The sequence below is a fragment of the Pseudomonas sp. RC10 genome (assembly GCF_038397775.1).
Lineage (GTDB): Bacteria > Pseudomonadota > Gammaproteobacteria > Pseudomonadales > Pseudomonadaceae > Aquipseudomonas > Aquipseudomonas bambusae.
The window spans coordinates 630698-688368 of sequence record NZ_CP151650.1; the positions used below are offsets into that span (position 1 = coordinate 630698).

Here is a 57671-nt window from a genome sequence, read left to right on the forward strand (position 1 = left end):
CTGTTTGGTGCCTTCAATCACCAGTTCGACTGCTGCCTGGAAGGCGATGTTGCTGTCGAAGTCCGGTGCCAGTGGGCGGTACAGCGCATCGCTGGCGTTCTGACGGTCCACCACCGGCGCCATGCGCTTGAGGCTTTCCAGCACCTGCGCCTCGCTCACAACGCCATGACGCAGCCAGTTGGCAATGTGCTGACTGGAGATTCGCAGTGTCGCGCGGTCTTCCATCAGGCCAACGTCATTGATGTCAGGCACCTTCGAGCAGCCCACGCCCTGATCGATCCAGCGCACCACGTAACCGAGGATGCCCTGGGAGTTGTTGTCCAGCTCGTTCTGGATCTCCTCAGGCGTCCAGTTCGTGTTCGGCGCCAGCGGGATGGTCAGAATGTCATCGACCGACGCCGGTGCACGCTGAGCCAGTTCGGCCTGACGGGCGAACACATCGACCTTGTGATAGTGCAGCGCATGCAGGGCGGCCGCAGTTGGCGACGGGACCCATGCCGTGTTGGCACCGGCCAGCGGGTGAGCGATTTTCTGCTCCAGCATCGCGGCCATCAAATCCGGCATGGCCCACATGCCTTTACCGATTTGCGCGCGCCCTTGCAGACCGCATTTCAAGCCAATATCGACGTTGGAATTCTCGTAGGCACCGATCCATTTCTCGGCCTTCATTTGCGCCTTGCGCACGACGGGGCCTGCTTCCATGGAGGTATGAATCTCGTCACCTGTACGGTCCAGGAAGCCGGTGTTGATGAACACCACGCGCTCGCTGGCCGCCTTGATGCACGCCTTGAGGTTGACCGTCGTGCGGCGTTCCTCGTCCATGATCCCGACTTTCAGCGTGTTGCGCGGGAGGCCCAGTACATCTTCGATGCGACCGAACAGCTCGTTGGTGAACGCCGCTTCTTCCGGGCCGTGCATCTTCGGTTTGACGATGTACAGCGAGCCTGCGCGGCTATTGGCGCGCGAGGTGTTGCCCTTGAGGTTGTGGATCGCCGCGAGACTGGTCAGCAGGCCGTCGAGAATGCCTTCCGGCACCTCATTGCCCTGATTGTCGAGGATTGCGTCGATGGTCATCAGGTGACCGACGTTGCGCACGAACAGCAGCGAACGGCCGTGGAGCGTCACCGGCTCGCCTGTTGGCGAGGTGTAGACGCGGTCCGGGTTCATGGTGCGAGTGAAGCTGGCGCCGCCCTTGGAGACTTCTTCGGACAGATCGCCTTTCATCAGGCCCAGCCAATTGCGGTAGACCACGACTTTGTCGTCTGCATCGACGGCGGCGATGGAATCTTCGCAGTCCATGATGGTGGTCAGCGCCGCTTCCATCAGCACGTCTTTGATGCCCGCTGCGTCGGTCTGGCCGACGGGGGTGGTCGCGTCGATCTGAATTTCGAAGTGCAGGCCATTGTGCTTGAGCAGGAGGGCGGTCGGCGCCGAAGCATCGCCCTGAAACCCGATCAGTTGCGCGTCGTCACGCAGACCGGTGTTGCTGCCGCCTTTCAGGCCAACGATCAGCACGCCGTCGACAATCTTGTAGCTGGTGGAGTCGACATGAGAGCCAGCTGCCAACGGCGCGGCTTCGTCCAGGAAGGCGCGGGCGAAGGCGATGACCTTATCGCCGCGGACCTTGTTGTAGCCTTTGCCTTTTTCAGCGCCGCCAGCTTCGGAGATGGCGTCGGTGCCGTACAGCGCGTCGTACAGCGAACCCCAGCGGGCGTTCGAGGCATTCAGCGCGAAGCGGGCGTTCATCACCGGCACCACCAGTTGCGGGCCGGCCATGGAGGCTATTTCTTCATCGACGTTTTGCGTCGTGATCTGGAAGTCTGCCGCTTCTGGCAGCAGATAACCGATTTCCTGCAGGAACGCTTTATAGGCAACGGCGTCGTGGGCCTTGCCGGCGTTGGACTGGTGCCAGGCATCGATGCGCGCCTGGAAGTCGTCACGTTTGGCGAGTAGGGCTTTGTTCTTCGGTGCCAGCTCGTGGATGAGCGCGTCGGCACCGGCCCAGAACGCCGAGGCTTCAATACCGGTTCCGGGAATGGCTTCGTTGTTCACGAAATCCAGAAGGATCTTGGCGACCTTAAGGCCACCGACTTGAACGTGTTCAGTCATTGCTTGCCTCACTCTGCTCAGCTATCCGCGCCTCTTGGCGCTTTCTTGTTAAAGCCACCGACATCGCTGCTCACCCTCGCCAGAACATGCCTTCGCAGGCGGCTGGGCGTAAGGATTGACGAGCAGGAATGCCGAGTCAGGCATCATCCCAACGTTTATGTAGTGGACGCGGCGGAATACTACATGATGAGTCGCGGCGTGAAAATCAGACTAAATATGTCACCGAACGACTGGTCTCTCACAAATGGTCACGCTGGGGTTACATATGTTCTCAAAAAATAGGAGAATTGTTCCAGATAATTATAAAAACGGTACACAAATTGTTTCCCGAGGAAGCATTCAGGCGCACCTTTAGCCTTTGCCTATACTTGCCGGGCAGCCGCGCAGGCGCCGAGGTTCGGCCAGCGGACACATAAAGCAGAAGGAGTTCACAGTGCATCAGCTCATCTTTACCGTCACTGCCCCGGACAAACCGGGGCTGGTCGAACAGATCGCCTCGTGCATTGCAAATCACGGTGGCAATTGGCTGGAAAGCCGTATGGCTCATTTGGCCGGTCAGTTCGCGGGCATTGTTCGCGTTGATGTGCCCGCTGAATCGCAAAATGATTTGAGGAGTGCACTGCAGGGGCTCTCCCACGGTATTCGCGTGCAGTTCGCTGACGTCGGCGGCGAGCCTGTGTCGTACTCGAAACCCATCACGATGGAGTTGGTGGGCAATGATCGGCCGGGGATTGTTCGAGACGTGACTCGCCTGTTGAGCGAGCAGGGCGTTAACGTTGAACGTCTAGTGACCAGCGTCGAACCCGCGCCTATGAGCAATGAAACGCTTTTCCGCGCCCAGGCACTCTTGGGGCTGCCGGTGAACCTCTCGCTCGATGCGCTGCAGGAACGGCTAGAAACATTGGCGGACGAGCTGATGGTGGAATTGAAGATCAAGTCCGACGACTGAGCCGTCGCACAGTTATCCAGTTTTTCCATGAGCCTGCCTGTGGATAAGCTGCGGATACAGGCGGGCAGCCCTTACTGGTCAACGCTTTGAGACGGTTGATCAAAAAACCAGCAAATTCAGAGGCTTGTGCACAAATAACTTGAATCAGGCTGTGGATAACCTGCGCAAACATCTCTGTAAGCCACGGGCGGCGTGGCTTACAGAGGTTTGTTTATTATTTGATCAGTTTGCACAGGTGCTATCGACCGGTAGGGGGCGCGGTTCAAAACAGCTTCAACGGCTCTTCGTTCAATGCCGCCAGCTGCTCGCGCAGCGCCAGCACTTGATCGCCCCAATAGCGTTCAGTGCCAAACCAGGAAAAGCTGTGGGGGAACGCCGGGTCATCCCAGCGGCGAGACAGCCAGGCGCTGTAATGCAGCAGGCGCAAGGCGCGCAGCGGTTCGATCAGCGCGAGTTCGCGAGGATCGAAATCGTGGAATTCGTTGTAGCCATCCATCAATTCCGACAGCTGACTCAGACAATCCTGACGGTCTCCGGCGAGCATCATCCAGACGTCCTGCACAGCAGGCCCCATCCGGCAGTCGTCGAGGTCGACGATGTGGAAGATCTCATCGCGGGTCATCATGTTGCCGGGGTGGCAGTCGCCGTGCATGCGGATGTTCTGGTGCGGGGTTGCGGCGTAGGCATCTTCGACACGCTTGAGCAGATCTTTGGCAACCGACGAGTAGGCAGGCAGAAGGCTGCGCGGTATCACGTCATTTTCCAGCAGATAGTTCAGTGAATCGTGGCCGAAGTTCTTCACGCCCAGCGCCTCGCGATGTTCGAAAGGGCGAGTGGCGCCGACCGCGTGAATCCTGCCCAGCAGTTGGCCGAGGCGATAGAGCTGGTCGAGATTGCCCGGCTCCGGTGCGCGACCGCCACGACGGGGGAAGAGGGTGAAGCGAAAACCGGCGTGTTCGAACAGCGTTTGCCCGTTGTGGATAAGGGGTGCGACCACCGGGATTTCCACTTCGGCCAGTTCGGCAGTGAAGCTGTGTTCTTCGAGAATCGCTTCGTTTGTCCAGCGATTAGGGCGGTAAAACTTGGCGATGAGGGGCTGGCTTTCATCAATGCCAACCTGATAGACGCGGTTCTCGTAGCTGTTGAGCGCGAGAATGCGAGCGTCGCTGACAAAACCGATGCTTTCAACGGCGTCCAGGACAAGGTCGGGTGTGAGTGTCGCAAACGGGTGGGCCATGCTGACTCCTGCGCGCAGCAGGCTGCCGCGTCGGGCCCGTCATGGTAACTCAGGCATGGGATGGCCGACACAACGCGTTATGGTGAGTGCCGCCGATCGCCTGTAGGAGCGAATTCATTCGCGATGGCCGGTACATCCGATACAGATCTATTGGGTGCACCGCCGCCGCGCGAATGAATTCGCTCTTAAAGGTGAGCCTTATACCGCCTGGGGATGGCGCTGAATCAAGCCCCAATCACCCCGCCATCCTCCCGCGTGATCACCATCACCGACGACCGTGGCTTGCCATTGGGCAGATGTTCCGGGAAAGTCGAGCCGCCTTTTTCGCCGGGGTGCTGAATCCCCACGAACAGCGCTTTCTGGTCTGGCGCAAAACAGATGCCAGTCACTTCGCAACCTACCGGCCCGACCATGAACCGGCGAATCTCGCCAGTGGCAGGGTCGGCGCACAGCATCTGGTTATTGCCCATGCCCGCAAAATCCCCGGTATTCGAGTAATCGCCATCGGTGAGAATCCACAACCGCCCGGCCTTGTCGAAACCTAAACCGTCGGGGCTGTTGAACATATTCTGCGGGGTGATGTTGCTTGAGCCGCCTTGAGGCTTGCCCGCGTGCACCCCGGGATTGCCCGCGACCACGAACAGATCCCACGTAAAATCCATCGATGCCGCATCCGAACCGGTTTCCTGCCAGCGCAGAATCTGGCCGTACTGGTTTTTCTCCCTCGGGTTCGGGCCGCCCACTGGCTGGCCTTCCTCGCCACGCTTGACGTTGTTGGTCAGCGTGCAATAGACCTGACCGTCCTTGGGGCTGACCACGATCCACTCGGGCCGATCCATTCGCGTCGCTTTAACCACACTCGCCGCCAGGCGCGCATGAATCAGCACCTCTGCTTGATTGGCAAAGCCGCTCGACGCATCGACACCGTTTTTGCCGTGAGTCAGTTCCACCCACTTGCCTTGGCCTTTGGGGTGATCGGCATTGCTGTCGCCGTTATCGAACTGCGCAACGTACAGGGTGCCGTGATCGAGGATGTCGCGATTGGCTTTCAGGTTCTTGTGATTAACCTTGTCGCGGCTGACGAATTTGTAGATGAATTCGCCGCGCTCGTCGTCGCCCATGTAAACCACCGCGCGGCCATCCTTCGTTTCTGTGATCGCCGCGTTTTCATGCTTGAAACGGCCCAGGGCCGTGCGTTTGACAGGCGTTGATTTCGGGTCGAACGGGTCGATTTCCACGATCCAGCCGTGACGGTTGAATTCGTTCGGGTTTTTGGCGATGTCGAAGCGCGGGTCGTGGGGATGCCAGTTCACTTCCTTGCTGATGGCGACAACGCCGTAGCGCTTGGCAGCGGCATCGAATTGCTGCGCAGGATCACTGCTGCCGAAGCAGTCGGTGAAGTTCTCTTCGCACGTCAGATAAGTGCCCCAAGGCGTCTTGCCATTGGCGCAGTTCTGGAAGGTGCCGAGAACATTCTTACCGGTTTTATCGGCGGCCGTCTTCAGCCACTGGTGTCCGGCCGCTGGGCCACTAAGGTGAATCGGCGTGTTGCCGTGCACGCGGCGGTTGTATTTCGAGCCTTGCACGAACTTCCACTGGCCGCCTTCGCGCTTCACTTCGATCACCGAAACACCTTCGCTGGCCAATGCCTTGTGCACGTCATCGGCGGATTGTGGGTCTTTGCCGTGATCGAACAGGTAGCGGTAGTTGGTGTATTCGTTGTTGATGGCCATCAGCGCGCGGGTGGCGTTATTAACGTCGTCACCGGGAAAGGTGAACAGGCTCATGCCGTCGTTGTTATCGCCGAATTGAAGTTCCTGCGCCTTCGCCGTGCCCTTGCCGGACGGGTCGAAAGCGGGACCGCCCGCGTGAAGAGGCTGACCCCAGCTGATCAGGACGGAAGATGTGTAGCCGGGCGGCAGCGCAATGCTGTCAGCGGAGGAGGAGGCGATGCTGTCGAAGCCAAGCAACGTGCGGTTTCCCGCGCTGACACTGGCAGCCATCACACTGCGACTGAGCAGGTTGCCACTCAGAAACATCGCCGCACCACACAGAGCGCCCGCGCTGATGAAGCCTCGCCGGGTGAGGCCGACACTGTTTTGCTGCACCAGGGTTTCGAGGTCGGTGGACTGATGTTCTTCTAATAATTTCATCACGGGCTTCCTGCGGTTTTTGCGCAGACCTTATTCCCCCCGGATGACGCTATTGTGTCCGTCCGATGACGACGCTGGCTCCCCTGTGAGCCTTTTTCAAACGATTTACAGCGGCGTTCCGATCAATACATAAGAAGGCGCGAACTGTACTTTCACGTTGCTCCCCACCTTTAATTTCAAGGCGTTGAGACGATCGGGCTCTGCCACCGCGCACAGAATCTGGCTGCTCGACAGGGCGATTCGTACCTCACTGGGGCCGTCTTCTCCGTCGAGGATCTCCTCGATTTTGCCGTTTAGACAATTGTGACCAGGTGTTGCAGATTGGTCCGGCGGCAACAACTCCAGCCAACTGGCCTTGATCAGCGCGAACACGTCGGCACCTTTTTCCAGCCCCAGTCGTAGCGTGCTGTCATGGGTGATTTGCGCATTGATGGACAGGCCCCCGGCGAGGGTCAATCCGATCATATCGTTGCGACCCGATGGCGTAATGCTCGCGACCTGGCCGTGCAACTGATTGCGGGCGCTGGTGCGCAGCATTAAACGACTGAGCAGCGCCAAATCGCTCGACTCTTCAGGGGTTTCCAGCAACTGGGTTTGTAGCGCCTGCAAGCGCTGATAAAGACGCAACACTCGCTCGCCTTCCGCCGACAACTTCGCCCCGCCGCCGCCACGCCCGCCGACACTGCGCTCTACCAGCGGCTTCAGCGCCAGATTGTTCAGCTCATCAATGGCATCCCACGCCGCCTTGTAACTCAGCCCCGCACTTTTCGCCGCACGGGTGATGGACCCCTGCTCGGCAATATGCTGCAACAGCGCGATGCGATGGGGGCGACGGACCATGTGTTGCGAGAGAGAGGGCGGTAGGGACATGTCGGGTCGGATTTTTTGTGGTGATGACGGGCGGGAGTGTAAGCCAGAAAGGCTAGATGCCGCTTCACTCGTCTGCATCAGTGGGTTAGCCCTGGACAGGATTGTTTGATATAGTCTTCGCCGTCGATGCAGACCGGAACCTTCTTCGAAGGGGTATCGATTTCGGAGCGAAAGCTCTCCTAGCCCGTGAGCAGGATAAGGTGGCGACACCGAAAGGACAGGCCGATTTCAGATTCAGCAAAAGCCCCGGGTGCGAAAGCTCCGGGGCTTTTTGCTTCTTGCTATACCGACTTCCCTTCGTTACGAAGCTTAAGGATGTAGCGCACGTTATAGGGCTTGCCCTTGGGCAAGGAATGGCGGCCCCAGTTTTCGCCAGGCTCCGTCTTGAAACATTCAATCCCCAGGCTTCGCCGTGCGCGCCAGGCAGTACACATCCACCTTCTTCGCCCCGGCACTGATCAACAGCCTCGCCAGCGCATCGGCGGTCGCGCCTGTGGTGAGTACGTCATCAATGAGCGCGACGTGTTGGCCGACGATTTTCGCGGCGTCCGCCAAGGCAAATGCTTCACGCAAGTTACGCTTGCGGGCCTTGGCATCGAGGCCTTGTTGCGCTGGCGTTTCCTTTACGCGTTTGATCAGCCGCTCATCCACCGATAACCCCAATTGCGACCCCAGCCAGTGCGCGAGCATGGCAGCCTGGTTGTAACCCCGTTGGCGCAGCCTCTTGTTGGCGAGGGGCACGGAAATCATAACGTCGGGTCGGGCCAGACCTTCGTCGAATCGATGTTGCAAGGTCTGGCCGAGCAATTCTGCGAGCAGCCTGCCCAACGGCCATTTGCCCTGGTGCTTGAAGCGTGTGACCAGCGCGTCGATGGGGAAGTCGTAAAGCCACGGCACGATGACTTCGTTGAAGGCCGGGGAGTGTTGCGTGCACTGCGCGCAGGTCAGGCCCTCCATCGGCATGGGCAGCGCGCAGCGGTCGCATTGATCGATCAACCAGGGCAGGTCGCTTTCGCACGGGGTGCAGATTGAGGTGTCTGAATCGGTCTGTTCATCGCACAATAAACAGGTTTGTACGTTTTTTAACCAGATGTAAACCTGATGCCCGTTGTGTGGTTGACAGCGCATGTCGCTTCCTTAACTATGCCGAACATCCGTGTTGCGCCTGTGGACTTTCAGGTTTGGTCGATTGCCGAACCGCCCGGGTACTTGCCAAATACATGAAGGAGCCGCCCATGAGCGCCAGCATCAATGCCACTTTGCGTCACGACTGGACCTTAGCCGAGGTCAGGGCGCTGTTCACACAGCCGTTCAATGACCTGCTGTTTCAGGCGCAAACCGTGCATCGCGCTCATTTCGACGCCAACCGCGTTCAAGTCTCCACCCTGCTGTCGATCAAAACCGGCGCCTGCCCGGAAGATTGCAAGTACTGCCCGCAATCCGGTCACTACAACACCGGCCTCGAAAAAGAAAAGCTGATGCAGGTCCAGCAAGTGCTGGAAGAAGCTGCGCGCGCCAAGGCGATCGGTTCGACCCGTTTCTGCATGGGCGCTGCGTGGAAACACCCGTCCGCCAAAGACATGCCGTACGTGCTGGAGATGGTCAAAGGCGTGAAAGCCATGGGCCTGGAAACGTGCATGACCCTGGGCAAGCTCGATCAGGATCAGACCAAGGCGCTGGCTGATGCGGGCCTGGACTACTACAACCACAACCTCGATACCTCGCCGGATTTCTACACCAGCATCATCACCACCCGCACCTACAGCGAGCGTCTGCAGACCCTGGCGTACGTGCGGGATGCGGGCATGAAGATCTGCTCCGGCGGCATCCTGGGCATGGGCGAGTCGCTGGACGACCGCGCCAACCTGCTGATCCAACTGGCCAACCTGCCAGAGCACCCGGAGTCGGTGCCAATCAACATGTTGGTGAAAGTTGCGGGTACGCCGCTGGCCAATGCCGAAGACGTCGATCCATTCGACTTCATCCGCATGCTGGCCGTGGCGCGCATCCTGATACCGCAATCTCACGTGCGCCTCTCCGCAGGCCGCGAAGCGATGAACGATCAGATGCAAGCCCTGGCGTTCTTCGCCGGTGCCAACTCGATTTTCTACGGCGACAAACTGCTGACCACCGCCAACCCGCAGGCTGACAAGGACATGCTGCTGTTCTCGCGTCTGGGCATTCAGCCGGAAGCCCGTGAAGAGCATTCGGACGAAGTGCATCAGGCAGCGATCGAACAGGCGCTGATCGAGCAGAAGAGCAGCGAGATGTTTTACGACGCGGCGGTTTAAGACTGACGCTAGTTCACTGCCTATATACAACCTGTGGCATGCACAAAAACTGTAGGAGTGAGCTTGCTCGCGATTGAGATTTGTCTGTAACACATAACGTGACTGACACACTGCAATCGCGAGCAAGCTCACTCCTACAGGGAAATGCGCATTGCATCTGACCCGAGGCCTGCATGTCTTTCGATCTGAGCGCACGTCTCGCTGCCCGTCGTGCCGACCACCTCTACCGCCAACGCCCTCTGTTGCAGAGCCCTCAAGGCCCTGAAGTCGTCGTGGACGGCCAGCCCTTGCTGGCGTTCTGCAACAACGATTACATGGGCCTGGCCAATCACCCCGACGTCGTCGCTGCGTGGAAGGCAGGCGCCGAGCGCTGGGGCGTGGGCGGTGGGGCGTCGCATCTGGTGATCGGCCACAGCACGCCGCACCACGAACTTGAAGAAGCGTTGGCTGACCTCACTGGCCGCCCCCGCGCTCTGCTGTTTTCCAACGGTTACATGGCCAACCTTGGCGCCGTGACCGCGTTGGTGGGGCAGGGCGACACCGTGTTGGAGGATCGCCTCAACCATGCTTCGCTGCTCGATGCCGGTTTGCTGAGTGGCGCACGGTTTTCCCGTTATCTGCACAACGATCCCGACAGTCTGAACACGCGGCTGGAGAAGGCGGTCGGCGATACGCTGGTGGTCACCGACGGCGTGTTCAGCATGGACGGCGACATCGCTGACCTGCCTGCGCTGGCCAAGGTTGCCAAGGCCAAAAACGCGTGGCTGATGGTCGACGATGCTCACGGTTTCGGACCTCTGGGCGCCAATGGCGCAGGGGTCGTCGAACACTTCGGCTTGAGCATGGAAGAGGTGCCCGTGCTGATCGGCACCCTCGGCAAATCCTTCGGCACGGCCGGTGCGTTCGTGACCGGAAGTGAGGAGCTGATCGAGACGCTGATCCAGTTCGCTCGCCCTTATATCTACACCACCAGCCAGCCACCCGCGCTGGCCTGCGCCACCCTGAAAAGCCTTGAGCTGCTGCGTCGCGAGCATTGGCGTCGCGAGCACTTGCAGGCCCTGATCAAGCAGTTCCGAGAAGGCGCTCAGGCTATCGGGCTTGAGCTGATGGACAGCTTCACGCCGATCCAGCCGATCCTCATCGGCAGCAGCGACCGAGCCTTGCGTCTGTCGCAGATGCTGCGCGAGCGCGGCCTGATGGTCATCGCGATTCGTCCGCCGACCGTTCCCGCAGGCAGCGCGCGTTTGCGGGTCACGCTCTCCGCCGCCCACAGCGAAGCCCAGGTGCAGCTATTGTTGGATGCACTGGAGCAGTGTTATCCGCTGCTGGGAACGAGCGAATCGGTGGAGCCACAACATGCGTGATCGGTTGATCCTGTTGCCGGGCTGGGGGCTTGGCGTGACCCCTCTGGAGCCGTTGGCCGCCGCGTTGCGCGGTCTGGACGAACACCTGCACGTCGAGGTCGAGCCGTTGCCGGATCTGGACACTGACGACCTCAATGAATGGCTCGACGAGCTGGACTCGACCCTGCCCGACAACGCCTGGCTGGGCGGCTGGTCCCTCGGTGGCATGTTGGCGGCAGAGTTGGCAGCGCGACGTGGCGAGCGCTGCTGCGGGCTGGCGACCTTCGCCAGCAACGTCTGCTTCGTCGCCCGTAGTCAGTGGCCGAACGCGATGCCGCAAACCGATTTCGACGCGTTCATCGCAGGCTGCAAAGCCGATCCCGATGCCACGCTCAAACGCTTCAGCCTTTTGTGCGTACAAGGTGCTGAAGAGCCGCGCGCACTGTCTCGACAACTCAAGGCGGGTGCGCCTCATGGCACCAGCAATGGCCTGATCGAAGGCCTCAAATTGCTCGAACAGATGGACACTCGCGCTGCGCTGCAATCCTATCGCGGCCCGCAATTACACCTGTTCGGTGGCCTCGATGCGCTGGTGCCTGCCGAAGCGTCGGCTGATCTGCTCAACCTCTTGCCGGACATCGAAGTCGGCGTGATCGAGCAGGCCAGTCACGCATTTATCCTGGAAAACCCCCACGGCGTGGCTGCGGCGGTCCAGGCTTTTTTACATGAGTCCGGTGATGACTGATCTTTCCCACTGTGCGGTGTTGAAGGCCGTGAAACAGCAACAGGCAAAAACCGAAAACCCTCTACCTGACAAGCGTCAGGTGGCGGCGTCGTTCTCCAAGGCGGCGGCGAGTTACGACAGCGTTGCCGAATTGCAGCGTGCGGTCGGCAATGAGCTGATGTCGCGTCTGCCTGAGACGACGCCCGATCGTTGGCTTGATCTCGGCAGCGGCACCGGCTATTTCAGTCGTGCGCTGGCTCAACGTTTCCCTCTCGGCGAAGGCCTTGCGCTGGACATTGCCGAAGGCATGCTCAATCACGCACGGCCCTTGGGCGGCGCGGATCATTACGTGGTGGGTGATGCCGAAAACCTGCCGCTGCGCGACGCCAGCGTTGACCTGATGTTTTCCAGCCTGGCCGTGCAATGGTGCTCGGATTTCTCCTCGGTGTTGTCCGAAGTCCGTCGCGTGCTGAGGCCAGGGGGCGTGTTCGGCTTTGCCAGCCTGTGCGTTGGCACATTGTATGAACTCCGGGACAGCTGGCAGGCAGTGGACGGCATGGTCCACGTGAATCGCTTCCGTGAGTTCGACGAGTATCAACGGCTGTGCGCGGCCAGTGGCTTGCAAGTGCGCAGCCTGAGTGTGTTGCCCCACGTGCTGCATTATCCCGATGTCCGCATCCTGACCCACGAGCTCAAGGCGTTGGGCGCGCACAACATCAATCCGGGCAGGCCGGGAGGTTTGACTGGTCGAGCGCGGATTCAGGCGTTGATCGACGCCTACGAAACGTTTCGACGGGAAAAAGGCCTGCCTGCGACGTATCAAGTGGTTTACGCCGTGTTGGAAAAACCAGCGACTGTTTAAAAAATGACCGGTTTCATGAGCGTCGTTCGTGTGAGCGCTATAGTGAGTGAGCAATAGTTTGAAAAAATCTGAACGGATGGTCGCCAAGATGAGTGCTGCGTATTTCATCGCGGGAACCGACACCGATGTTGGCAAAACCACCGTTGCCACCGGGCTGTTATATGCGGCACGCCAATCCGGGCTGAGCACGGCCGCCGGTAAACCTGTTGCATCGGGCTGCGATGTGAGGCCGAAAGGGTTGCGCAATCCCGATGCCATCGCGTTACGCGCTGAATGTTCGATTCAGTTGACCTACGACGAGGTGAATCCGGTCGCGTTCGAGCCAGCCATTGCTCCACACCTGGCCGCTCGCGAGGCCGGTGTTGCACTGACCGTTGCGTCCCTACTTGGGCCAATGCGGCATATTCTGGAAAAACAGGCTGATTTCACGCTCATCGAAGGTGCGGGTGGCTGGCGCGTGCCGCTGGCAGATCAGGCCAATCTTTCTGATCTCGCTGTCGCTCTGAGGCTGCCGGTCATTCTGGTGGTGGGCGTGCGTCTTGGCTGCATCAGCCATGCCTTACTGACGGCCGAAGCCATTGCCAATGACGGCCTGCAACTGGCAGGTTGGGTAGCGAACATCATCGACCCGAAGACGTCTCGCCTCGAAGAAAACCTCGCCACTCTGGCCGAGCGCCTGCCTGCGCCCTGTTTAGGGCGCGTGCCGCACATGAAGAAAGCGACGCCGGAAATGATTGCCGAGCATTTGCATTTGGAACTGTTGGATTAGCGGAAACGGCCCGTCTTTACCGTGCCGTCTGTGACTTCTATCACAAGGCGCAATGCCATTAGTCTTTTTGCCGAGTGTTTCACGGCCTTTACTGGTTTAATGACGCTGTTCGTTTTATGAACAGAGGATTGTGATCATGCAAATCACGCTGAACAACACCCTGTACCCAGGCCTGAGCGCCATGCAGGTCGGGCAAGATCGTGTCGATCAGGCTGCTACTCAGTTGGCAAGCCCTGGCACCGAAGTGGCGGGTCGCAGCCAGTCCTCGGACTTTCAGCTTGAGCGACTGCGCTCGGTTGACCGCCCTCAGCGTTCCGACATGGCCACGAATGTCGTCGAGCTGACCCAAGGGCGCATTCAGGTTCAGTTGGGCGCGAAAGTTGAAAAAGCTTCCGACGAAGCGCTCGGCACGCTGATCGACACCTTCGCCTGATTATTTGCAAAACCTTTCTTCAGACGCGCACTTCTTGTGCGCGTTTTCGTGTGCGGCCCCCTCTCCGAATAACGCCCTATCACCCGACCGAATCGCGGCGCTCTGACGTCTGCGTCGCGGGTTTGCTCTACTAAACTCTACTCACTGAATCAGGGGCTCGGAGCCGTGCCCGCGTGCGCGCGCCCGTGACGATCGTCTCGGCGTCGATGAAAGGTTGGCGGTGCACCCTTGACATCAATTAGGCGTAAACGTATGTTTCAAACATCTGTTTGACCATCGAATAAAAAGACATCTCGGTGGAGGGGCAAGTCCCTACAGTGACCCTACGGTCATCCAATTCCAGGATTCATCAGCAGAGGTTTATCGCTATGCCTGACTACAAGGCCCCCTTGCGTGATATTCGCTTCGTTCGTGACGAACTGCTCGGCTACGAAGCGCACTATCAGAGTCTGCCAGCTTGCCAGGACGCCACGCCTGACATGGTCGACGCCATTCTTGTGGAAGGCGCCAAGTTTTGTGAGCAGGTATTGGCCCCGCTGAACCGTGTCGGTGACACCGAAGGTTGCACATGGAGCGAGTCCGGCGTTAAGACTCCGACTGGCTTCAAAGAAGCGTACAAACAATTCGTCGAGGGCGGCTGGCCAAGCCTGGCTCACGACGTTGCACATGGTGGCCAGGGCTTGCCTGAGTCGCTGGGTCTGGCCGTCAGTGAAATGGTCGGCGAAGCCAACTGGTCGTGGGGCATGTACCCAGGCCTGTCCCATGGCGCGATGAACACCATCTCCGAGCACGGCACTCCTGAACAGCAAGAGGCCTACCTGACCAAGCTGGTTTCGGGTGAGTGGACCGGCACCATGTGCCTGACCGAGCCTCACTGCGGCACCGACCTGGGCATGCTGCGCACCAAGGCCGAACCTCAGGCTGATGGTTCGTACAAAGTCTCGGGCACTAAAATCTTCATTTCCGCTGGCGAACACGACATGGCCGATAACATCGTCCACATCGTGCTGGCCCGCCTGCCTGATGCGCCTGCGGGCACCAAGGGCATCTCGCTGTTCATCGTTCCTAAATTCCTGCCAGCTGCAGATGGCAGTGTGGGCGAGCGCAACGCGGTGAACTGCGGTTCGCTGGAACACAAGATGGGCATCCACGGCAACGCGACCTGCGTGATGAACTTCGACGGCGCCACCGGCTTCCTGATCGGCCCGCCGAACAAAGGGCTGAACTGCATGTTCACTTTCATGAACACCGCGCGTCTGGGTACCGCACTGCAAGGTCTGGCCCACGCCGAAATCGGCTTCCAGGGCGGTTTGAAATACGCTCGGGAACGTCTGCAAATGCGCTCCCTGACTGGCCCAAAAGCGCCGGACAAAGCCGCTGACCCGATCATCGTTCACCCTGACGTACGTCGCATGCTGCTGACCATGAAAGCCTTCGCCGAAGGCACCCGCGCGATGGTGTATTTCACCGCCAAGCAGGTCGACATCGTCAAATACAGCGAAGACGCCGACGCCAAGAAACAAGCCGATGGCCTGCTGGCCTTCATGACTCCGATCGCCAAAGCGTTCATGACCGAAGTCGGTTTCGAGTCCGCCAACCACGGCGTACAGATCTACGGCGGCCACGGCTTCATCGCCGAGTGGGGCATGGAGCAGAACGTTCGCGACAGCCGCATTTCGATGCTGTACGAAGGCACCACGGGCGTTCAAGCGCTCGACCTGCTGGGTCGTAAAGTGCTGATGACCCAGGGCGAAGCGCTGAAGGGCTTTACCAAGATCGTGCACAAATTCTGCCAGGCGCAAGAAGGCAACGAAGCGGTCAACGAATTCGTCACGCCACTGGCGGCACTGAACAAGGAATGGGGCGACCTGACCATGAAGGTCGGCATGGCCGCCATGAAAGATCGCGAAGAAGTCGGCGCTGCATCGGTGGATTACCTGATGTTCTCCGGTTACGTCTGCCTGGCGTACTTCTGGGCTGACATGGCGCGTCTGGCGGCTGAGAAACTGGCTGCGGGCACCGGCGAAGAAGCCTTCTACACCGCCAAGCTGCAGACCGCGCGCTTCTACTTCCAACGCATCCTGCCGCGCACTCGCACACACGTTGCGGCCATGCTGTCGGGCGCGAATAACCTGATGGACATGAACGAAGAGCATTTCGGCCTGGCTTACTGAGTCAGCCGGGTAGCTTTACGTCAAAGCCGCTTGTCTTTCGGGACAAGCGGCTTTTTTGTGAGCGTCATTTTCAAGATGACAAATTAATGACGACAAAAAACAGTGATTTCTCTCACCATTTTCCTCATCAAATGAGTAAAGTGGCCGATACAGGCACAATGCCATTTGATTTGCACTTGCTCCACACGGGTAGGAGTCCGTCCTCTTGCTGCGCCCTTCAGCTGCACGCCTTAGCCATTTTCTACCGTCACTGGCGTTGTTGATCGCCGGGCTCGCGGCTGCATACGTGAAGGACTTGAACGTGTTCTTCACCTCACTGTTCAACGTACTGCCCACGTTGGTGCTGTTGCTGGGCGGTGCGTACTGCGGGGTTTACAAGCGTCAGCGCGAACTGTTCCTGATGATCACCGTGTACATCGCCTATTTCCTGCTCGACACCCAGACCGATTACTACCGTGACAATGGAAAAGTCCGAGAGGACGCCGCCGTGGTGTTTCACCTCTGCTGCCTTCTGCTGCCTGTGATGTTCGGGCTGTTCGCCGCTTGGGAAGAACGCACGCATCTGTTGCAGGATCTGGTGGCACGTCTGGCCGTCCTGGTCGCGGTCGGCAGCGTGGCACTGGGGCTGGAGCAAAGTTTCCCGGAAAGCCTCCTCGCCTGGCTCGCCGACATTCGCTGGCCTGCACTGCACGGCGAGTGGATGAGCCTGATCCAGCTTTCTTACGTGACGTTCCTGATTGCCTTCGGCGTGCTGATCACTCAGTACATTCGTAAACCTCGGCCGCTGCATGCCGCGCAATTGGTGGGCCTGCTCGGGTTGTTCTGGGCATTGCCGAAAACCTTCATCCTGCCGTTTACGCTGAACATCATGTGCAGCCAGGTCATGTTGATGATTGCTGCGAGTGTGGCACACGAGGCCTATCAGATGGCGTTTCGTGATGAGTTGACCGGATTGCCGGGTCGGCGAGCGCTCAATGAAAGGATGCAGCGTCTGGGGCGCAACTACGTGCTGGCGATGAGTGACGTCGACCACTTCAAGAAATTCAACGACACCCACGGCCACGATGTGGGCGATCAAGTGCTGCGCCTGGTGGCGAGCAAACTGTCGAAGATCACCAACGGTGGCGGTCGCGCCTACCGCTATGGTGGTGAAGAGTTCGCCATCGTATTCGCGGGCAAGACGATTGATGAGTGCATGCCGCACCTGGAAGTGATCCGCGAGACCATCGCCAACTACGCCATCCATTTACGTAATCAGGACAACCGTCCTCAGGACGATCTGCAAGGACGCCAGCGCCGTGCAGGCTCGCAGGCGTCCACGGTCTCGGTGACGGTCAGTATGGGCGTCGCCGAACGGTTGCCTGAACACCGCAATCCCGAAGAAGTGCTCAAGGCTGCTGACCAGGCGCTTTACGCGGCCAAAGGCGCGGGCCGCAACTGCGTGATCGCGCACGGCCAGACCAACAAACGCGGCGCCGTGCGAATGGCCGCTGCCAGCTAAGACTTCTTCCTTTCCAAGGGTAATCAAATGCTTCTGCTGCAAGGCGGGGGCTTTTTTAATGCCTTCATTTTTATGTGACTTAAATTTGATAAATGGTCACTACTTGACCCTATGTGTCGCAAATGGTGTTCCTGTACACTCGGCCTGACTGACACATTGATGCTGCACCCTGTCTGCAGCGTCTCTTTCCCCGGGTCTCTGTTGCTGTTTGCGAGGTTTGCCATGGCTGACTACAAAGCGCCGTTACGTGATATGCGCTTCGTCCTCAATGAAGTGTTCGAAGTCTCCAAACTCTGGGCCACGCTGCCAGAGTTGTCCGAAGCAGTGGATGCGGAAACCGTCGAAGCGATTCTTGAGGAGGCCGGCAAGGTCACCAGCAAATCTGTCGCACCGCTCAGCCGTGCCGCTGACGAAGAAGGTTGTCATTGGGCTGATACCGTGGTGACGACACCCAAAGGTTTCGTTCAGGCGTACAAAACCTACGCCGAAGGTGGCTGGGTGGGCGTCGGTGGTAACCCCGAGTTTGGCGGTATGGGCATGCCCAAGGCTGTCTCGGCTCAGGTTGAAGAAATGGTCAACTCGTCGAGCCTGGCGTTCGGCCTGTACCCGATGCTGACGTCCGGCGCCTGCGTGTCGATCAACACCCATGCCAGTGAAGACCTGAAAGCCACGTACCTGCCGAACATGTACGCCGGGATCTGGGCCGGTTCCATGTGCCTGACCGAAGCCCATGCCGGGACCGACCTCGGGATCATTCGCACCAAGGCCGATCCGCAAGCGGACGGTTCCTACAAGATCAGCGGCACAAAGATTTTCATCACCGGTGGTGAACACGATCTGACTGAAAACATCATCCATCTGGTGCTGGCCAAGCTGCCGGACGCGCCTGCGGGGCCGAAAGGCATCTCGCTTTTTCTGGTGCCGAAATTCTTCGTCAATGCCGACGGCAGCCTGGGCGCGCGCAACAGCGTTTCCTGCGGTTCCATCGAACACAAGATGGGCATTCAGGCGTCCGCGACTTGCGTGATGAACTTCGATCAGGCTGAAGGCTATCTGGTGGGCGAGCCGAACAAGGGCCTGGCTGCGATGTTCACGATGATGAACTACGAGCGTCTGGGGGTAGGCATTCAAGGCCTGTCGTCGGGCGAGCGTTCTTACCAGAACGCTATCGAGTACGCTCGCGACCGCTTGCAGAGCCGCGCGCCGACCGGGGCTCAATCCAAAGACACTATCGCCGATCCGATCATTGTCCACCCTGATGTCCGTCGCATGCTGCTGACCATGAAAGCCCTGAATGAAGGTGGTCGTGCGTTTTCCACCTACGTCGCCATGCAGCTGGACACGGCCAAATACAGCGAAGATGACGACGTTCGCCATCGCGCCGACGCGCTCGTCGCGTTGCTGACGCCGGTCGCCAAGGCGTTCCTCACTGACATGGGGCTGGACACCACGGTCCTCGGTCAGCAGGTGTTCGGCGGCCACGGCTACATTCGTGAATGGGGGCAGGAGCAGCTGGTCCGCGACGTGCGTATCACCCAGATTTACGAAGGCACCAACGGTATTCAGGCCCTTGACCTGATGGGGCGCAAAATCGTCGCCACCGGCGGAGCGCATTACCGGCTGTTCTCCGACGAAGTTCGGGCATTCATTACGGCGTCTGACGCGTCGCTGAGCGAATTCACCAAACCCCTGAGCGCCGCGCTGACAACTCTTGATGAATTGACGGACTGGGTGCTGGATCGCACGCGCAGCAACCCGAATGAAATCGGCGCTGCCTCCGTCGAGTACCTGCATGTGTTCGGCTACACGGCGTACGCGTACATGTGGGCCATGTCGGCCAGAGCGGCGCAGGGAAAAGAGGCTCAAGAAGATTTCTACGCCAGCAAAATGGGCACCGCGCGCTTCTACTTCGCGCGCCTGCTGCCGCGTATTCAATCGCTCGCGGCATCGGTTCGGGCGGGCAGCGAGTCGTTGTACTTGCTGGACGCTGCGCAGTTTTGATGGGGTAGACGTCGTGTAAGCTTTGGCTTACACGACGCGCTGACAATTGGCTCTATCGCGTTATGGGATCCAAAGTTAATCTACACACATGGACGTCGCGCAGGATGCGCAAACAGACAACATGGACACGTAGGGAATGCCTGCCAGGACGGTGGGAAGAAAGGGAAGTCAAAAGGGAAACAGTCTGGAAAACCTCGCTTCGGCGGGGTTTTCTTTTATCTGGCTTTTGTAAACGTCTGACCCCGCCTCAAGCGCCATCCGGCAAAGCAGGCTTCGGATTCTCCATCTCATCCAGTACCGATTTCAGCAGCTCCAGCGTGGCTTGCTGCCTTTGCGCGTCGCGATACACCAGCCCGATTTGCAAGGGCACTCGCGGTTCGCTAAGCGGCTTCCAGAGTAATTCCGCGTTGTCCTGAATATCCTGCGCCCGGCCCGGCAGCACCGTTGCCAATTTCATGTGCGTGAGGCTGTCGAGAATGCCCGCCATGTTATTCAGCTCAGCCTGCACATGCGGACGACGTCCGAGATTGCTCAATTGCGTCTGCCAGATCTGCCGCACCTGAAACTCTTCGCCCAGCAGCAACATCGGCAGTTCAGCCGCTTGGGTCATCGAGACCTTCTTGAATTCTCGCAGTGGATGATTGAAAGGGATGACGAGCTTCAGTTCATCTTCATACAGCAGCATGCCGTGTAACCCCGGTTGGCGGGGCGGCAGGTAACTGATACCGATGTCCAGCGAGCCGTTGAGCAAGCGGCGCTCGATCTCCATCGCACTCAACTCATAGATCTGCACCACCAGATGCGGCTGCGCCTTGCGCACATGCTCCAGCATCTGCGGCACCAGGCTTGAGTGCACGGTTTGCATCACGCCAATCGCCAGAGTGCGTTGCGACTGACCTTTGAAGTTACGCAGTGCATCCCAGGCGCGTTGCATGCCTTCGAGTAGCGGGACAGCGTGGTTATAGAGCGTGTGCGCCGCAAGGGTCGGAAGCAGGCGTTTGCTGCTGCGCTCGAACAGGCTGACATCGAGGCCGTGTTCGAGCAGGCGAATCTGCTGCGAAAGCGCGGGTTGCGACAACGACAGACGCTCGGCAGCGCGCCCCACATGGCCTTCTTCATAGACCGCGACGAAATAACGCAGTTGGCGGAAATCCATAAGTGATGCTTATCGAAATGGCTGGAAAATCGAAATGGTCGGTAGAGCGCTCGCGGCATAGTCTACGCCCAACTCATGAGGGTTGCAGGGGCATACGGTGCAATGAGCAGTGTCGTAACAGGCAGCATTTGCATAGGCAAAGCGGAAAATCGGATTCATGGCATTGAACAGGGGCAGCGCCTATGAACCTGTTCAACCGTCAGCGCCAAGCCAGTGCCGAGGGTATCGACGGTGCTGAATCGTTGGCATTGCTGTCACCGCTGGAGCGCCTCCGTCAACGCACGAAGAGCGACGAGGCGGGTTTGTTCTCTGCCGAGCAGGACGCCTGTGCGGCGGCCCTCACGCTGGCGCGTCGCTGGGGAGAGCTGCACCGACGGGGCGAGTGCGGCATCGTGGTCGCCAGTGGTGGACGGTTTGATCGGCTGATCGAATCGATGACCGCTGACGTCAGTCGCGTCCCTTTCAACGATCTGTCTGCGATGGAAGCGGCCGTGGATTCACGAACGGTCGCGATCATCCTGGAGCCGATTCAGGGTTCATCCGTCGTGACACCTGCTTCGCAAGTTTACCTGCAAGGTGTGGAAAGACTCTGTCGTGCGCTGAATATTCTGCTGATTCTCAACGAGGCGCGTGGCCCGATTGGGCAGCACGGCGGTGTGTTGTGCGAAGACAGCTACGGTGTGCGCGCCGACATCGTCGTGCTGGGCGACCACTCGAATCGGTGTCCGCGCAGTCCAGCGTTATTGGTTCGTGGCCAGGCCTGCGCCGGTCGGATCGACCAATTGCCGGGCTTCGTGCCAGAGCCGGTGTCGAGCCTTTCGGCGCGACGCCCGCCCGTCATAACCCCCCCACTGACGACCGTGTTCGACGGCCTGATGGCCTGAGCCTAAAACTACCGTCTGGCGTTCCGTACGCTTCGCCCTGCACCAGAAGCACTGGGTGCGGGGCGTTTTTTTGCAGCGGGTAGTGGCTCGATGATATGGGCCGTGGAACCCCTGACTCAACGCAGAGTCGATTAGCTGTGTGGCCTTGTCAGGCCATCCTCTTAATCTGGAGCATCACCCATGGACATCATTCGCATCATCATCGCCATCCTGCTGCCACCCCTGGGCGTGTTCCTGCAAGTCGGCTTTGCCGGCGCTTTCTGGCTCAACATTTTGCTGACGCTGCTGGGATACTTCCCCGGCATCATTCACGCCGTTTACATCATCGCCAGCCGGAAGTAAGCCCTGCACAGGTATTGCGATGTACGCCGTAATACCTGTGGGAGCCGGCTTGCTGGCGAAAGCGGTGTCTCAGTCGCCCTCGGCGTCACAGACAGATCGCCTTCGCCAGCAAGCCGGCTCCCACAAAAAGTCAGCGTTGCCCGCCAGAAAGCGAGCGCATCACCCCTCCATTACCTTCCGATAAAACGCCCATTCGGTTTCCAGCGCGTGGGCTTGGTTGCTGGCTTTGCGGAAGCCGTGGCGCTCGTCCGGGTAGAAATGCCCTTCAGCGGGGATGCCTTTTTCCAACAGGGCGTTGAGCATGTCGCGTGTCTGGGCGGGAACAACCACGGCATCAAGTTCGCCTTGGAAGAAGATCACCGGCACCTTGATCTGGTCAGCATGTAACAACGGCGTCCGTTCTTTGTAACGGACCATGTCGATGTCCGGATCGCCGATCAGCCAGTCCAGATAATCCGCTTCAAACTTATGCGTCGCCTCGGCGAGCGCGAGGGGATCGCTGACGCCGTAAAGACTCGCGCCTGCGCGGAACACGTTCTTGAACGCCAGTGCACAGAGGGTCGTGTAGCCGCCCGCGCTGCCTCCGCGAATGAACGCGTTATTCGGATCTATCAACCCCTGATTGCCCAGGTATTCGACCACCGCGCAGGCATCCTCCACATCGACCACGCCCCATTCCAGAAACAGCGCCTGCCGATAGGCGCGGCCATAGCCGGTGCTACCTCTGTAGTTAAGGTCGGCGACCGCGAAGCCGCGCTGCGTCCAGTATTGAATGCGCGGGTCTAGCACCGGGTAGCAGGCTGACGTCGGCCCGCCGTGGATGAACACCACCAACGGCGGCTTCGTTTCGCCGTTCATGGCCGGGTAGAAGTAGCCGTGTGCTTCCTCGCCACCACTCGGATAGCGCAAGGTTTGCGGACGGCTGATGCGCTCGATTGGAAGCGGCGCGACGCCACCGGCCAGCACCTGAACGCTTTTGTCCGAGCGGCTGATTGCTACGACGGCAGAGGGACAGATCGCCGATGCCGCGATGCAATAGATGTACTCATCGTCCATCGCCAAGCTGCGAAAGCGGCTGTAGTCGCTGCCGAATAGGCTCACCGTATTGTCAGCCGAGCGGATGCCCAACACGCCCATGCCGTCTTCCGACCATGTGGCCAGGTACGCACCGTCATTTAACGGCAGCCAGCTTGAACCGCCCAATTGCCAAGGCGCGGGCGCGTGATCAGCGTTGGCTGCCGGCAAGGCTTCAAACCCTTCCAGCGTCTCGACCCACGGTTGCCAGAACCCGGCGCGGTCTGTCAGGCAATACAAGCGGCCTTGAGCATCGAAGCGCGGTTGTTGCAGGGCTTCAAGCCCCAATCCGCCCGCCAGACAATGGGCCCGACCCCATGTGGCATCCGCTTGGCGCTCAACGCTCAGCAGCCGGGTCGAGGTCCACGGCTGATGCGGGCGCCACCATTCGATCCACACCAGCCGGTTGCCATCCGGGCTCAGCGTCGGTGATGCGTAGAAATCGGCACCTTCGGCCAAGACTTCGCGCCGGCCATCGATCAGGTCAATCGCTACCAACCGGTGAACGTCTTTTTCCTCCTCGACCGCCAGAATTTGCCCACGAGCGAATCGGACATCGCCGTAGTGCTTGTCACCTTGGGTCAGGGGTAGCGGGGTGCTGGAGTCGAAAGGTTGAACGTAGATCTGCTGATCTGCCTCGTTGACGAACGCCACTGCGTCGTCGGTGAGGCAGAACGATCCGCCGCCGTATTCGTAGACCCGACTGCGAACGCTGAAGCCGTCCGGGGTCAGGCAGGTAGTGGCGCCTTTGCTCCAGCGCCAAATGCGCGAAGCCGCGTCCTGCGGGCGAAATTCATTCCAGAAAAGGCCGGCGGGACTGACGCTCAGTTCAGCGAAATCGATGCCTGCCGCCACAGCCTGGGCGGCAGAGAACAGGTCAGGATTTTGCGATGAGGCGTGAGTTTCGTTCATTGCGGAAAGCCAGTTGCTCAATGGTCTGGCTAGCATACTCGGCTTCATCGCGCGCTTGGGTGATCAGGCTGTGTTGCGGCGATTTGCTGCATACCGGGTCGGCGTTGCTGGCGTCACCCGTGAGCATGAAGGCCTGACAGCGACATCCGCCAAAGTCCTTCTCTTTCTCGTCACACGACCTACACGGCTCGGGCATCCATTCGTACCCGCGAAAGCGATTGAAGCCGAAGGATTCGTACCAGATGTGCTGCATCGTGTGATCGCGCACATTCGGAAACTGGATCGGCATCTGCCGTGCGCCGTGGCAGGGCAGGGCGGTGCCGTCTGGCGTGACGGTCAGGAACAGATTGCCCCAGCCATTCATGCAGGCTTTCGGGCGCTCTTCGTAATAATCGGGCGTGACGAAGATCAGCTTGACCGGGTGATTCTCGGCGGCGAGTTTCACGCGGTATTCGTTGGTGATGCGTTCCGCGCGCACCAATTGATCCTTGGTCGGCAGCAGGCCTACCCGGTTCAGTTGCGCCCAGCCGTAGAACTGGCAGGTGGCCAACTCGACGAAGTCCGCTTCCAGTGCCACACACAGCTCGATGATCTTGTCGATTTTATCGATGTTGTGCCGGTGGGTGACGAAGTTCAGCACCATCGGATAACCGTGCTTTTTCACCGCCCGGGCCATCTCCAGCTTCTGCGCGAAGGCTTTTTTCGACCCCGCGAGCATGTTGTTCACTTGCTCGTCGCTGGCCTGGAAGCTGATCTGGATGTGATCCAGACCCGCTTCTTTGAAGTCGATAATTTTTTGCTCGGTCAGGCCGATGCCAGAGGTAATCAGGTTGGTGTAGAAGCCCAGTCGACGGGCCTCGGCGATCAGCTCAGCGAGGTCTTGGCGCACCAACGGCTCGCCACCGGAAAACCCGATCTGCGCCGCGCCCATCTGCCGCGCTTCGGCCATCACCTTGAACCACTGCTCAGTCGTCAGTTCCTGCCCCTGCTTGGCAAAATCCAGCGGGTTGGAGCAATACGGGCATTGCAGCGGGCAACGGTAAGTCAGCTCGGCGAGCAGCCACAACGGCAGCCCGACCGGAGGCGTAGGCGGAATATGCACCTTGGATTCAGCTGTCGTTGGCTCAGCCAAGTTCGATCCAGTGTTCGGCACGGGCGACCTCCATGAATTGCTCGACGTCAGTGCCAAGCTCGGGAACGCCAGGGAATTTTTCGTCGAGCAGCGCGATGATCGCGCCGACGCTGCGTTGACCGTCGATCAAGCCGCCGATCTCGCTGGCGCTCTCATTCAGCTTGATCATGCCTTCCGGGTAGAGCAGAACATGGCCATTCTGCGCAGGCTCGAACTGGAAGCGATAACCCCGACGCCAGCTCGGCACCTGTTCACGATTGAAGCTCATAGCGCGATTCCTTTATGCCAGACGCGTTGGTCAGTGACGCTGTGGTAAGGCGGGCGGTTCAGCTCGTAGGCCATGGTCATGGCGTCCAGCATGCTCCACAAAATGTCGAGTTTGAACTGGAGGATTTCCAGCATGCGCTGCTGGCCTTCCCAGGTCGTGTAGTGCTGAAGCGTGATCGCCAGACCATGCTCGACGTCGCGACGGGCTTGGCCCAGACGGGTGCGGAAATATTCATAGCCCGCGGGATCGATCCACGGATAGTGCTGCGGCCAACTGTCGAGGCGCGATTGGTGAATCTGCGGCGCGAACAGTTCGGTCAGCGAGCTGCTGGCGGCTTCCTGCCAGTTGGCGCGGCGCGCGAAATTCACATAGGCGTCGACGGCGAATCGTACGCCCGGGAGCACCAATTCTTGCGAACGCAGTTGGTCAGGGTCCAAACCCACGGCTTGACCCAAACGCAGCCATGCCTCGATGCCGCCGTCTTCGCCCGGGGCGCCGTCGTGATCGAGCAGGCGCTGAATCCATTCGCGACGGATCTCGCGGTCCGGGCAGTTGGCCAGAATTGCGGCGTCTTTCAGAGGAATGTTCACCTGGTAGTAAAAGCGATTGGCGACCCAGCCCTGAATCTGCTCACGGGTGGCGCGGCCTTCGTACATCGCGACGTGGAACGGGTGATAGATGTGGTAATACGCGCCCTTGGCGCGAAGGGCCTGTTCGAATGCGGCGGGGGACAGTGGCGTTTGCTCACTCATGTCGTCAGTCATCCTCAAGAATAGTGGCAGATCCCACAGGTGGACCTGCGTTTTCCTACAACTCGATGCTCATGCCATCGAACGCGACTTCAACCTCGCGGCGGGCCAGTTCGGCGCGCTCGGGGGAGTCTTCGTCGAGGATCGGGTTGGTGTTGTTGATGTGAATAAGCACCTTGCGCTGCCGTGGCAGTTTTTCCAGCACTTCCAGCATGCCGCCGGGGCCATTCTGCGCCAGGTGGCCCATCTCTGTGCCGGTGCGCGTGCCCACGCCGCGACGCTTCATCTCGTCGTCGTCCCACATCGTGCCGTCGACCAACAGACAGTCGGCGCCGCTCATTTTCTCCATGAGGGCGTTGTCCACTTTGCCCAGGCCCGGTGCGTAGAACAGCTTGCCGCCGGTGCGCGTGTCTTCGACCATCAGCCCGATGTTATCGCCCGGGTGTGGGTCGAATCGGTGAGGCGAGTAGGGCGGAGCTGCGCTGCGTAGAGGAAACGGCGTAAAGCGCAGGTTCGGGCAGGCCGGAATCACGAAGCTGCCTTCCAGTTCGATGCGGTTCCAGACCAGTCCACCGTTCCAGTGTTTGAGCATATTGAACAGCGGAAAGCCCGTGCTCAGGTCTTCGTGGACCATGTCCGTGCACCAGACCTGATGCGGGCAGCCTTCGCGCAGGCTCAGCAGGCCGGTGGTGTGATCGATCTGACTGTCCATCAGGATGATCGCGCTGATGCCGGTGTCGCGCAGGCCGCGATTGGGTTGCATCGGCGCGAAGCCTTGCAGCTGTGCGCGGATATCCGGAGACGCATTGCACAAAACCCAATTCACGCCGTCATCTGACAAAGCGATGGACGACTGGGTGCGAGCCTGTGCTCGCAAGCTGCCGTCGCGAAAGCCTGCGCAATTGGCGCAGTTGCAGTTCCACTGAGGAAAACCGCCGCCCGCCGCCGAGCCGAGAATCTGGATGTGCATGAGTGCTCCCTACCAAGTGAGGCCGCGAGGCCCGAGACGTGCGTGAACGCCGCGTCTGAAAGTCTTGAATCCTGTAACAAAAAAGCCCCGGCGAACCGAGGCTTTTCATCGCGCAACAATCAGCGGCTTGCGAAGTACATGGTGACTTCAAAGCCGATACGCAGATCGGTGTAAGCAGGTTTAGTCCACGACATAGGGAACTCCTTCCGGGTGAGTGCAGCGGTGGGTGGGTACATCTTTAGTACACCTGCAAGAGGAGACGTTCAAATGCTTAGGCAGCTATGTTACTAAAAATATCAGCTCTCCAATGATGAAAGTTTGGATAAAGCTTTTTGCATATCAGGCAATGATCGTACGGCGGAGAGTGGCTATCCGTGCGGGTTGGCGCGATTTGACAGCTTGAATACCGGGGTTTGAGACAGCGCTACCCGATTTGCGGCTTCAATCAGGCCCTCGTGACGAAGATGTGCAAATGAATGTTGCAGACGAGCGGCATAGTCGGTGCCATGTCCGGCCAGATGAGCCTGCCACAGCATCTCGGCTGATTGTTGAGGGTCCATGCCGGTTGGATCGAGTTGAGCTTGAAGGGCAGTCAGTTGTGCTGGCAGGTCAGCGTGTTCGATCCGCGCGGGCAGGTTTTTCATGAATTCTTCGATGTGCTCGACCAACTCACCGACGTTGGCGCTGGGGGATTGCACGCCGAACAGCATCCCGCCTCGCCCGGCAATCTGTCGGAAACCGCTGAATACCGCGTAGCCCAATTGCAACTCGACACGCAGACGCTGGTAGAACGGCCCCTGCACCAGATGAGAGAGAAATCGCCAGCTCGCCTCGTCTTCGATACTGTTCGTGGGCGTCGGATAGAACATCAGCACAGCATCTTCGGACGATTCCGACGGCTCGATTTGCCAGCGTTGATCGGGCATCTGCGCGGCGGTTTGCGTCGCCAGGGTTTTCGGAGCACTTGGGATGCGCGTCATCGCGTGGGCCAACGCGCGTTGGCCATTCTGCTGGAATCCGAAGGCTAACCCTTCCCATCGTGCCTGGGACCAGACGCCTTGCAGGTCGCGTGATTCGCCAGCAATGGGGCTGTTCAGAAAATGATCAGGCAAGGTCTTGAGCAACTGGCGGATCGGGATCGGCGTCGGCTCATGGGCTGGCAACCCGTAACGGGAGAGGGTTTCTTCAGACGGTTCGCCGAGGTGTGTCAGCGCTTGCTCCAGGACGGCAGGGATAGGGTCGGCGAAACCGCCCAGTTTGAGTTGCCAGTGAGCGCCATACGCATCAAAAGCCAGGATGACGCCCGCTTGTTGTGCGTCGGCAATAAGAGGCTTGAGGCTTTCGGTGAGCATGCGATGCAGCTTGGGCTGCGGTGACGGCAGCGTCCAGCTCAGGTAAATCGTAGCCTCGCCGGTTGCCGGGAGGGCATTGCTGATGGTCAATGCGGGTGGCAAAAACGCAGCGGTTTGAAACGGCTCGCGAGGTCGCAGGAACGGGTTCGGGCTGGGCAGGTGCCAGAGGATGTCAGTGATAGCGGTGGGCGTGATCGGATGCAGCAGGGCACTTGGCTTGAGTTGATCGAGCAGCGCGTCAATGGTCTTGGCTTGCAGGCCCGATGGAGCGTGATCAGCGCTGTAATGCCGTGCAAGTGCGAGTGCGTTGCTGACGTCCAGGTGGCGCTGTTGCAGGTGCCCGAACTCGTCGAGCAGTGCGTGGTAATTCGCTTTGAAAAATGCCAGCCAATTGAAGATCAGGTCATAGATTTGCGTGGCGTGCACCGACGTTTTCGCGAGCAAGCTCACTCCCACAGGGGACTGCGTACGGTCTGTAGGAGTGAGCTTGCTCGCGATGGGGTTTGTTAGAGCAATCTCGATCTCGAGTAAAACCTGCCCCGCGAACTCATACACGGCCTGAGCCTTCAGTGACTCGATCAGCCCCCGTTCCCGCAGCACCGCCATCAGGCCACCTGGCTGCGCATTGTTCATCCACGTGCACAAAAAGGCCGTTGCCTGTTCGTGCCCTTGCGACAGGCTTTCGCACGCAAACATCAGATGCATCCGACGCGGGTCATCTTCGCTCTGGGACTCACGGGGTTGTTCGTGCATCAGTGCAGGCGGTTTCTGCTGTTCGATCCTACGGCCAGCAATGAAAGAGCCGCCAAACGCCATGACCATCGCCTGCAACTCGTCCACCGTCTGCGGCCCGGCAAGGCTCAATGTCATCTGGCCTGCCTGATAAAACCTGCGGTAGAAATCCTGCAACGCGCGCTGAAAGATCGGACGCGGGACGGGCAGGCTGAAACGATTGCCCGCGTGAAACCCACGCAACGGGTGCAGAGGCGACAGAGGCTGAAGACGTTTCAGTTGATCGCGGGACGCCTCATCCCGCGACCATGCAATGAATTCTGCGTGCAACACTTCACGCTCACGCATCTGATCGGCCAGGCTCATGCGCGGATGAGCGAGCATGTCGCACAGCCGTTCCAGCCCACCTGCGAAGGCGGCGGGCCCAAGCTCAAAGAAAAAGTCAGTGGTGCGCTCGCGGGTGCTGGCGTTGACCTGCCCGCCGTGACGCTGAACGTAGGCCATCAGATTCTGGTCTGCGGGAAAACGCTCGGTGCCGAGGAAGAAAAGGTGCTCAAGAAAGTGCGCCAGCCCCGGCCATTGCGCCGGCACATCATGACTGCCCGCCGCCACCCGCAATGCCGCTGCACAACGCTTCAGACGCGGCGCGGAACACAGCGCCACACGCAAGCCGTTGGGCAAGGTCAGGGAACGACGTGTGGTTGAATTGGGCACTGGCATGAAGACTTCCGCGATTGCGTAGGAAAGTGATTCGTCATGCTAGCGGATTGGGAAGGCTATAACCTGAACGGCGCGCATTTGTTGATGGCACGCTCCTGAACTGTGGGAGCGAATTTATTCGCGATTGGCCGGTGTGGCCGATACATCTCCCCCGTCAGATCCATATTCGCGAATGAATTCGCTCCCACAGTTGAGTCCGGGTCTGGCTCAAGTTTCGCGGCGCAAAAACATCTACAGGAGCGAATAGGTCAGAGAAAAGCGGGCGTGCTTCAGCCTCTCGCCAACCCCGAATAAAACCCTGGCCGCCGATCCTTGAAGTAGGTATTGATCGCTTGTGATTCGCTCATCACCTGCCGATCCAGGTCCGCAATCACCAACGCCTCGTCCAGACCCGCCAGCCCGACCTGTTTGCCGTCCGGCGCGCAGATGCTGCTCAGCCCGCAGTACTGAATCTCGCCCTCGCTGCCGCAGTAATTCGCGTACACCAGATAGCACTGGTTTTCGAATGCCCTGGCTCGAACCGTCACTTCGCAGACGAAGTCGTAAGGCGCCATGTTGGCGGTCGGCACCAAAATCAGATCAGCCCCCGATAGCGCGAGGCGCCGAGTGTTCTCGGGAAACTCCACGTCATAGCAGATGAGGAATCCCAGCTTCCATCCGTTGAATTCCACCACCGGGAAGTGCTCATCTCCTGCGCTGAACATCGACTTGTCCAGCTCGCCATAGAGATGCGTCTTACGGTAATTACAGAGACGTGCACCTTTTGCGTCGATCAACTGCACAGCGTTGTAGACCTGATCCTCGGCACCCAACTCAGGATAGCCATACAGAATCGCCACGCCGGTGGCCTGAGCGATGGCCGCAATGGCCTGCGCTGCCGGGCCATCGCTGCGTTGCGCGAGCGCGCGCGCTGCCTGAGCGCCGATGTTGTAACCACTGAGAAACATCTCCGGGCACACCAACAACGCAGCACCCTGGGCGGCCGCTTCAATCGCCTGAGTGTTGAGACGTTGCAGATTGCCGCTGGTGTCCAGCGGCAGCGGCGGGCATTGATACAAAGCAACGCGCATGGCGGCCTCCTTATTCTGGCAGCACAACCGGGCCGATTTCGTGGAACACATCGCCGGGGCCAGGATTCTCGGCGTGAGTCTTGCCGCCGAAGTGGGTCATGATGCCCCACACGGCGTTCAGCGAGGTCTGTACTGCGCCCTCAACCCAGGCCGGGGTCCATGACACGTCATCGCCAGCGATGAAAATGCCGCGCTGTTCGTCAGGCATGTCCTTCTGCATGAAATGCGCGTACATCCGCTGGTTGTAGCGGTAGTGACCCGGCAGCGCACCCTTGAAGGCGCCGAGGAAGTGCGGGTCAGCTTCCCACGACACGGTGATCGGATCGCCGATGATGCGCGCGGCGATATCCACCTTTGGGTAGATTTTTTTCAACGCGCCAAGGGCCAGGCTTACGCGTTTCTCCACAGGATGCGGCAGCATTTTCAGCGCGTCGCTCATCCACGAGTACGACAGACAAATCACCCCCGGCTTTTCGGTGCCGTTGGAGTAGGTGCCGTTGTCGAACAGATAAGTGCCACGGGTCAGGCGGTCGGTGAGGGTCATGCTCATCAGGTCGCGACCGGTTTCCGGGTCTTTGTCCTTCCAGAATGGACGATCCACCATGACAAAGGTTTTGGACGATTGCATGTAGCGCGTGCGGTCCAGCGCCATCCACATCTTTTGCGAGAACAGCGTTTCTTCGCATTCGATCTGGGTGGTCAGCAGCCAACTTTGGCAGGTCGCCAGCACCGCGTCGTAATGGCGGGTGTCGCCCCAGTTATCGGTGACTGCGAACTTGCCGTCGGCGGCGCGGGCGATGCGTTTGACGCCAGTGCGTGGCGCGCCGTGGTGCAGAGTCGAAAGGCTGGTGCCTTCCGGCCAGTGGGCGCATCGCTCCGGGGCATGACGCCAGATGCCAAGCGGCACTTGCTCGACGCCGCCGACAATCAGGTGCTGATGATCGTCGCAGTTGGTCATGACCACGCGGAAGATTTCCAACATGGAGTTCGGGAAATCGGAGTCCCACCCACCGGTGCCGAAGCCGACCTGGCCGAACACTTCGCGGTGGTAGAACGACAGCTTGGCAAATGCCTTGGAGGTGGCCACGAAATCGTAGAACGTGCGGTCATCCCACAGCGGCACGAGCTTGTCCCACAGCTCTTTAAGCCGAGGCACGTCACGATCACGGATGGCTTGCTGAATGTCGGCGAACTGCGCGCCATCTTCCAGTGCGTCGGCCCAGGCGTCGGCCACTTCCTGAAACAGCGCAGGCAAGTCCGACAGCTTCTGTGCGTAATGAGTGGTGCCTTCCAGGTCGATGACCGTGCTGCCCGACGCGGCAGTCAGCGGGTTAGGGAAGGGCCTGGATTCAAGGCCGAGCTTGTCGACGTAGTGATAGAACGCCGTGGAAGAGACCGGAAAGCGCATGCCGCCCAGTTCGGCAATGATGCCTTCGGCGCCTTCGAACTGCTGCGAGCGCAATCGACCGCCCATTTTCGAGGCTTCATAAACAACCGGTTTGAGGCCCAGCTTCATCAGTTCATAGGCCGCGACCAGCCCGGCTATGCCAGCCCCGACAATCGCCACTTCCTTGCCGAGGTTGTCGCTCGGAATGCTGCCCAGTCCGGCGGGATGCTCGATCCAGTCGTCGAAGGCAAAGGGGAAATCCGGACCAAAAATCGTGATCGGTTTTTTGCCGTCGGCGGGGTGGCGATTGTTCTTCATGGCTGACCTTAATCGGCTGTGGCGCGAAAGAGGAAAGTCTAGATAACAGTTGAGACGTTAATAAGACGCAGAGTGTCGTCGTTTTGTAGAGAATTTGTGCTATGTGACGAGATAGTTGGTCCTAATGACGAATCAGACCGGCTGTCCACGATCAATTTTGCTGCTGAGGATGATGGAGGTTGTGGTCTTTTCGACGCCATCGACACTGCCGATCAGGTCGAGCAATTGGTCCAGTTGTTCGGGGGAGTCGGTGCGCAGCCAGGCCACGTAATCGAATTCGCCACTCACCGCGCACAATTGCTGCACTTGAGCCAGCGCACTCAAGCGACGCAGCACCTCTTTGCCCGAACGTGGTTGAACAGTAATGCCGACATACGCCTGCAAGCCGCCGTCCACCACCCGCTGACTGAGGCGCACGCCGTAACCGGTGATGATCTTTGCCTTTTCCAGACGCGCGAGACGTGACGTGACGGTCGTGCGCGCGATGCCCAACTGACGGGCGAGATTGGCGACCGGCTCGCGCGCGTTGATCTGCAGCGCGGCGATCAGTTGGCGGTCGACGTCATCGAGGGCAGGTGGGCGTAAATCGGACAAGGGGCTGATCTCCATCGGCAAGCGGGTGATGTTACCCGTTGCCGAGGATGGATGGCAGGCTGCTGCGCCTATAGCGGCCCGGCATAGTCGACGAATCTGCATTGCCCGCAACGGTCAATCGCGAATAAATTCGCTCCTACAGAAGGCCGGGAGCGCCGTGAGATATGTGCCTAAAACGGCCTAACTGTAGGAGCGAATTCATTCGCGAGACGATGGCATGTGCGACGAATCTGCATCGCCCGCACCGGCGAATCGCGAATAAATTCGCTCCTGCAGAAGGGCTGTCGGCTGTTGTCAGTTTTTGTAATCCGGCGCAACGCGGTCCAGCATTCTCAGCAATGCGGCCCAGGCGAAATCGACTGAATCCGTGTCGCTCAGCTCGCCTTCCGCCACCCCTTGGCCCGGCGCGTTGAACTGCCGCTCAGTACGCACACGCACGTCCTCGGGTGGCAATCGCAGCGTGCCGCCCGCCTGTGCCGCGATCTGAATCTCGCAGGCCTTCTCCAAGTAATACATCCGCAAAAACGCTTGCTTGACCGTGTTACCGACTGTCAACAAACCATGGTTGCGCAGGATCATCACCGAGTTGTCACCCAGGTCGGTAACCAGACGCTGCTGCTCGCTGAAGTCCAGCGCAATGCCTTCGTAGTCGTGATAACCGACGCGACCATAAAACTCCATCGAGATCTGATTCACGGGCAGCAAGCCAGCTTCCTGCGCCGCCACCGCGCACCCGGCTTTGGTGTGCGTGTGCAGCACGCATTGGGCATCTTCACGGGCGCGGTGAATCGCGCTGTGAATGACAAATCCTGCCGGGTTGACCGGGTAATGAGAAGCCTCGACTTTGTTGCCGTCGAGGTCGATCTTCACCAGATTCGACGCCGTGATCTCCTCGAACATCAGCCCGTAGGGGTTGATCAGGAAATGATGCTCCGGCCCCGGTATGCGCAGGGACAGGTGGGTGTAAATCAGATCGGTCATCCTGTAATGAGCGATCAGGCGATAGCAGGCCGCCAATTCCTGCCTAAGTTGCCATTCCTGCGGGCTGTACGCGTGTGTCATTTTTCCTCCGATGCTGTCAGTCGCTGGCCCGCTTAGCGTGCGAGCCAGGCGTTCAGACGTTCTTCAAGCTCTTCCCCATGATCGACCCAGAACTCGATGTTCAACGGCACGGCCACGGCCATGTTTTGTGGCGAAGTCGGAATCCATGGCGCTTTGCTCGGGTCCAACTTGTCGCTCAAGGCCTTGTTGGTCACGCCGTAGGCAATGGATTGTGAGAATGCCTGCTGCGGCGCGCTGTCGTTGGCGTAGGTGATGAATTTATTCGCCGCGTCTCTGTGCTGCGAGCCTTTGACGATGGTCCAGTAATCCATGCTGTACAGCGAGCCTTTCCAGATCGGCGCCACTTTCAGGCCTTCGCTCGCCGCCACTGCGCCACGGCCGCTGAAGGTGGTGGTCATGACGATGTCGCCCGAGGCCAGCCATTGCATCGGCTGCGATCCGGCTTCCCACCATTGAATGTAGGGCTTGAGCTTGTCCAGCTTGGCGAATGCACGATCGACGCCAGCCGGAGTGGCCAGCACTTTGTAGACATCAGCAGGCGCGACGCCGTCCGCTAGCAGCGCGTATTCGAGGGTGTACATGGCGCCTTTGCGCAGGCCGCGCTTGCCGGGGTATTTCTCGGTGTCCCAGAAATCGGCCCAGCTCGACGGCACGGTTTTGACTTTGTCAGTGGCGTACACCAACGGCATGCCCCACACCAGCGCTGCTGAGCCACACTCCTGCTGAGCGCCTTCGATCAATTGTTGGCCGCCCGCGAGCTTTGGCCACTCCAGCTTCTCGAACAGCCCCTCTGCGCACCCGCGTTCAAGGTCTGGCGCTTCGACCTGAACCACGTCCCAGTCCGCATGCCCGGTTTCGGCCATCACTTTGATCTTGGCCATTTCCCCGTTGTATTCGGTCTGCACAACGCCCACACCGGCTTTCTTGGCGAAGGGTTCAAAAATAGTGGTGTTCTGGATTTTCTGCGCCGCGCCGCCGAAGCCGACGATGACCAGATTTTCCGCCGCGAATGCGGACAGGGGGGAAAGCATCAATACCGCACACGCAATTTTCAGGTTCTTACTGTTCATCGACATTTTCCTTTGGCCGTAAGGCTCTTTTTTTCGCAGACGAAGGCGCACACAGGCCGACCCTCTGCTGCACAGGGGGTAAACGGATAGAAACAGGCAATGGTGTGAAAAACGGGAACGCTGGACTGCGACTTCGCGACGACTGCATGGACGGTCGCGTGGGGTGTTTCATTATTGTTGTTGACCCGCGAGATGGGAGGCGGGCGTGGCTAGAGACTAATCCACGTTTTCTGAAAAAAGAAGATGGGAATGATTATTTAGTGAAAAAAATAGATAAATTTTCACAATGAGTAAAAATTAACGGCATGAACCTCTCAGCGATTAGACTTTTTTCACCTTCAGCCGCTTAAACTGCGCCACGTTTCGAAGACTCAGCACACAGGCATCGGAGCAGCACGATGAGCGACGGAAAAATCAACGACAGCGCCAGGACGGCGGATTCAGTGGCTGATGACCTCACGGCTGGCGAGAGCTTTCTGGGTGAGCGCATTCGTGGCCTGCGCAAGCGACAAGGGCTGACCCTCGCCGAGCTGGCGAAACGGAGTCAGCTGTCAGTGGGCTACATCAGTCAACTGGAGCGCGACCTGTCTCGCCCGTCGGTGGATACCTTGCTGAAAATCGGCCGCTGTCTGGGCGTGAACATTCAGTGGTTTTTCTCCACCAGATCTGAGGCCAGCGAAGCCGATGCCGGGTACGTGGTGCGCAAAGACAGTCGACAAAACATCCATTACGACGACGGCATCTACGACCAGCTCCTCACGCCAAGCCCCAGTGGTCAGATCGAGATGGTCCATTCGCGATTTCCGCCGGGCGCATACAACCGCACCAGCTACACCCATGAAGGCGAGGAAGTCGGCTATGTGCTGAGCGGCACGTTTGAATTGTGGGTCGGGGAGCGACACTTCGAGCTTGGCGAAGGCGACAGCTTCCGGTTCTCCAGCAACGAGCCTCATCGCTACGGCAACCCCGGCGAAACCGATGCTGTCGTGCTCTGGGTGATCACGCCCCCAACGTACTGATCTTTCCGGGCGCTCTTTGTTGAAATGCTCAAATCGATCATTTGATTGATCGATTTGCGCAATTCGCGTCCTTGGAATAAGCTCGTTTGAGCAAATCGATCACCAAGATGATCATTTCGCTCAAATTCAGATGCTCCAATCGCACGCACTATAAAAACAAAGAGTACCCGCCATGGCCCAGATACCTATCAAGCGCAGTATCGAACGAGTACCCGGTGGCATGATGATCGTGCCGCTGCTGATCGGCTCCCTCGTCGCGACCTTTCTCCCTGACATGCCGAAATTCTTCGGTTCGTTCACCAATGCGTTGTTCACCGGTTCGCTGCCGATTCTGGCGGTGTTCTACGTGTGCATGGGCGCCAGCATCGACATCAAAGCCACGCCTTACTTGCTGAAGAAAGGCGGGGTGCTGTTCGGCACCAAAGTCGGCACCGCGATTGTGATCGGTGTGATCATGGGTCACTTCCTGGGCGAACAGCCGATTACGTCGGGCATTTTTGCCGGGCTTTCGACCCTCGCGGTAGTGGCCGCGATGAACGACACCAACGGCGGCCTTTATATGGCGTTGATGGGGCAATACGGGCGCTCCGAAGATGTAGGCGCGTATTCAGTGATGTCGCTGGAGTCCGGCCCGTTCCTGACCATGGTGACGCTGGGTGTTGCAGGTCTGGCGGCGTTTCCTTGGCCAACGCTGGTGGGTGCGATTCTTCCGTTGCTGCTCGGCATGTTGCTGGGCAATCTCGACCGCGAGATGCGTGACTTCCTGGCCAAGGCCGTGCCGGTGATGATTCCGTTCTTCGCCTTGGCGTTGGGCGCGAGCCTGGACCTGCACAAGGTCTGGCAAGCTGGCCTGTTGGGCATCGGCCTCGGCCTGGCGGTCGTGGTGCTGACCGGCATTCCGTTGTATTTCGCTGACCGCGTGTCGGGTGGTACAGGCGTGGCCGGGGTTGCCGCCGCGAACACGGCGGGCAACGCTGCGGCGGTGCCTGCGCTGGTGGCAGCTGCAAACCCGGTTTACACCGAGGCCGCCAACTCTGCGACGTTGCTGGTCGCCGCGTGCGTCGTGGTCACCGCTGTTCTGTCGCCGATTCTTACGGCCTCTGTCGCCAAACGCTACAAAGAGCGTCACGCTGCAAAGACAGTGGGCGTGAACGCGGAGCGGGAGGTCGTTCGATGACATTGCTGATCATCGCCGATGACCTGTCGGGTGCGGCGGATTGCGCGATCGCCTTCGCCGGTGCCGGATTGAGCACGGTGGTGACCCTTGATGCATCCCACGACACGGGCGACGCGAGCGTGGTTGCCATCGACACCGACACCCGTAGGTTGTCGATAGCCCAAGCGGGCGAACGCACGTTGACGGCATGGCAGACCCTGCGCAAACCCGGTCAACGGCTGTACAAGAAAATCGACTCGACCCTGCGCGGCAACTGGGCGGCGGAAGTGGCGGCACTACAACCGCAGGCCGGGCTGGCCATCATCGCCCCAGCGTTTCCTGCCACCGGCCGCACAACATTGTGCGGCCAGGTGCTGGTCAACGGTCAGTCGCTTGAAACCACCGACACCTGGAAGCTCGAACACGCCGATCGCTCGGCGGACATTACATCGATGCTGAGCGATGCCGGTCTGAGTGTCGCTAAGCTCTCCTTGGACATACTGCGCGGTGATGCAGCTGCGCTGGCGCAACACATCGCCGAAATGGCCCGCAGCGATACCAACGCGCTGATTATTGATGCCGAAACCACGAAAGACCTGCACACCCTCGCCGTGGTAACCGCTCAGATGAGTGAGCCACTGTTTTGGGTGGGTTCTGGAGGACTGGCCCGCGAGCTGGCGGGGCTGCCGGATCTGTTATCGGCGCCGCCCCGGACATCCACGGCGCCGCGTGAAAAATACGCGCCGACGCTGGTGCTGGTCGGCAGCTTGTCGAGCGTTTCGGAGCGGCAATGCGCCTTGTTGAAAGAGCGCGCAGGTATTGGCGAACTTGTGGTGCCGCCTGCGGTTCTGCGGCAAGGCGCCTCCCACCCCGATTGGGCGGGTTGGGAACTGCGTATTCGTGCATATCTGCGCGGCGGCGACGATTTGTTGCTGCGCATTGGCCGCGACGACGCGTTCAACCCTGCTGAAGGCGCTCAACTCTCGACCCAGCTGGCCGCCATGGTCCGTCCGCATTTCGCCCATGTCGGGGGGCTGGTGGCGACAGGTGGCGAAACAGCCCGCGCCATGCTCGGCGCCGTGGGCATCGGCAGCCTGCAATTGCTGTGTGAAATCGAAGCGGGTGTCGCGTTTGGCCATCCCATTTCAACCCGCGAAGGCCACCGCCCTGGCGTGGTCACCAAAGCCGGTGCGTTCGGCACCGACCATGCGTTGTACGCGGCCTGGCTGCACATGAATAACGCTGTAGAACCTGCGCGCTACAGCGCAGAACCTGTCCCGATTCCTGCTTCACAAGGTAAAACATCATGAGTAACTATTTGCCCATCATTGGCATCACCATGGGCGACGCGACTGGCGTTGGCCCGGAAATCATCGTCAAAAGCCTCGTTCACGACGTGGTGTACCAGCAATGCCGCCCGCTGGTGATCGGCGATGCCGGGCGTCTGGAATTGGCCAACGAGATCGTCAAAGGCAGCGTGAAGGTGCGTCGCATCAAAGAAGCGGCCGAAGCGCAATACCAGCCGGGAACCATCGACTGCATCGACCTCAACCTGATCCCGACTGGCCTGCCGTTCGGCCAGTTATCGCCGATTGCCGGTGACGCTGCGTTTCAGTACATTGCCCGCGCCGTTCAACTGGCCGAAGCCGGGCAGATCGACGCGATCTGCACCGCGCCGCTTAATAAAGAAGCGCTGCACGCCGGTGGCCACAAATACCCGGGCCACACCGAGATGCTCGCGCATCTGACCAACGTCGACGAAGTGTCGATGATGCTCGTTGCGCCGCACCTGCGCGTCATTCACGTCACCACTCACATCGGCATCATCGACGCGATTCGCAAGATCGAGCCGGGTCTGGTTCAGCGCACGATCGAACGCGGCAACGCGACGTTGATCAAGGCCGGCATCGCCAAGCCACGCATCGGCGTGTGCGGCATCAACCCTCACGCGGGCGAGAACGGCCTGTTCGGTTACGGCGAGGAAGAAGAGAAGATCATTCCGGCCGTGAAGTTGCTGCAAGAGCAAGGTCTGGACGTCACTGGCCCGTTGCCTGCTGACACGCTGTTCTTCCGCGCCGGTCGTGGCGATTTCGACCTCGTGGTGGCGATGTATCACGATCAGGGCCACGGTCCGGTGAAAGTGCTGGGGCTGGAAGCGGGCGTCAACGTGACCGTGGGTCTGGAAGTGATTCGCACGTCCGTGGATCACGGCACCGCATTCGACATCGCCGGTAAGGGCATCGCCGACGAGCGCAGCTTGCTGGAAGCGCTGCGTCAGGGCGCTGAACTGGCGACCCGTCGGGGGTGAGGCATGACGGCGCGGTCGTGTAAGATCACGGCCTTTCCGCAACGAGGCCGCCCATGAAAGCCACCGACCGTCATCGCGCCATTCTCGAATTGGTCCGCGCTCGCGACACCAATGTCGAGCAGTTGAGCGCGGCTTTGGGGGTGTCGGAAGCGACCGTGCGCCGCGACCTGACCATGCTCGCCAAGCAGCGGCATTTGGTTCGCACCCACGGCGGTGCGACCGCGCTGATTGGCGTGCATGAGCCGGAAGCCTCCCTCGACGAGCGCAAGTCTGCGCAGCGCGATCAGAAAGACGCCATTGCCAAGGCAGCGGCGATGCATGTCCAGGATGGCGACACCGTGCTGCTCGATGGCGGCACCACGTGCGCGGCGTTGGCGTTGCACTTGTGCTCGCGGCAAAACGTGCACGTCGTCACCAATAATCTACTGGCCGTGATGACCCTCGCCAATGCGTCAGGCATTCGTTTGACGTTGATCGGGGGTGATTTGCGCGGTTCAAGCATGAGCACGCTTGGCCCACTCGCCGAGCTGACACTCAGCCGTTTGAGCGTCGACAAAGCGTTCATGGGGGCGGATGGCGTGGTCGCTGAATTCGGTCTGTGTGAAGCCAGCGATCAGCAGGCCTATCTCAAGGAATGCATCATCAAACGCGCCGCGCAGGTTTTCGTTCTTGCTGACGCCGACAAACTTGGCCGCGCGCGCCAGCAACACTGGACGCCCATCGAACGGGAGTGGACGCTGATCACGGCGGCCGAGGCGGATGAGTCGTTGCTGGCGCCGTTCAGAGCGGTGCAACAGATCACGGTGGAAACCGCAGGCAATTGAGCGCGTGATGCCTCTGAGGGAGCTGTCTTGCTTAAGGTTGTGTAGCTCGTTCAACCCCTATTTGTAGGACTTTTCCCCGTTGTCACCGCGTTGTCATTCAGCTGTCACCCCCGGCGTGCCTAAATTCGGTCCCTGACCCTTCAAATCCACGCCGGGAGCTCTGTCATGACTCTGGATCTATCAGAAACCGCCCGCTACATCCAAGCCGACATCCTCGACAGCTTCGACGAAGAGCTGGAGATGGAATACGACGACGCGCGCCTGGATGGCCTGCTGTCCGATCTGGGCGAGGAAGTGCCGAAAGGCATTGATCGACGCGTGTATTTCCGCGAACTGCTGCGTCTGCAAGGCGAGTTGGTGAAGCTCCAGGATTGGGTCGTCAGCCAAAAGCTCAAAGTCGTCGTATTGTTCGAAGGCCGCGACGCGGCGGGCAAGGGCGGCGCTATCAAACGCATCACCCAGCGCCTTAACCCACGGGTCTGCCGAGTGGCAGCGTTGACCGCCCCGAGCGAACGCGAGCGCACGCAGTGGTATTTCCAGCGCTACGTTTCGCACCTGCCAGCCGCGGGCGAAATGGTCCTGTTCGACCGCAGTTGGTACAACCGCGCAGGCGTCGAGCGTGTCATGGGGTTCTGCAACAACGACGAGTACGAGGAGTTTTTCCGCACCGTTCCCGAGTTCGAAAAAATGCTCGTGCGCTCGGGCATCATCCTCATCAAATACTGGTTCTCGATCACCGACGACGAGCAATATCGCCGCTTTCTGATGCGCATCCACGATCCGCTGAAACAGTGGAAACTGTCGCCGATGGACCTGGAATCCCGCCGTCGCTGGGAAGACTACACCCGCGCCAAGGAAGAAATGCTGACGCGCTCGCACACCGACGTCGCACCCTGGTGGATCGTGGAGGCAGATGACAAGAAGCGCGCGCGTCTGAACTGCATCCATCACTTACTGGAGCAAATCCCGCGCGGCGAAGTGGAGTCGCCGCAGATCTTGCTGCCAGAGCGCGAATACAACGCCAACTACCTGCGTGCGCCGGTGCCGCGTGACATGGTGGTCCCGTCGGTTTATTGAGTGCTCATCAATCGGCGGTGCTTTCGGCCGACCTTTTTCCAGTCAGCCGCTCCTCTTGTAGGAGCCGGCTTGCTGGCGAATGCGGTGGGTCAAAGACACATTTATTGCCTGATACAACCCATTCGTCCGATCGCGGCCCGCAGCAAGCCGGCTCCCTCGGGTTGGGCGTCGACAGCAAGTAGTGACGGCGGAAATTTCTCGCGTTCACGGTCAGATCTTCCACTTCTTCGCCGTCTTCGCCAGCCGTTGCTGCAGCCCTTCGATGTTCAGCGCGAGCTGTCGATTCATCAACTGATACCCCAGCACGTCCGCCGACACCGCAGGCGCCTCCGGTCCGACCGCCAACGACTCGCTTGGCCGCGCCAGACGCTCAGTAGCACCGCTTTGCAACGCCCTCGCCATGCCGATCAACATGCGCCGAATCCGACGCTGCTCAGCGCTCATTCCCACATTCCCCAGGTCCGCCGGCCTGAGGTTGGAAAGGATCTCCAGCGTGCTCAGGCACATCCGGAAATGCCCCTGAATGGCGTCCAGTTCAACCAGCGATATCTTCACTTCCTTCGACACCGATGGCATCAGCGAGCGTAACTGCAACATCGTCGCGTTGAGCCGGGCCATCAGCTTCAAATGCTCGTCCGCCGCAATCGACTGGCCACTGCTGATACGCTCATACACCTTCGCGCAATCCCGCAAACCGCTGGCCAGGTTGTACCGCCACGAATACACCGCATAGAGCGGCAACGCGAAAGAGAACGCCAGCGCCAAAACGATCCCGATCAGAATATCCACCGTCCGCCACAGCCCGTCTGTAATCGGGTTATCGCCATGCCCCGCGACGATAAACAGCGTGATTGCCGACAACAGCGCCGTGTACCCGCCCTTGCCAATCGCGTGATACGCGAAGAACCCGCAAATCAACGACATGATCACGTACGTCAGCAGCGGCATGCCCAGGTAATTCTCCTGCGCCACCACCGCCAATCCCAACGCCGCACCAATCAGCGTCCCGTACGCCCGCTCCACCGACTTCTTGCCGATATTGCCGTGATGCTGGAGGCCGCCGATCACAATCAACATCGTCACCGACGCCCACTCGCCGTGGGGCAGATGGATGCCGGTGGTGAGCAGAATCGAGACCAAGAGGCCGACGACAATGCGACCCGCGTGAATGTAGCGCGCGTGGCGGTAACGGCGGTAAGGGTCCAGAAGTGGACGGAGGAGGCGGCGCAAGAACAGGGGGAGGGAAGGTGCGTTCATGGGATTACAGACCTCAGCGGGCGTGAATCTATCCTCACGTCAGGCCGGAAATTCGGGTGAGTAACGCTGCAATGTACGTGCTCGCCAAGCCTATGAGAATGATCCCGAGCGGACGCTCCCACCAGTTCTTGATCTCGCCAGGTGGCATCTGCAGCGACAGCACCGTGACGCTTGCGGGCTGGTTGATGACGGCAGTCGCCCGTTCTGGAGGGAGCATCGAACGTAACCAAAGCTCGTCCCTCGCCTTCTTCCGGATCGCAGCAATGTCATTAGAAAGCTGTATGCCAGCTCCGCGGATGTAAGCCCCTGTTGCAATGATGACCATGATTCCGACGAGCATCAGCGTGTCCAGGGTCAAGGGTTGATTGACGTCCAGACGCGGTGTCGCGTCCCACAAAACCTGCAGAAAACTTGTGGCTCGGTACACGATCAAGCTCAGATTCTGCAGTTCGTATCCCAGACCGTTGAGAAATGAAGCCTTAAGCTGCTCCCCAAAATCGTAAATCGAGAGCACTGCTGCCATCAGCAGTTGAGTGAATCCGATCAGCATCACCGCCAGGCCCAGCCACTTCATGCGGCGCGACTTCTTCATTGCTTCCCAAACTGTCATTTCGTCATGTCCTTGTGTTCATAAAAACTCAGTGTTTTCGCATCCTGCGAGCGATCAGGTGGGATAGCTTCCTCGGCAATAAAAAAGCCGCGCAATGCGCGGCTTTTGAAGGTGGTGGGCCCACACGGACTCGAACCGTGGACCAAAGGATTATGAGTCCTCTGCTCTAACCAACTGAGCTATAGGCCCTCAGTCAGGCGGCGGATTATAACGATGGTTTCCGTGCTGTGCTATCCGAAAAGTCTGAAACGGTTATACGAAGAAACGTCGCGCAGAATTCTTCCGGGCGCAGGGGCAGGCTGACGATGTAGCCCTGGATTTGTTCACAGCCTTCGTCGGCGAGGAATTGCTGTTGTTCAAGGCTTTCCACGCCTTCGGCGATGACGGTCAGTTGCATGCTGCGGCCCAAGGCGATGATGGCGCGGACGATGGCGGCGTCGTGCTGGTCGTCTGGCAGGCCGCGTACGAAGGACTGGTCGATCTTCAGGATGTCCAGCGGCAAACGTTTAAGGTAGCTCAGTGATGAATAGCCGGTGCCGAAGTCGTCGATGGCCAGTTGCACGCCGAGTTTTTTCAGGCGGTGCAGCACGGAGAGCGCCTCTTCGGTCTGGGACATGATGAAGTTTTCGGTGATTTCCAGCTGCAGGCAGCCTGGCTGCAGTTCGTATTGTTGGAGCAGGTGCTCAATGCGGGTGACCAGATTGGGCTGACGGAGTTGGGCGCCAGCCAAGTTCACGGAGAGGGGGCCGAAAACGTCGTAGGTTTGATTCCAGCGATACAGCTGTTGACAGGCCTTCTCCAACACCCACTCGCCGATCTGCAGGATCATGCCGTTTTCCTCTGCCAGAGGAATGAACCGCTCAGGTGGGACTTCTCCGAAAGTGGGGTGGGTCCAGCGAATCAGAGCTTCGGCGCCGACCAGTCGTTGTGTCAGAAGGCTGATCTTGGGTTGGTAGGAAAGCGTGAACTCGTTGCGTTCGATCGCTCTGCGCAATTCGTGTTCCAGCGCTATGCGCTCACTGGCCTGGGCGGTGAGGTCGCGGGTGTAGCTTTCGACCCGGTTGCGGCCTTTTGCTTTTGAGCGGTACATCGCGGCATCGGCGTTTTTGATGAGGGTGGCGACGTCGGCCCCATCTGACGGGAACAGCGCAGTGCCAATGCTGGTGCTGATGAAAAACTCGTGTTCACCCGCCTGGAAAGGGGCGGAGAAGCTATTGAGCAATTTGGTAGCGATGGCCTCCGCGTCTCTGTCGGTTTGCAGGCCGGGGAGCAGAATGATGAACTCGTCACCGCCCAACCGTGCGACGGTGTCGATGTCACGCAGGTTCTCTTTCAGGCGCTGGGCAATCCCTTTGAGCAACAGGTCGCCGACCGGGTGCCCGAGGCTGTCGTTGATGTGTTTGAAGCGGTCGAGATCGAGGAATAGCACCGCGCCGAGGCTGTTGGCCTCTTTGCTATGAGTCAGGGCCGCGTGCAGGCGGCTCTCGAACAGCGTCCGGTTCGGCAGTCCCGTCAGCGGGTCGTGATGGGCCTGATAATCCAGACGGGCCTGAGCCTGTTTGAGGCTGGAAATGTCCGCGAACACTGCGACGAAGTGGGTGATGAATTTGTCGCGGTTACGCACGGCGCTGATGGTCAGCCAGCTCGGATAAATCTCCCCGTTCTTTCGACGGTTACTGATTTCGCCTTGCCAGTGACCCTCTGCCGTCAGTTGATACCACATGGCGGCGTAGAACGCGCTGTCGTGCAGTCCCGAGGCCAGCAATCGAGGCGTCTCTCCGAGGGCTTCGGCTTCGCAGTAGCCGGTGATTTCACTAAAGGCACGGTTGACCGCATTGATCCGCTGGCGGGTGTCGGTGATGAGCACGCCCTCGGCCGTACTCTCGAAAACCGTTGCAGCCAATTGCAGCTTCTCTTGCATCTGGTGGCGGTCGGTGATGTCGCGGGCGATGGTCAGCATGCAGTCTTCACCGCCAATCGGCAGCGGGCGTGATGAAATTTCGCACAGTCGAATCTGCCCGTCCCTGCGGCGGATATGGCTGGTGAAATCTTTGACGAAGCCATCGCGGGCAAGTTGCTCAAGCAGTTGCTGCCGCTCGTTGAGGTCGACCCAGATGCCGAGGTCGAGCGTCGTGCGGTCCAGTGACAGCGAACTGTGATATCCGGTAATACGGCTGAACCCGTCGTTGATTTCCACTAATAGCCCGTCGCTCTGCCGGGAAATCAACAGGCCGTCCGGCGACGAGTGGAAAGCTTTGGCGAACTTCTCTTCGGACAACTGCAATTGCTGCTGAGCTTCTTTCAGTGGCGTGATGTCGCGCACGACCACCACTACCGCAGGCGTCGAATCCAGATCGAAGGGTTCAGCCGACAGTAAGCCGGTGAAGGTTCGGCCGTTGCTTCGACGGAACGGCATTTCAAGATTTCGAATACTGCCCTTTTGCAGGCGTTGAAGCAGGCTAGGCCCTATGTCCGGGATGCCCCAGATGTTCAATTCGCTAGGCGTGCGGCCCACGATATCGCCAGCACTTATTCCGATTTGCTCGACGAACGCCTGGTTCGCCTCCAGAAAGCAGCCGTCGGACAAGCGGGCAATCACCAAAATGTCCGGGCACTGTGCGAACACCGACGCGAATTTCCCTTCGGACTGCCGCAGTGCTTCCTCGGTCTGCTTGGCTTCCGTGATGTCGATCATCAGGCCGCGCATCACGGGTTCATGGCCATAAGTGATCAGCGTGACAATGTCACGTATCCACAACGTCCTGCCGTCGGCGCTGATCACGCGGTAATCAAGGCTGTGGTCGTTACCCAGCTTGGTTTGAACGTCGCAGTAGGCTTCAGCGGCGTCGAGGTCGGCCGGGTGGACGATGCTGCGCCAGAACCCCGGTCTCAGCCATTGATGCAACGGGTAGCCGAGCAGGTTTTCTGCGTGTGGGGAAACGTAGTTGTAGGAGTAATCGTGGGTGTTGGCTTCCCACGCAATGGCCGACAGGCTTTCGATCATGCCTCGGTAATGGTATTCGCTGCTGCGCAGTTCCTGTTCCAGCGCGACACGACGGGAAATTTCCGAGCTGAGGCGGCGATTGATTCGTACCACAATCAACAGGATCGTCGAGAGCAGAAGCAGTCCGGGCAGTCCGTAGAGCAGGAAGTCTCGCCAGAATTTCATGGGTTCGGGGGCGAGGGGAAGCGATGCCGAGCCGTCAGAGCGCGGGCTGTTAGCACTGGCATCGGATCCGTCGACGTAGGCCAAGGGCTGCGACGTGCGAAGGTCGAAACCTTGAAGATTGTCGCCTTCAAAGCCCCTGCCGGCTGAACGGTCGGTATCCGCCGACGCAGTATCCATACTCTGCATTGATCCCTCGTGCATGCCCTGCCAGGTCGTTTCCCCTGGAGGGAGAGCCTGTGCGTCGACGCTGGTCGACCCCATCAAGCATAAGAAAGCAATGGCCGGCATCCAAAACATGGCAGCCTCATTAGTTGCAGCGTTAAGAATGCTTCGAGTGTAGCTGTGCTGAGGGAAGGTGGCACACTGCCGATTTCTTATTCTCTGAAATGCAAAACCCCCAGCAGGGCTGGGGGTCTTGTTCTAGCGCGTTTCGCTTACTCGTCCAGGAACGAACGCAGGTGTTCGCTTCGGGTCGGGTGGCGCAGCTTGCGCAGCGCCTTGGCTTCGATCTGACGAATACGCTCACGGGTTACATCGAACTGCTTACCGACTTCCTCAAGGGTGTGGTCAGTATTCATGTCGATGCCGAAGCGCATACGCAGTACCTTGGCTTCACGGGCGGTGAGGCCCGACAGCACTTCACGCGTTGCCTCTTTCAAGCTTTCCACGGTCGCAACATCAATCGGAGACTGCATGGTCGAGTCTTCGATGAAATCACCCAGATGGGAGTCTTCATCGTCACCGATCGGCGTTTCCATGGAGATCGGCTCTTTTGCGATCTTCAATACCTTACGGATCTTGTCCTCAGGCATTTCCATGCGTTCGCCCAGCTCTTCCGGCGTCGGCTCGCGACCCATTTCCTGCAGCATCTGGCGGGAAATACGGTTGAGCTTGTTGATCGTCTCGATCATGTGCACCGGAATACGGATGGTGCGCGCCTGGTCGGCGATCGAGCGAGTGATCGCCTGTCGAATCCACCAGGTGGCGTATGTCGAGAACTTGTAACCGCGACGGTATTCGAACTTGTCCACCGCTTTCATCAAGCCGATGTTGCCTTCCTGGATCAGATCGAGGAATTGCAGGCCGCGGTTGGTGTACTTCTTGGCGATCGAGATCACAAGACGCAAGTTCGCTTCAACCATCTCTTTCTTCGCGCGGCGGGCCTTGGCCTCACCGATCGACATGCGACGGTTGATGTCCTTGATTTCCGCCACGTTCAGGCCGGTTTCTTCTTCCAGTGCGGTCAGCTTCTGCTGGCAACGCTGAATGTCAGCCTGCAAGCGGCCGATGGCTTCGGCGTATTTGCTTTTACCTTTGGCCAGTGCATCGGTCCAGCTCTGATCGACTTCATTGCCCGGGAACTGGCGCAGGAAGTCAGCACGCGGCATGCGAGCGTCACGAACGCACAGTTGCATAATGGCGCGTTCCTGTGCACGCAGACGCTCAAGAGCGCTACGAACACGTTCAACCAGACCTTCAAACTGTTTAGGAACCAGTTTGATCGGCATGAACAGCTCGGCCAGCGCCAGCAGCTCTTCATTAGCCTGCTTGCTACCACGACCGTGCTTTTTCAGGGCCTTGAGGGTGATCGCCATCTGATCGGAGACCGCACCGAAGCGCTGAGCTGCCACGACCGGATCAGGACCGCTTTCGGCCTCTTCCTCGTCGTCGCCGTCGGCGGACTCCTCGTCATCATCGTCAGCGACGTCGGTCTTTTCGGTTTTCTGATCGATCGGTGGCGGCACCTCGGCAGGCGGCGCGATGCCGTCGTCCGGGTCGATATAACCGCTGAGAACGTCAGACAGGCGACCACCCTCGGTGGTGACGCGAGTGTATTCGGAGAGAATGTGCTCGACCGTGCCAGGGAAGTGCGCAATCGCGCCCATCACTTCACGGATGCCCTCTTCGATACGTTTGGCGATTTCGATTTCGCCTTCACGTGTCAGAAGCTCGACCGTACCCATTTCGCGCATATACATGCGCACCGGGTCGGTTGTGCGACCGATGTCGGTTTCGACTGCTGCCAACGCGGCGGCTGCTTCTTCAGCGGCTGCCTCGTCAGTGTCAGCTTCGGCCAACAGAAGGGCGTCCGCATCCGGAGCACTCTCGAATACGTTGATCCCCATGTCGTTAATCATGCGGATGATGTCTTCCACCTGTTCCGGATCTGAAATATCCTCCGGCAGGTGGTCGTTGACCTCCGCGTAAGTCAGGTAACCCTGCTCACGACCGCGGCTGATCAACTCTTTGAGGCGAGACTGCTGTTGCGCTTTTCCGGACATAACACCCTATCCACTGAAGGTCTTGGCGGGCAAAAAACAAGCCGAGGATTATACCCGAGCTAGGACCTCACGCGCCAGTTGAGGTCGGGGTTTGTGCAGGAACTTTGCGATTTAACAGGTTGAGTAGCTGAACTTTTTCCTCAGCACTCAGACCGGTCTGCCGTTCCTTCCTGATCAATTGATCGAGACTTCGCTCGCGTTGGCGGGCGGACAAGCTAGTTATAGTGTCGAAAAACTGTTGTTCAAGGTTATCGGCCGAGATCAGCCATTCCTTTTCCGCCAGTTGTCGTAATAATCGTCCTTGATCGGTTCCGTGCCAGCGGGCGATCAATTGCAGCGACCGCAGCTTCGGATTCTTTTGCAGCGCTTCGAGCAAGGCCACCAGCAACTGCGAATACACATTATCTTCCGCCGCAAAGTGGCTGGTATCTTCCACCTTTTGTGACAGGTCCGGATGATGAAGCAGGGTCCGGAGGGCCGTCAGGGTCGGTGGCTCCACCGTTGCCGGTGTGCGTGGGGCGCGAGGTTCAAAGTCCGGCCGCTTGCCGTTCTTGTCCCACTTCTTGCCTTTGTCCCACGGCTTTTTTTCCCATCTCTTCTGCTGGCCGCCTGACGAGTTCGGCGTCCATTCTTGCTGTGGTTCGTAGGCGTCATGCGGCTGGTAATCGCCGTAATCAGGCACTGAGTCGTAATCAAAGCCCGGGTCATAAACCGGCGGTGCCTCGGCGGGAGCGCTTTGCACCAGCTGATTGACGGCGGCGGTGTCCAGACCGGTTATTTCCTTGAGGCGCCGACGCATCAGCTCCCGAAGGTTGGCCCCCGGCACCTTTTCGATCAGTGGAGCAGCCAGGGTGACCATGTGCGCTTTGCCTTCCAGCGAGCGCGGGTCTGCTTCCTTGATCAGCTGCTCGAAAAAATAATCGGCCAGCGGCTGTGCGTGCTGGTTGATCCTTGCCTTGAAGGCATCGGTGCCTTCGGCGCGTACCAGCGTGTCCGGATCTTCGCCTTCGGGCAAAAACAGAAACCGGGCGCGACGACCATCCTGCAAGCTGGAAAGCGTGGCTTCCAGTGCGCGCCAGGCCGCATTTCGGCCTGCCTGGTCGCCGTCGAAACAGAACAGCACGTTGGGCACGACGCGGAAAAGCCGCTTCAAATGCTCTTCGCTGGTGGCGGTGCCCAGTGTCGCAACGGCGTTGCGCAAGCCTTGTTGAGCCAGCGCGATGACGTCCATGTAGCCTTCGACAACGATGATTTCGTCAAGGTTGCGATTGTGTTTGCGCGCCTCGAACAGGCCGTACAGCTCTTGCCCCTTGTGAAACACCGGCGTCTCGGGCGAGTTCAAGTACTTCGGTTTGTCGTCGCCTAGCACGCGTCCGCCAAACGCGATGACTCGACCCCGGCTGTCGCGAATGGGGAACATCACCCGGTCGCGAAAGCGGTCGTAACGCTTGCCGGTTTCGGCGTTCTCGATCAGCAGGCCAGCGTCGATCATGGCCTTTTGCTGAAGCGTGTCGCTGCTGAGGTGTTTGTACAGATTGTCCCAGCCGGGCGGGGCGAACCCTAATCCGAAGTCGCGGGCAATCTCACCCGAGAGGCCACGGCCTTTCAGGTAGTCCACTGCGGATTTACGGGTCGGGTGGCTTTTCAGCGCGGCCCGGTAGAAATCGGCAGCAGCGGTCAGCAGTGGATACAGCGGCGAATCGGTGGGTTGTCTGGGCTTTTGGCCCCTGACGCCCTGTTCGCGGGGTACTTCCATGCCAGCGGCTTTGGCCAGTTCTTCGACGGCCTGGGGAAAATCCAGGTTGTCGTGGTCCATGATGAAGCCGAGGGCGTTTCCGCCTGCGCCGCAGCCAAAGCAGTAATAGAACTGTTTGTCGGGGCTGACGCTGAACGACGGTGTCTTTTCTTTATGGAAAGGACAGCAGGCGCTGAAATTCTTGCCGGTTTTCTTTAATTGAACGCGCGAGCTGACAACATCGACGATGTCGGTGCGGTTAAGCAGGTCGTCAATAAAACCTTGAGGAATCAGTCCGGCCATGGCGTTCTCATCATCAGGCGCCCCGCCAGAAAGATCGTGGCGAATCCAAAGCGTAACGACGGTTGCTTGGTCAGTGTAGACGGGTCAACGCTGCCTGAAGATCAGGCTGGAAGAGTCGACGGGGGTTGTATCGGTCGCAAAAGGACGTTTACAGCCTCTGTCTGTGTTGCTTGAGGCTAGATAGGCAACTGCCGACAGCCCGGCTTTAGGGCCGGGCAAGGCATAAGCTTGCGACAGACGTCTGTATTAATACAGACGAACGGCGCGGCGCTGTTCGCGCTGAACTTTTTTGGCGTGACGCTTAACAGCAGCAGCTGCCATACGCTTACGCTTCGAAGTTGGCTTCTCGTAAAATTCGCGGCTACGAACTTCGGCCAGAGTGCCGGCTTTCTCGCAGGAGCGCTTGAAACGACGCAGAGCTACGTCGAAGGGTTCATTCTCTTTAACTTTGACGGCTGGCATCCAGAGCTACCTTCATTCATTACCGGGGTCGGCGCCTCGTACAACGCTTGTATGAGTACGCCGGTTTTAAGGGTTGCGGATGTTAACCCCTCGGCGCGAGGAATGCAAAGCCTCTGATCGAAAACCACTGGTCGCAGGCATGAGCGGCGACTATTATGCGCGCCTTCGAATTCAGCCCCCAAGGCGTGCCCCATGTTAATACTGGGATTGGAAACTTCTTGCGACGAGACCGGCGTGGCGCTGTATGACAGCGAGCGCGGGCTGCTCGCCGACGCATTATTCAGCCAGATCGACTTGCATCGGGCCTACGGCGGCGTGGTCCCCGAGCTGGCGTCCCGCGATCACGTAAAACGCATGCTGCCCTTGATTCGTCAGGTATTGGCCGAGGCGGATTGCGCCGCGACCGAGATCGATGGCATCGCTTATACCGCAGGTCCTGGGCTGGTCGGTGCGCTGCTGGTGGGGGCGTCTTGCGCGCAAGCGCTGGCTTTCGCGTGGGACATCCCCGCATTGGGCGTGCACCACATGGAAGGCCATCTTCTGGCCCCTATGCTGGAGGCGCAACCGCCGGAGTTTCCGTTCGTCGCTTTGTTGGTTTCCGGTGGTCACACGCAACTGGTTCGGGTGGACGGCATCGGCCTTTATGAGTTGTTGGGCGAGACGCTGGATGACGCTGCGGGCGAAGCCTTCGACAAGACGGCCAAAATGATGGGCCTGAATTACCCCGGTGGTCCGGAGATATCCCGTTTGGCGCTCCAGGGGGTGCCGGGACGTTTCACGTTCCCTCGCCCGATGACCGATCGCCCCGGCCTGACATTCAGCTTCAGCGGCTTGAAAACTTCCGCCCTGAACACCTGGCAGCAATGCCAGAGCGCTGGGGACGACGGCGAGCAAACCCGTTGCGACATCGCACTGGCCTTCCAGGATGCGGTGGTGGAGACTTTGACCATCAAGTGCAAACGCGCCTTGAAGCAGACAGGCATGAAGCGTCTGGTGATTGCGGGTGGGGTCAGTGCAAACAAGGCGCTGCGTCAGTCTCTGGAGCAAATGCTTGGCGGGATCGGCGGCAACGTCTTTTACGCGCGTCCGGAATTTTGTACGGATAACGGGGCAATGATCGCGTTCGCCGGATGTCAGCGATTGCAGGCGGGCCAGAAAGAAGACCTGAGCATCACTGTGCAGGCGCGCTGGCCGATGGAACAGTTACCGGGGCTGTAAAGCCACACTGCTTGGAAAGAAAAAGGCTCGAATGAGCCTTTTTTATCTTTTGCCGCTAGAAATGCCGTTCGCGTCCTGCATAGAGGTCGCGTAAATTGCCGCGATGACGCCAGACGATCAGCAAAGTCAGCAGGCTCATGGGCACCAGCGCATGGGGTTCCTGCCAGGCCAGCAGCGGAAGGGTCAGCGGGGTGGCGATCAGCGAGGCGAGCGAACTGGTGCGGGTGAGATAAAACGTCAACAGCCATGCAGCGATTGCCAGCAGCGCAGCGGGTGGATACAGACCCAGTAGCATCCCCGCCGCCGTAGCGACGCCTTTGCCGCCCTTGAAGCGAAAGTACAAAGGAAACAGATGGCCGAGTACGGCGTAAAGCCCGATCCAGGCCTGTTGACGAGGGTCGAGTCCCGCCCAGGCAGCGATCAGCACTGGAATCATCCCTTTGCAGACGTCGCCGATCAGGGTCAGGATAGCGAGCTTCTTGCCCGCCAGACGCAGCATGTTGGTGGCGCCTGCGTTGCCCGAGCCGCTGGCGCGCGGGTCCGGACTGCCGGTCAGACGGCTGAGCAGGATGGCGAAGGACAGCGAGCCGAGCAGGTAGGCGAGAAGTGCCAGTAACCAAAACATGCTAACCATTCCGGGCGGGGAAGCCCTGATTCTAACGGCGCATTGCGCCCTTGTCGTGCAGCGGAGAGAAAGGCTTGGACAGAGTTTTCATTGAGGGTCTGGAGGTCGACACGGTGATCGGTGCCTACGACTGGGAACGCGGCATTCGTCAGTGCCTGCGTCTGGACCTGAGTTTTGCCTGGGACAATCGACCTGCCGCCGCGGGCGATGACTTGAGCAAGGCACTCGACTACGCCAGCGTCTCTGCGCGCATTCAGGCTTTTGCTGAGGTTTCGCAGTTTCAATTGGTCGAAACCTTCGCAGAGCGTCTGGCAGAAGTGCTGATGAGCGAATTCAACATTCCGTGGCTGCACCTGAAACTCACCAAACCCGGCGCCGTACCAGCGGCCAAGGGTGTGGGCGTGGAGATCGAGCGCGGATGCCGCTGACACGGATTTTTCTCGGCCTGGGGAGTAACGTCGACCGGCACCGGCATCTGTGTTCCGGGCTTGATGCTCTGGCCGGTTTTCTCACTGATATGTCCTGCTCGCCGGTGTTCGAAAGCCATCCGGTGGGGATCAAGAGCGGGCCATTCATCAATCTGGTGGTATCAGCGTTGACCGACCTGCCGTTGATCGAGTTGGACCGTCGCTTGAAATTCATCGAGGCCGACAACGGTCGTTATGCCCCTGACCGTAAAGGGCTGCCGCTGGACATCGACGTGCTGTTGTATGGCGAGCAGGTCGGCAATTTCGACGGGCTGGTGCTGCCCCGTGCCGAAATTCTGAAGAATGCATTTGTGCTGTGGCCGTTGTCGCTGATTGCGCCGGAAAGGCTTCATCCCGAAGTGGGATTGATGTTTGCCAAACTGTGGGAAGAATCGCAGATTGAGCAGCAGCTTTGGCCGGTTGCGTTTGAGTGGCAGGGTCAGCCATTGACCCCGGATTCAATGCTGTCCTCGGTTCAATAACCGCCGGATATCTCCTGTCGGGGCGAATTCATTCGCGATGCGGTTGTACAGCCGGCAGAGATGCATCGGATGTAATGGCCTTTCGCGAATGAATTCGCTCCCACAGGGCGATCAGACGTCTGCAAATTCAGCTCTGACTCTGATACGACGCCTTGTAAAACGTCAGCGTGTCCAGCCGTTCCCGCTTCAGCGCTTCGCCCAACTCCTGTCCTTGATAACCCTGATCCAGCAGCGGCTGGACCGCCACTTGCCTCGCGGCTTCCGCTGCGCCGCGCAGGTATTCAGCCTGTGGATAACTGCGGTCCTCGAAGCCCTTGCGACCTCGGGCGTCCATTTCACAGGCGACAATGAACTCCTCGAACCGCTGCGGGCGGCGATAGACGTCGAAGTTCTGCAGCAACTCCAGCAGCGTCGAAGGCTTGAGCTCCAGCGCTCGATGGCCATGGGTGTGGTATTGGCCCACCAGCAGCGCCAGTTCCTGACAATCTCTCGGCACTTTAAAGCGCTGACTCACCGCTTTGATCGCCTTGAGGCCTTTCTGCTCATGGGCGATATGGCGTGGCCAATCTGCTTCGGGCGTTAATCCTTTGCCCAAATCATGCAACAGACAAGCCCAGCGAACGCTCAATGGCTGCTTATGCACCGCCGATTGGTGCAGAACGCTCAAAACATGCAGCCCGGTGTCGATTTCAGGGTGATGCGCTTCCGGTTGGGGGATGCCGAACAGCGTATCGATTTCCGGCATCAATACCTTCAGCGCACCGCAGTCCTTCAGAACCTGGATGAACACCTGTGGCTCCCGCTCCATCAGGGCGCGGGAAATTTCCTTCCAGCTGCGCTCCGGCGTGAGGGCTTCCAACTCGCCCGACGCGCTGAGTTGGCGCATCAGCATTAGGGTTTCATGGGCAATGGTGAAACCGTCCGGTGCGTAGCGGGCCGCAAATCGCGCCACGCGCAAGACCCGTAAGGGGTCTTCCGCAAATGCCGGGGAAACATGGCGCAACACCCGATCCTGCAAATCGCGCTGACCGTGATAGGGGTCGGTCAGGTGGCCGTCCTTGTCTTCGGCGATGGCATTGATCGTCAGATCGCGGCGGATGAGGTCTTCTTCCAGCGTGACGTCGGGATCGGCGTGAAACACGAACCCGCCATACCCACGGCCCGTCTTGCGCTCGGTTCGAGCCAGCGCGTATTCCTCGCCGGTGAGGGGGTGCAGAAATACCGGAAAGTCCGTGCCGACCGGGCGATAGCCCTTGATCAGCATCTCATCGGTGGTCGCGCCGACGACGACCCAGTCGGTGTCCGCGACCGGTTTGCCAAGCAGGCGATCACGCACAGCGCCGCCAACTTTGTAGATCTGCATAAAAAAGCCTCCGTAAGCGCGACAGGATAAACCTTACGTCGCGCTTACGGAGGGCCATTTTTCAGATACGGCTTATCCCTCGGCTTATCCCCTAAAGGTGAACGACCGCCAAGTCGAGCCGGGGATATTCACTGTCAGCGTGTTCGCTTCTCGGTGGGACGTGGTGGGTTTTCATGATCTGGTCGCCCTGAAGCGTTTCGAGGTGAATGTCGAACCCCCACAGGCGATGCAGGTGTTTGAGCACTTCATCCGTCGAGTCGCCCAGCGGTTTGCGATCGTGCTGTTGGTGACGCAGGGTCAGCGAGCGATCGCCTCTGCGATCGATGCTGTAGATCTGCACGTTCGGCTCCCGGTTTCCCAGGTTGTACTGGGCCGCAAGGGTTTCTCTGATCGTTCTGTAGCCTGTCTCATCATGAATGGCAGGAACCAGCAGGTCGTCTTTTTGATCGTCATCCAGAATGCTGAACAGCTTGAGGTCGCGAATGACCTTCGGTGACAGGTATTGCAGGATAAAACTCTCGTCCTTGAAGCTGCTCATCGCAAACTTCACGGCGGTCAGCCAATCCGTCCCTGCCAAGTCGGGGAACCAGTGGTGGTCTTCTTCGGTCGGGTGCTCGCACATCCGTCGAATGTCTTGATACATGGCAAACCCCAAGGTGTAGGGATTGATGCCGCTGTAATAGGGGCTGTCGAAGCCCGGTTGGAACACAACGCTGGTGTGGGACTGCAAGAATTCGAGCATGAATCCGTCAGTGACCAGGCCTTCGTCGTACAGATCATTCATCAGTGTGTAATGCCAAAAGGTCGCCCAACCTTCGTTCATGACCTGAGTCTGGCGTTGGGGATAGAAATACTGGGCGATCTTACGCACGATGCGCACGATCTCACGCTGCCATGGCTCCAGCAGAGGCGCGTGTTTCTCGATGAAATAGAGGATGTTTTCCTGTGGCTCGGCAGGGAAGCGCGCGTTGTCTTCCTTGTCGTTCTTGCTGGCATTTTTCGGAATAGTGCGCCAAAGATCGTTGATCTGCTTCTGCAAATGCTCTTCGCGGTCCTTCATGCGGCGACGTTCTTCCTCCGCCGAAATCGGGTACGGACGCTTATAGCGGTCAACGCCGTAATTCATCAAGGCATGGCAGGAGTCGAGCAAGTCTTCGACCGCGTCGATGCCGTGGCGCTCTTCGCATTGCATGATGTACTGCTTGGCGAACACCAGGTAATCGATGATCGAACTGGCGTCGGTCCAGGTGCGGAACAGGTAATTGCCTTTGAAGAAACTGTTGTGGCCGTAGCAGGCATGGGCCACGACCAAAGCCTGCATACAGATGGTGTTTTCTTCCATCAGGTACGCGATGCACGGGTCGGAGTTAATGACGATTTCGTACGCCAGACCCATCTGGCCGCGGGAGTAGGATTTTTCCGTGCTGAGGAAGTGCTTGCCGTAGGACCAATGGTGATAGCCCAGTGGCATGCCGACCGACGCATAGGCGTCCATCATCTGCTCAGCGGTGATCACCTCAATCTGATTGGGGTAAGTGTCCAAGGCATAACGCTCGGCGATGCGACTGATTTCCCGGTCGTAGGCTTGGATCAGTTCGAACGTCCACTCTGAACCCGTGGAAAGGGGTTGGCGCTTCTGCTCTCTAGCGGTCATGTCACTAACCTGCGCTGGAAGAGTTCACGGAATACCGGATAGATATCACCGGCAGAGACCAGCTGCTGCTGGGCGAACGTGTCGGCGAAGGCTTCGCCGATGCGCTCGTATTCGAACCACAGTGCCTGATGCTCGCGAGGGGTAATTTCGACGTAAGTGTAGTACTGCACGAACGGCATGATCTGCTTGATCAGAATGTCGCGGCAGATCGGTGAGTCGTCGTTCCAGTTGTCGCCGTCGGAGGCCTGGGCGGCGTAGATGTTCCACTCGTTGGTAGGGTAGCGCTCGGCCATAATCTCCTGCATCAGTTTCAATGCGCTGGACACGATGGTGCCGCCGGTTTCCCGCGAATAGAAAAACTCTTCCTCGTCGACTTCGCGCGCGCTGGTGTGGTGGCGGATGAACACGACTTCGATCTTGTCGTAGTTCCGCTTCAGGAACAGATACAGGAG

The 57671-nt window shown here is 59.1% G+C and carries 48 protein-coding genes, 1 tRNA gene and 1 pseudogene (2 of these 50 running past the window's edge); 21 read left to right on the forward strand and 29 right to left on the reverse strand.

From position 1 onward, the window contains the following. Nucleotides 1-2109: the 5' portion of a malate synthase G gene (locus AAEO81_RS02820; RefSeq protein WP_341961486.1), read on the reverse strand. It extends 69 nt beyond the left edge of the window; 2109 of the gene's 2178 nt are visible here — the first part of the coding sequence; the start codon lies at nucleotides 2107-2109; its stop codon lies beyond the left edge, outside the window. A 433-nt stretch (nucleotides 2110-2542) separates the two neighbouring features. Between AAEO81_RS02820 and AAEO81_RS02825 the strand changes: the two genes are divergently transcribed. Continuing rightward, nucleotides 2543-3058 (forward strand): ACT domain-containing protein, encoded by a 516-nt coding sequence (locus tag AAEO81_RS02825; RefSeq protein WP_166595650.1) that lies wholly within the window; start codon nucleotides 2543-2545, stop codon nucleotides 3056-3058. A gap of 262 nt (nucleotides 3059-3320) precedes the next feature. Here the strand turns inward: AAEO81_RS02825 and AAEO81_RS02830 are convergent, their stop codons facing one another. The 4 genes from AAEO81_RS02830 to AAEO81_RS02845 form a co-directional block, all read right to left on the reverse strand. Further along, nucleotides 3321-4295: a serine/threonine protein kinase gene (locus AAEO81_RS02830; protein ID WP_341961488.1), complete on the reverse strand. Its 975-nt coding sequence runs from the start codon at nucleotides 4293-4295 to the stop codon at nucleotides 3321-3323. Between the two features lie 224 nt (nucleotides 4296-4519). Next, nucleotides 4520-6448 (reverse strand): PhoX family phosphatase, encoded by a 1929-nt coding sequence (locus AAEO81_RS02835; RefSeq protein WP_341961490.1) that lies wholly within the window; start codon nucleotides 6446-6448, stop codon nucleotides 4520-4522. 105 nt (nucleotides 6449-6553) lie between these two features. Further along, complete coding sequence (locus tag AAEO81_RS02840; RefSeq protein ID WP_341961491.1) at nucleotides 6554-7318, reverse strand: TOBE domain-containing protein; 765 nt, start codon at nucleotides 7316-7318, stop codon at nucleotides 6554-6556. Nucleotides 7319-7711: 393 nt separating this feature from the next. Continuing rightward, nucleotides 7712-8446 (reverse strand): ComF family protein, encoded by a 735-nt coding sequence (locus AAEO81_RS02845; protein WP_341961492.1) that lies wholly within the window; start codon nucleotides 8444-8446, stop codon nucleotides 7712-7714. Between the two features lie 107 nt (nucleotides 8447-8553). On the opposite strand from AAEO81_RS02845, the gene bioB reads away from it, so the two are divergent. The 9 genes from bioB (at nucleotide 8554) to AAEO81_RS02890 (ending at nucleotide 19416) form a co-directional block, all read left to right on the forward strand. Continuing rightward, nucleotides 8554-9609, forward strand: coding sequence for a biotin synthase BioB (gene bioB, locus AAEO81_RS02850; protein ID WP_341961494.1), 1056 nt, complete (start codon nucleotides 8554-8556; stop codon nucleotides 9607-9609). A 173-nt stretch (nucleotides 9610-9782) separates the two neighbouring features. Continuing rightward, nucleotides 9783-10973, forward strand: a complete 1191-nt coding sequence (gene bioF, locus AAEO81_RS02855; protein ID WP_341961497.1) for an 8-amino-7-oxononanoate synthase — start codon at nucleotides 9783-9785, stop codon at nucleotides 10971-10973. Continuing rightward, the gene (locus AAEO81_RS02860; protein ID WP_341961500.1) at nucleotides 10966-11697 is read left to right on the forward strand and encodes an alpha/beta fold hydrolase; all 732 of its coding nucleotides are present in this window, start codon (nucleotides 10966-10968) and stop codon (nucleotides 11695-11697) included. Before bioF ends, AAEO81_RS02860 begins: the two co-directional genes overlap by 8 nt. Further along, nucleotides 11690-12538 carry a malonyl-ACP O-methyltransferase BioC gene (gene bioC / locus AAEO81_RS02865; protein WP_341961501.1) on the forward strand — a complete coding sequence of 283 codons (849 nt, stop codon included), beginning with the start codon at nucleotides 11690-11692 and terminating at the stop codon, nucleotides 12536-12538. Before AAEO81_RS02860 ends, bioC begins: the two co-directional genes overlap by 8 nt. Before the next feature lie 88 nt (nucleotides 12539-12626). Then, a complete protein-coding gene (gene bioD / locus AAEO81_RS02870) occupies nucleotides 12627-13307 on the forward strand; it encodes a dethiobiotin synthase (protein WP_341964451.1) in 681 nt (226 codons plus the stop codon). A 136-nt stretch (nucleotides 13308-13443) separates the two neighbouring features. Next, nucleotides 13444-13740, forward strand: coding sequence for a pyrroloquinoline quinone biosynthesis protein PqqE (locus tag AAEO81_RS02875; protein ID WP_166595640.1), 297 nt, complete (start codon nucleotides 13444-13446; stop codon nucleotides 13738-13740). A gap of 368 nt (nucleotides 13741-14108) precedes the next feature. After that, the gene (locus AAEO81_RS02880; protein WP_341961503.1) at nucleotides 14109-15914 is read left to right on the forward strand and encodes a phenylacyl-CoA dehydrogenase; all 1806 of its coding nucleotides are present in this window, start codon (nucleotides 14109-14111) and stop codon (nucleotides 15912-15914) included. 205 nt (nucleotides 15915-16119) lie between these two features. Beyond that, nucleotides 16120-17415, forward strand: coding sequence for a GGDEF domain-containing protein (locus tag AAEO81_RS02885; RefSeq protein ID WP_341961504.1), 1296 nt, complete (start codon nucleotides 16120-16122; stop codon nucleotides 17413-17415). A gap of 222 nt (nucleotides 17416-17637) precedes the next feature. After that, complete coding sequence (locus tag AAEO81_RS02890) at nucleotides 17638-19416, forward strand: acyl-CoA dehydrogenase C-terminal domain-containing protein (protein WP_341961505.1); 1779 nt, start codon at nucleotides 17638-17640, stop codon at nucleotides 19414-19416. A gap of 247 nt (nucleotides 19417-19663) precedes the next feature. Here AAEO81_RS02890 and AAEO81_RS02895 read toward each other — a convergent pair whose 3' ends face one another. Next, a complete protein-coding gene (locus AAEO81_RS02895; RefSeq protein ID WP_341961506.1) occupies nucleotides 19664-20572 on the reverse strand; it encodes a LysR family transcriptional regulator in 909 nt (302 codons plus the stop codon). 182 nt (nucleotides 20573-20754) lie between these two features. Between AAEO81_RS02895 and AAEO81_RS02900 the strand changes: the two genes are divergently transcribed. Continuing rightward, on the forward strand, nucleotides 20755-21456 hold the full coding sequence (locus tag AAEO81_RS02900) for an aminotransferase class III-fold pyridoxal phosphate-dependent enzyme (RefSeq protein ID WP_341961507.1): 702 nt from the start codon (nucleotides 20755-20757) through the stop codon (nucleotides 21454-21456). Nucleotides 21457-21636: 180 nt separating this feature from the next. Further along, nucleotides 21637-21798 (forward strand): YqaE/Pmp3 family membrane protein, encoded by a 162-nt coding sequence (locus AAEO81_RS02905; protein WP_081564967.1) that lies wholly within the window; start codon nucleotides 21637-21639, stop codon nucleotides 21796-21798. Between the two features lie 159 nt (nucleotides 21799-21957). Here AAEO81_RS02905 and AAEO81_RS02910 read toward each other — a convergent pair whose 3' ends face one another. The 12 genes from AAEO81_RS02910 to AAEO81_RS02965 all read right to left on the reverse strand — a co-directional run bounded on the left by AAEO81_RS02910 (nucleotide 21958) and on the right by AAEO81_RS02965 (nucleotide 35208). Next, nucleotides 21958-23784 carry a S9 family peptidase gene (locus AAEO81_RS02910; RefSeq protein ID WP_341961508.1) on the reverse strand — a complete coding sequence of 609 codons (1827 nt, stop codon included), beginning with the start codon at nucleotides 23782-23784 and terminating at the stop codon, nucleotides 21958-21960. Continuing rightward, entirely contained in the window at nucleotides 23750-24937 is a 1188-nt protein-coding gene (pqqE, locus tag AAEO81_RS02915) for a pyrroloquinoline quinone biosynthesis protein PqqE (RefSeq protein ID WP_341961509.1), read from the reverse strand. The genes AAEO81_RS02910 and pqqE overlap by 35 nt, the downstream gene beginning before the upstream one ends. Then, nucleotides 24909-25184, reverse strand: a complete 276-nt coding sequence (gene pqqD, locus AAEO81_RS02920; protein ID WP_166595632.1) for a pyrroloquinoline quinone biosynthesis peptide chaperone PqqD — start codon at nucleotides 25182-25184, stop codon at nucleotides 24909-24911. The genes pqqE and pqqD overlap by 29 nt, the downstream gene beginning before the upstream one ends. After that, the gene (gene pqqC, locus AAEO81_RS02925) at nucleotides 25181-25936 is read right to left on the reverse strand and encodes a pyrroloquinoline-quinone synthase PqqC (RefSeq protein ID WP_341961510.1); all 756 of its coding nucleotides are present in this window, start codon (nucleotides 25934-25936) and stop codon (nucleotides 25181-25183) included. The genes pqqD and pqqC overlap by 4 nt, the downstream gene beginning before the upstream one ends. A 55-nt stretch (nucleotides 25937-25991) precedes the next feature. Continuing rightward, nucleotides 25992-26903, reverse strand: a complete 912-nt coding sequence (gene pqqB / locus AAEO81_RS02930) for a pyrroloquinoline quinone biosynthesis protein PqqB (protein ID WP_341961511.1) — start codon at nucleotides 26901-26903, stop codon at nucleotides 25992-25994. 119 nt (nucleotides 26904-27022) lie between these two features. Beyond that, a complete protein-coding gene (gene pqqA, locus AAEO81_RS02935) occupies nucleotides 27023-27097 on the reverse strand; it encodes a pyrroloquinoline quinone precursor peptide PqqA (RefSeq protein ID WP_003422658.1) in 75 nt (24 codons plus the stop codon). Between the two features lie 174 nt (nucleotides 27098-27271). Then, nucleotides 27272-29707 (reverse strand): pyrroloquinoline quinone biosynthesis protein PqqF, encoded by a 2436-nt coding sequence (gene pqqF, locus AAEO81_RS02940; RefSeq protein WP_341961512.1) that lies wholly within the window; start codon nucleotides 29705-29707, stop codon nucleotides 27272-27274. 269 nt (nucleotides 29708-29976) lie between these two features. Next, nucleotides 29977-30777, reverse strand: coding sequence for a carbon-nitrogen hydrolase family protein (locus tag AAEO81_RS02945; protein WP_341961514.1), 801 nt, complete (start codon nucleotides 30775-30777; stop codon nucleotides 29977-29979). 10 nt (nucleotides 30778-30787) lie between these two features. Continuing rightward, nucleotides 30788-32482 carry an NAD(P)/FAD-dependent oxidoreductase gene (locus AAEO81_RS02950; RefSeq protein WP_166595627.1) on the reverse strand — a complete coding sequence of 565 codons (1695 nt, stop codon included), beginning with the start codon at nucleotides 32480-32482 and terminating at the stop codon, nucleotides 30788-30790. A gap of 132 nt (nucleotides 32483-32614) precedes the next feature. Beyond that, the gene (locus tag AAEO81_RS02955; RefSeq protein WP_341961515.1) at nucleotides 32615-33076 is read right to left on the reverse strand and encodes an Lrp/AsnC family transcriptional regulator; all 462 of its coding nucleotides are present in this window, start codon (nucleotides 33074-33076) and stop codon (nucleotides 32615-32617) included. A 294-nt stretch (nucleotides 33077-33370) separates the two neighbouring features. Beyond that, a complete protein-coding gene (locus AAEO81_RS02960; RefSeq protein ID WP_341961517.1) occupies nucleotides 33371-34138 on the reverse strand; it encodes a class II aldolase/adducin family protein in 768 nt (255 codons plus the stop codon). 32 nt (nucleotides 34139-34170) lie between these two features. After that, complete coding sequence (locus tag AAEO81_RS02965) at nucleotides 34171-35208, reverse strand: ABC transporter substrate-binding protein (RefSeq protein ID WP_341961519.1); 1038 nt, start codon at nucleotides 35206-35208, stop codon at nucleotides 34171-34173. Nucleotides 35209-35606: 398 nt separating this feature from the next. Between AAEO81_RS02965 and AAEO81_RS02970 the strand changes: the two genes are divergently transcribed. The 6 genes from AAEO81_RS02970 (at nucleotide 35607) to ppk2 (ending at nucleotide 41592) form a co-directional block, all read left to right on the forward strand. Further along, nucleotides 35607-36227, forward strand: a complete 621-nt coding sequence (locus AAEO81_RS02970; RefSeq protein WP_341961520.1) for a cupin domain-containing protein — start codon at nucleotides 35607-35609, stop codon at nucleotides 36225-36227. Nucleotides 36228-36399: 172 nt separating this feature from the next. Next, nucleotides 36400-37404: a 2-keto-3-deoxygluconate permease gene (locus AAEO81_RS02975; RefSeq protein WP_341961521.1), complete on the forward strand. Its 1005-nt coding sequence runs from the start codon at nucleotides 36400-36402 to the stop codon at nucleotides 37402-37404. After that, nucleotides 37401-38693, forward strand: a complete 1293-nt coding sequence (locus tag AAEO81_RS02980) for a four-carbon acid sugar kinase family protein (RefSeq protein ID WP_341961523.1) — start codon at nucleotides 37401-37403, stop codon at nucleotides 38691-38693. Before AAEO81_RS02975 ends, AAEO81_RS02980 begins: the two co-directional genes overlap by 4 nt. Then, nucleotides 38690-39691: a 4-hydroxythreonine-4-phosphate dehydrogenase PdxA gene (gene pdxA / locus AAEO81_RS02985; RefSeq protein WP_166595621.1), complete on the forward strand. Its 1002-nt coding sequence runs from the start codon at nucleotides 38690-38692 to the stop codon at nucleotides 39689-39691. Before AAEO81_RS02980 ends, pdxA begins: the two co-directional genes overlap by 4 nt. Nucleotides 39692-39744: 53 nt before the next feature. Next, nucleotides 39745-40515 (forward strand): DeoR/GlpR family DNA-binding transcription regulator, encoded by a 771-nt coding sequence (locus tag AAEO81_RS02990; protein ID WP_341961525.1) that lies wholly within the window; start codon nucleotides 39745-39747, stop codon nucleotides 40513-40515. A 165-nt stretch (nucleotides 40516-40680) separates the two neighbouring features. Continuing rightward, nucleotides 40681-41592, forward strand: a complete 912-nt coding sequence (ppk2, locus tag AAEO81_RS02995) for a polyphosphate kinase 2 (RefSeq protein ID WP_341961526.1) — start codon at nucleotides 40681-40683, stop codon at nucleotides 41590-41592. A 210-nt stretch (nucleotides 41593-41802) separates the two neighbouring features. Here ppk2 and AAEO81_RS03000 read toward each other — a convergent pair whose 3' ends face one another. From AAEO81_RS03000 to rpsU, 7 genes and pseudogenes are all read right to left on the reverse strand, one after another. Further along, nucleotides 41803-42849, reverse strand: a complete 1047-nt coding sequence (locus AAEO81_RS03000; protein ID WP_341961527.1) for an FUSC family protein — start codon at nucleotides 42847-42849, stop codon at nucleotides 41803-41805. Between the two features lie 34 nt (nucleotides 42850-42883). After that, nucleotides 42884-43459 (reverse strand): YniB family protein, encoded by a 576-nt coding sequence (locus AAEO81_RS03005; protein ID WP_341961528.1) that lies wholly within the window; start codon nucleotides 43457-43459, stop codon nucleotides 42884-42886. Nucleotides 43460-43571: 112 nt separating this feature from the next. Next, nucleotides 43572-43648, reverse strand: a tRNA-Ile gene (locus AAEO81_RS03010). 16 nt (nucleotides 43649-43664) lie between these two features. After that, nucleotides 43665-46622 (reverse strand): annotated as a pseudogene (locus AAEO81_RS03015) (EAL domain-containing protein); the annotation flags it as partial. A gap of 440 nt (nucleotides 46623-47062) precedes the next feature. Then, nucleotides 47063-48910 carry an RNA polymerase sigma factor RpoD gene (gene rpoD, locus AAEO81_RS03020; RefSeq protein WP_341961529.1) on the reverse strand — a complete coding sequence of 616 codons (1848 nt, stop codon included), beginning with the start codon at nucleotides 48908-48910 and terminating at the stop codon, nucleotides 47063-47065. A 67-nt stretch (nucleotides 48911-48977) separates the two neighbouring features. Next, entirely contained in the window at nucleotides 48978-50948 is a 1971-nt protein-coding gene (dnaG, locus tag AAEO81_RS03025; RefSeq protein WP_341961530.1) for a DNA primase, read from the reverse strand. A 246-nt stretch (nucleotides 50949-51194) separates the two neighbouring features. Beyond that, nucleotides 51195-51410, reverse strand: a complete 216-nt coding sequence (rpsU, locus tag AAEO81_RS03030; RefSeq protein WP_110951580.1) for a 30S ribosomal protein S21 — start codon at nucleotides 51408-51410, stop codon at nucleotides 51195-51197. 192 nt (nucleotides 51411-51602) lie between these two features. Between rpsU and tsaD the strand changes: the two genes are divergently transcribed. Beyond that, a complete protein-coding gene (tsaD, locus tag AAEO81_RS03035) occupies nucleotides 51603-52628 on the forward strand; it encodes a tRNA (adenosine(37)-N6)-threonylcarbamoyltransferase complex transferase subunit TsaD (RefSeq protein ID WP_341961534.1) in 1026 nt (341 codons plus the stop codon). Nucleotides 52629-52683: 55 nt separating this feature from the next. On the opposite strand, the gene plsY is transcribed toward tsaD, so the two are convergent. After that, nucleotides 52684-53253: a glycerol-3-phosphate 1-O-acyltransferase PlsY gene (gene plsY / locus AAEO81_RS03040; RefSeq protein ID WP_341961535.1), complete on the reverse strand. Its 570-nt coding sequence runs from the start codon at nucleotides 53251-53253 to the stop codon at nucleotides 52684-52686. A 74-nt stretch (nucleotides 53254-53327) separates the two neighbouring features. Here plsY and folB point away from each other — a divergent pair, with 74 nt between their 5' ends. Beyond that, nucleotides 53328-53681, forward strand: a complete 354-nt coding sequence (gene folB / locus AAEO81_RS03045; RefSeq protein WP_065991327.1) for a dihydroneopterin aldolase — start codon at nucleotides 53328-53330, stop codon at nucleotides 53679-53681. Then, nucleotides 53672-54202 carry a 2-amino-4-hydroxy-6-hydroxymethyldihydropteridine diphosphokinase gene (folK, locus tag AAEO81_RS03050; RefSeq protein WP_341961538.1) on the forward strand — a complete coding sequence of 177 codons (531 nt, stop codon included), beginning with the start codon at nucleotides 53672-53674 and terminating at the stop codon, nucleotides 54200-54202. Before folB ends, folK begins: the two co-directional genes overlap by 10 nt. Nucleotides 54203-54329: 127 nt before the next feature. Here folK and AAEO81_RS03055 read toward each other — a convergent pair whose 3' ends face one another. The 3 genes from AAEO81_RS03055 to AAEO81_RS03065 form a co-directional block, all read right to left on the reverse strand. After that, the gene (locus AAEO81_RS03055) at nucleotides 54330-55565 is read right to left on the reverse strand and encodes a multifunctional CCA addition/repair protein (protein WP_341961539.1); all 1236 of its coding nucleotides are present in this window, start codon (nucleotides 55563-55565) and stop codon (nucleotides 54330-54332) included. A 91-nt stretch (nucleotides 55566-55656) separates the two neighbouring features. Continuing rightward, entirely contained in the window at nucleotides 55657-57219 is a 1563-nt protein-coding gene (locus AAEO81_RS03060; protein ID WP_341961540.1) for a SpoVR family protein, read from the reverse strand. Then, a protein-coding gene (locus tag AAEO81_RS03065) for a YeaH/YhbH family protein (RefSeq protein ID WP_166595603.1) crosses the window boundary here: on the reverse strand, nucleotides 57216-57671 show its 3' portion. The gene runs 816 nt beyond the window's last position; 456 of the gene's 1272 nt are visible here — the last part of the coding sequence; its start codon lies off the right edge, out of view; its stop codon occupies nucleotides 57216-57218. The genes AAEO81_RS03060 and AAEO81_RS03065 overlap by 4 nt, the downstream gene beginning before the upstream one ends.

Bases quoted from the DNA above. Each gene is read 5' to 3' on its own strand.
- AAEO81_RS02830 (WP_341961488.1), bottom strand. From the start codon at position 4,295: ATGGCCCACCCGTTTGCGACACTCACACCCGACCTTGTCCTGGACGCC.
- AAEO81_RS02835 (WP_341961490.1), bottom strand. From the start codon at position 6,448: ATGAAATTATTAGAAGAACATCAGTCCACCGACCTCGAAACCCTGGTG.
- AAEO81_RS02840 (WP_341961491.1), bottom strand. From the start codon at position 7,318: ATGTCCCTACCGCCCTCTCTCTCGCAACACATGGTCCGTCGCCCCCAT.
- AAEO81_RS02845 (WP_341961492.1), bottom strand. From the start codon at position 8,446: ATGCGCTGTCAACCACACAACGGGCATCAGGTTTACATCTGGTTAAAA.
- bioB (WP_341961494.1), top strand. From the start codon at position 8,554: ATGAGCGCCAGCATCAATGCCACTTTGCGTCACGACTGGACCTTAGCC.
- bioF (WP_341961497.1), top strand. From the start codon at position 9,783: ATGTCTTTCGATCTGAGCGCACGTCTCGCTGCCCGTCGTGCCGACCAC.
- AAEO81_RS02860 (WP_341961500.1), top strand. From the start codon at position 10,966: ATGCGTGATCGGTTGATCCTGTTGCCGGGCTGGGGGCTTGGCGTGACC.
- bioC (WP_341961501.1), top strand. From the start codon at position 11,690: ATGACTGATCTTTCCCACTGTGCGGTGTTGAAGGCCGTGAAACAGCAA.
- bioD (WP_341964451.1), top strand. From the start codon at position 12,627: ATGAGTGCTGCGTATTTCATCGCGGGAACCGACACCGATGTTGGCAAA.
- AAEO81_RS02875 (WP_166595640.1), top strand. From the start codon at position 13,444: ATGCAAATCACGCTGAACAACACCCTGTACCCAGGCCTGAGCGCCATG.
- AAEO81_RS02880 (WP_341961503.1), top strand. From the start codon at position 14,109: ATGCCTGACTACAAGGCCCCCTTGCGTGATATTCGCTTCGTTCGTGAC.
- AAEO81_RS02890 (WP_341961505.1), top strand. From the start codon at position 17,638: ATGGCTGACTACAAAGCGCCGTTACGTGATATGCGCTTCGTCCTCAAT.
- AAEO81_RS02895 (WP_341961506.1), bottom strand. From the start codon at position 20,572: ATGGATTTCCGCCAACTGCGTTATTTCGTCGCGGTCTATGAAGAAGGC.
- AAEO81_RS02900 (WP_341961507.1), top strand. From the start codon at position 20,755: ATGAACCTGTTCAACCGTCAGCGCCAAGCCAGTGCCGAGGGTATCGAC.
- AAEO81_RS02905 (WP_081564967.1), top strand. From the start codon at position 21,637: ATGGACATCATTCGCATCATCATCGCCATCCTGCTGCCACCCCTGGGC.
- AAEO81_RS02910 (WP_341961508.1), bottom strand. From the start codon at position 23,784: ATGAACGAAACTCACGCCTCATCGCAAAATCCTGACCTGTTCTCTGCC.
- pqqD (WP_166595632.1), bottom strand. From the start codon at position 25,184: ATGAGCTTCAATCGTGAACAGGTGCCGAGCTGGCGTCGGGGTTATCGC.
- pqqC (WP_341961510.1), bottom strand. From the start codon at position 25,936: ATGAGTGAGCAAACGCCACTGTCCCCCGCCGCATTCGAACAGGCCCTT.
- pqqB (WP_341961511.1), bottom strand. From the start codon at position 26,903: ATGCACATCCAGATTCTCGGCTCGGCGGCGGGCGGCGGTTTTCCTCAG.
- pqqF (WP_341961512.1), bottom strand. From the start codon at position 29,707: ATGCCAGTGCCCAATTCAACCACACGTCGTTCCCTGACCTTGCCCAAC.
- AAEO81_RS02945 (WP_341961514.1), bottom strand. From the start codon at position 30,777: ATGCGCGTTGCTTTGTATCAATGCCCGCCGCTGCCGCTGGACACCAGC.
- AAEO81_RS02950 (WP_166595627.1), bottom strand. From the start codon at position 32,482: ATGAAGAACAATCGCCACCCCGCCGACGGCAAAAAACCGATCACGATT.
- AAEO81_RS02960 (WP_341961517.1), bottom strand. From the start codon at position 34,138: ATGACACACGCGTACAGCCCGCAGGAATGGCAACTTAGGCAGGAATTG.
- AAEO81_RS02965 (WP_341961519.1), bottom strand. From the start codon at position 35,208: ATGAACAGTAAGAACCTGAAAATTGCGTGTGCGGTATTGATGCTTTCC.
- AAEO81_RS02970 (WP_341961520.1), top strand. From the start codon at position 35,607: ATGAGCGACGGAAAAATCAACGACAGCGCCAGGACGGCGGATTCAGTG.
- AAEO81_RS02975 (WP_341961521.1), top strand. From the start codon at position 36,400: ATGGCCCAGATACCTATCAAGCGCAGTATCGAACGAGTACCCGGTGGC.
- AAEO81_RS02980 (WP_341961523.1), top strand. From the start codon at position 37,401: ATGACATTGCTGATCATCGCCGATGACCTGTCGGGTGCGGCGGATTGC.
- pdxA (WP_166595621.1), top strand. From the start codon at position 38,690: ATGAGTAACTATTTGCCCATCATTGGCATCACCATGGGCGACGCGACT.
- AAEO81_RS02990 (WP_341961525.1), top strand. From the start codon at position 39,745: ATGAAAGCCACCGACCGTCATCGCGCCATTCTCGAATTGGTCCGCGCT.
- ppk2 (WP_341961526.1), top strand. From the start codon at position 40,681: ATGACTCTGGATCTATCAGAAACCGCCCGCTACATCCAAGCCGACATC.
- AAEO81_RS03000 (WP_341961527.1), bottom strand. From the start codon at position 42,849: ATGAACGCACCTTCCCTCCCCCTGTTCTTGCGCCGCCTCCTCCGTCCA.
- AAEO81_RS03005 (WP_341961528.1), bottom strand. From the start codon at position 43,459: ATGACAGTTTGGGAAGCAATGAAGAAGTCGCGCCGCATGAAGTGGCTG.
- rpoD (WP_341961529.1), bottom strand. From the start codon at position 48,910: ATGTCCGGAAAAGCGCAACAGCAGTCTCGCCTCAAAGAGTTGATCAGC.
- dnaG (WP_341961530.1), bottom strand. From the start codon at position 50,948: ATGGCCGGACTGATTCCTCAAGGTTTTATTGACGACCTGCTTAACCGC.
- rpsU (WP_110951580.1), bottom strand. From the start codon at position 51,410: ATGCCAGCCGTCAAAGTTAAAGAGAATGAACCCTTCGACGTAGCTCTG.
- tsaD (WP_341961534.1), top strand. From the start codon at position 51,603: ATGTTAATACTGGGATTGGAAACTTCTTGCGACGAGACCGGCGTGGCG.
- plsY (WP_341961535.1), bottom strand. From the start codon at position 53,253: ATGTTTTGGTTACTGGCACTTCTCGCCTACCTGCTCGGCTCGCTGTCC.
- folK (WP_341961538.1), top strand. From the start codon at position 53,672: ATGCCGCTGACACGGATTTTTCTCGGCCTGGGGAGTAACGTCGACCGG.
- AAEO81_RS03055 (WP_341961539.1), bottom strand. From the start codon at position 55,565: ATGCAGATCTACAAAGTTGGCGGCGCTGTGCGTGATCGCCTGCTTGGC.
- AAEO81_RS03060 (WP_341961540.1), bottom strand. From the start codon at position 57,219: ATGACCGCTAGAGAGCAGAAGCGCCAACCCCTTTCCACGGGTTCAGAG.